Annotated in this window: 37 protein-coding genes and 3 pseudogenes; 9 read left to right on the top strand and 31 right to left on the bottom strand. The window is 46.0% G+C overall.

What is annotated here, in order from left to right:
• Positions 1 to 94 precede the first annotated feature (94 nt).
• The gene (locus tag FJM67_RS12645; protein WP_181161501.1) at positions 95 to 490 is read left to right on the top strand and encodes a hypothetical protein; all 396 of its coding nucleotides are present in this window, start codon (positions 95 to 97) and stop codon (positions 488 to 490) included.
• Entirely contained in the window at positions 477 to 1,409 is a 933-nt protein-coding gene (locus FJM67_RS12640) for a hypothetical protein (protein ID WP_140589819.1), read from the top strand. Before FJM67_RS12645 ends, FJM67_RS12640 begins: the two co-directional genes overlap by 14 nt.
• A 215-nt stretch (positions 1,410 to 1,624) precedes the next feature.
• Here FJM67_RS12640 and FJM67_RS12635 read toward each other — a convergent pair whose 3' ends face one another.
• The 7 genes from FJM67_RS12635 to FJM67_RS12605 all read right to left on the bottom strand — a co-directional run bounded on the left by FJM67_RS12635 (position 1,625) and on the right by FJM67_RS12605 (position 11,057).
• Complete coding sequence (locus tag FJM67_RS12635; RefSeq protein WP_140589818.1) at positions 1,625 to 1,885, bottom strand: hypothetical protein; 261 nt, start codon at positions 1,883 to 1,885, stop codon at positions 1,625 to 1,627.
• 249 nt (positions 1,886 to 2,134) lie between these two features.
• Positions 2,135 to 5,419, bottom strand: coding sequence for a type I restriction endonuclease subunit R (locus FJM67_RS12630; RefSeq protein ID WP_140589816.1), 3,285 nt, complete (start codon positions 5,417 to 5,419; stop codon positions 2,135 to 2,137).
• An 83-nt stretch (positions 5,420 to 5,502) separates the two neighbouring features.
• A complete protein-coding gene (locus tag FJM67_RS12625; RefSeq protein WP_181161500.1) occupies positions 5,503 to 6,834 on the bottom strand; it encodes a restriction endonuclease subunit S in 1,332 nt (443 codons plus the stop codon).
• Positions 6,824 to 8,452 carry a class I SAM-dependent DNA methyltransferase gene (locus FJM67_RS12620; protein ID WP_140589813.1) on the bottom strand — a complete coding sequence of 543 codons (1,629 nt, stop codon included), beginning with the start codon at positions 8,450 to 8,452 and terminating at the stop codon, positions 6,824 to 6,826. The genes FJM67_RS12625 and FJM67_RS12620 overlap by 11 nt, the downstream gene beginning before the upstream one ends.
• Before the next feature lie 117 nt (positions 8,453 to 8,569).
• Positions 8,570 to 8,773, bottom strand: a complete 204-nt coding sequence (locus FJM67_RS12615) for a hypothetical protein (protein ID WP_140589811.1) — start codon at positions 8,771 to 8,773, stop codon at positions 8,570 to 8,572.
• Positions 8,774 to 9,228: 455 nt separating this feature from the next.
• Positions 9,229 to 10,629 carry a DEAD/DEAH box helicase gene (locus FJM67_RS12610; protein WP_140589809.1) on the bottom strand — a complete coding sequence of 467 codons (1,401 nt, stop codon included), beginning with the start codon at positions 10,627 to 10,629 and terminating at the stop codon, positions 9,229 to 9,231.
• Positions 10,630 to 10,757: 128 nt separating this feature from the next.
• Entirely contained in the window at positions 10,758 to 11,057 is a 300-nt protein-coding gene (locus tag FJM67_RS12605) for a hypothetical protein (RefSeq protein WP_140589807.1), read from the bottom strand.
• Positions 11,058 to 11,235: 178 nt separating this feature from the next.
• Here FJM67_RS12605 and FJM67_RS12600 point away from each other — a divergent pair, with 178 nt between their 5' ends.
• Positions 11,236 to 11,544, top strand: coding sequence for a helix-turn-helix domain-containing protein (locus tag FJM67_RS12600; protein ID WP_140589805.1), 309 nt, complete (start codon positions 11,236 to 11,238; stop codon positions 11,542 to 11,544).
• On the opposite strand, the gene FJM67_RS12595 is transcribed toward FJM67_RS12600, so the two are convergent.
• The 21 genes and pseudogenes from FJM67_RS12595 to tnpA (FJM67_RS12495) all read right to left on the bottom strand — a co-directional run bounded on the left by FJM67_RS12595 (position 11,536) and on the right by tnpA (FJM67_RS12495) (position 30,879).
• Positions 11,536 to 11,715 (bottom strand): hypothetical protein, encoded by a 180-nt coding sequence (locus FJM67_RS12595; RefSeq protein ID WP_140589803.1) that lies wholly within the window; start codon positions 11,713 to 11,715, stop codon positions 11,536 to 11,538. The two genes, FJM67_RS12600 and FJM67_RS12595, sit on opposite strands and share 9 nt — an antisense overlap.
• A gap of 238 nt (positions 11,716 to 11,953) precedes the next feature.
• Positions 11,954 to 13,522, bottom strand: coding sequence for an IS66 family transposase (gene tnpC, locus FJM67_RS12590; protein ID WP_140589801.1), 1,569 nt, complete (start codon positions 13,520 to 13,522; stop codon positions 11,954 to 11,956).
• A 34-nt stretch (positions 13,523 to 13,556) separates the two neighbouring features.
• A complete protein-coding gene (gene tnpB, locus FJM67_RS12585; protein ID WP_140589799.1) occupies positions 13,557 to 13,922 on the bottom strand; it encodes an IS66 family insertion sequence element accessory protein TnpB in 366 nt (121 codons plus the stop codon).
• Positions 13,919 to 14,224 carry an IS66 family insertion sequence element accessory protein TnpA gene (tnpA, locus tag FJM67_RS12580; protein WP_140589797.1) on the bottom strand — a complete coding sequence of 102 codons (306 nt, stop codon included), beginning with the start codon at positions 14,222 to 14,224 and terminating at the stop codon, positions 13,919 to 13,921. Before tnpA (FJM67_RS12580) ends, tnpB (FJM67_RS12585) begins: the two co-directional genes overlap by 4 nt.
• 971 nt (positions 14,225 to 15,195) lie before the next feature.
• A complete protein-coding gene (locus FJM67_RS12575; protein ID WP_140589795.1) occupies positions 15,196 to 15,759 on the bottom strand; it encodes a hypothetical protein in 564 nt (187 codons plus the stop codon).
• Positions 15,760 to 16,768: 1,009 nt separating this feature from the next.
• A complete protein-coding gene (locus tag FJM67_RS12570) occupies positions 16,769 to 16,924 on the bottom strand; it encodes a hypothetical protein (RefSeq protein WP_219845982.1) in 156 nt (51 codons plus the stop codon).
• A gap of 100 nt (positions 16,925 to 17,024) precedes the next feature.
• A complete protein-coding gene (locus tag FJM67_RS12565; protein WP_140589793.1) occupies positions 17,025 to 17,243 on the bottom strand; it encodes an AraC family ligand binding domain-containing protein in 219 nt (72 codons plus the stop codon).
• Positions 17,244 to 17,363: 120 nt separating this feature from the next.
• A complete protein-coding gene (locus FJM67_RS12560; protein WP_140589791.1) occupies positions 17,364 to 18,311 on the bottom strand; it encodes a 2-hydroxyacid dehydrogenase in 948 nt (315 codons plus the stop codon).
• Between the two features lie 15 nt (positions 18,312 to 18,326).
• Positions 18,327 to 19,277, bottom strand: a complete 951-nt coding sequence (locus FJM67_RS12555; protein ID WP_140589789.1) for an AEC family transporter — start codon at positions 19,275 to 19,277, stop codon at positions 18,327 to 18,329.
• A gap of 93 nt (positions 19,278 to 19,370) precedes the next feature.
• Positions 19,371 to 20,957, bottom strand: a complete 1,587-nt coding sequence (locus tag FJM67_RS12550) for an aldehyde dehydrogenase (NADP(+)) (RefSeq protein ID WP_140589787.1) — start codon at positions 20,955 to 20,957, stop codon at positions 19,371 to 19,373.
• A gap of 61 nt (positions 20,958 to 21,018) precedes the next feature.
• Positions 21,019 to 21,777, bottom strand: a complete 759-nt coding sequence (locus FJM67_RS12545) for a FadR/GntR family transcriptional regulator (protein ID WP_140589785.1) — start codon at positions 21,775 to 21,777, stop codon at positions 21,019 to 21,021.
• 43 nt (positions 21,778 to 21,820) lie between these two features.
• Positions 21,821 to 23,146, bottom strand: a complete 1,326-nt coding sequence (locus FJM67_RS12540; protein ID WP_140589783.1) for an enolase C-terminal domain-like protein — start codon at positions 23,144 to 23,146, stop codon at positions 21,821 to 21,823.
• A gap of 57 nt (positions 23,147 to 23,203) precedes the next feature.
• Positions 23,204 to 24,115: a 5-dehydro-4-deoxyglucarate dehydratase gene (locus FJM67_RS12535; protein ID WP_140589781.1), complete on the bottom strand. Its 912-nt coding sequence runs from the start codon at positions 24,113 to 24,115 to the stop codon at positions 23,204 to 23,206.
• 118 nt (positions 24,116 to 24,233) lie between these two features.
• Positions 24,234 to 25,802, bottom strand: coding sequence for a galactarate dehydratase (garD, locus tag FJM67_RS12530; protein ID WP_140589780.1), 1,569 nt, complete (start codon positions 25,800 to 25,802; stop codon positions 24,234 to 24,236).
• Positions 25,799 to 27,307, bottom strand: a complete 1,509-nt coding sequence (locus tag FJM67_RS12525; protein ID WP_140589778.1) for a tripartite tricarboxylate transporter permease — start codon at positions 27,305 to 27,307, stop codon at positions 25,799 to 25,801. Before FJM67_RS12525 ends, garD begins: the two co-directional genes overlap by 4 nt.
• A 17-nt stretch (positions 27,308 to 27,324) precedes the next feature.
• A complete protein-coding gene (locus FJM67_RS12520) occupies positions 27,325 to 27,759 on the bottom strand; it encodes a tripartite tricarboxylate transporter TctB family protein (protein ID WP_140589776.1) in 435 nt (144 codons plus the stop codon).
• A 71-nt stretch (positions 27,760 to 27,830) separates the two neighbouring features.
• The gene (locus FJM67_RS12515; RefSeq protein ID WP_140589774.1) at positions 27,831 to 28,883 is read right to left on the bottom strand and encodes an ABC transporter substrate-binding protein; all 1,053 of its coding nucleotides are present in this window, start codon (positions 28,881 to 28,883) and stop codon (positions 27,831 to 27,833) included.
• A gap of 353 nt (positions 28,884 to 29,236) precedes the next feature.
• Positions 29,237 to 29,296, bottom strand: a pseudogene (locus FJM67_RS17990) (hypothetical protein); the annotation flags it as partial.
• Positions 29,297 to 29,939: 643 nt separating this feature from the next.
• Positions 29,940 to 30,313 (bottom strand): annotated as a pseudogene (locus FJM67_RS17670) (IS66 family transposase); the annotation flags it as partial.
• A gap of 42 nt (positions 30,314 to 30,355) precedes the next feature.
• Positions 30,356 to 30,481 (bottom strand): annotated as a pseudogene (gene tnpB / locus FJM67_RS17765) (IS66 family insertion sequence element accessory protein TnpB); the annotation flags it as partial.
• 92 nt (positions 30,482 to 30,573) lie between these two features.
• On the bottom strand, positions 30,574 to 30,879 hold the full coding sequence (gene tnpA, locus FJM67_RS12495) for an IS66 family insertion sequence element accessory protein TnpA (protein ID WP_140589772.1): 306 nt from the start codon (positions 30,877 to 30,879) through the stop codon (positions 30,574 to 30,576).
• Positions 30,880 to 31,555: 676 nt separating this feature from the next.
• Between tnpA (FJM67_RS12495) and tnpC (FJM67_RS12490) the strand changes: the two genes are divergently transcribed.
• The 4 genes from tnpC (FJM67_RS12490) (at position 31,556) to FJM67_RS12475 (ending at position 38,828) form a co-directional block, all read left to right on the top strand.
• Positions 31,556 to 32,704 (top strand): IS66 family transposase, encoded by a 1,149-nt coding sequence (tnpC, locus tag FJM67_RS12490; RefSeq protein WP_140589770.1) that lies wholly within the window; start codon positions 31,556 to 31,558, stop codon positions 32,702 to 32,704.
• Entirely contained in the window at positions 32,694 to 32,963 is a 270-nt protein-coding gene (locus FJM67_RS12485) for a hypothetical protein (protein ID WP_140589769.1), read from the top strand. Before tnpC (FJM67_RS12490) ends, FJM67_RS12485 begins: the two co-directional genes overlap by 11 nt.
• A 1,789-nt stretch (positions 32,964 to 34,752) precedes the next feature.
• Positions 34,753 to 34,989 carry a hypothetical protein gene (locus FJM67_RS12480; protein ID WP_140589767.1) on the top strand — a complete coding sequence of 79 codons (237 nt, stop codon included), beginning with the start codon at positions 34,753 to 34,755 and terminating at the stop codon, positions 34,987 to 34,989.
• Between the two features lie 2,240 nt (positions 34,990 to 37,229).
• Positions 37,230 to 38,828, top strand: coding sequence for a hypothetical protein (locus FJM67_RS12475; RefSeq protein ID WP_140589765.1), 1,599 nt, complete (start codon positions 37,230 to 37,232; stop codon positions 38,826 to 38,828).
• Between the two features lie 44 nt (positions 38,829 to 38,872).
• On the opposite strand, the gene FJM67_RS12470 is transcribed toward FJM67_RS12475, so the two are convergent.
• Together FJM67_RS12470 and FJM67_RS12465 are read right to left on the bottom strand one after the other, a co-directional pair.
• Positions 38,873 to 40,489, bottom strand: coding sequence for an IS200/IS605 family accessory protein TnpB-related protein (locus FJM67_RS12470; RefSeq protein ID WP_140589763.1), 1,617 nt, complete (start codon positions 40,487 to 40,489; stop codon positions 38,873 to 38,875).
• On the bottom strand, positions 40,486 to 41,043 hold the full coding sequence (locus tag FJM67_RS12465; protein WP_140589823.1) for an IS607 family transposase: 558 nt from the start codon (positions 41,041 to 41,043) through the stop codon (positions 40,486 to 40,488). The genes FJM67_RS12470 and FJM67_RS12465 overlap by 4 nt, the downstream gene beginning before the upstream one ends.
• 534 nt (positions 41,044 to 41,577) lie before the next feature.
• Between FJM67_RS12465 and FJM67_RS12460 the strand changes: the two genes are divergently transcribed.
• Positions 41,578 to 43,125: a ParA family protein gene (locus FJM67_RS12460; RefSeq protein ID WP_181161499.1), complete on the top strand. Its 1,548-nt coding sequence runs from the start codon at positions 41,578 to 41,580 to the stop codon at positions 43,123 to 43,125.
• Positions 43,126 to 43,152: 27 nt separating this feature from the next.
• On the top strand, positions 43,153 to 44,355 hold the full coding sequence (locus FJM67_RS12455) for a hypothetical protein (RefSeq protein WP_140589759.1): 1,203 nt from the start codon (positions 43,153 to 43,155) through the stop codon (positions 44,353 to 44,355).
• A 356-nt stretch (positions 44,356 to 44,711) separates the two neighbouring features.
• Here the strand turns inward: FJM67_RS12455 and FJM67_RS17985 are convergent.
• A partial coding sequence (locus FJM67_RS17985) for a transposase domain-containing protein (protein ID WP_140589757.1) occupies positions 44,712 to 44,839 on the bottom strand: 128 nt, incomplete at its 5' end.

The following is a 44,839-nucleotide window of genomic DNA, read 5'->3' as shown; positions in this document are numbered from 1 at the left end:
CAAACAGCGCCATTGGTGGCATTCCACCTAAATGGCTTATGAAGGCTGCTTAAGCTCTACTTTTAAACCCTGTTAAAAATGGGGGGATTACACATTGAAGCAGTGTCGTAGTTTGGATAACTATGATGAATATGTTGGGCTATTAGAGCTTGTTATCCAGAATTTCAATAGGCTTAGGGAATATACGAAGAGAAAGGATTTTAGTGTTGAAGCGGAGAAATACTGTCTTTCATTAAGGTTTATTGCTTTCAAATTAAACATTTTGTCGATTAATAATGAAGGGAAGCGGATTATTATCGATCATAAAGAAGGTGTAAATAGATTCACTATTTCTGATTCTGTAGTGATGGATAAGATTTTTTCAGATTATATTGTACGACTTGTTGACTTCTCAATGGACACGGTGTCTGGTCGGGATAAATTAAATATGAATTTGCTACCAGGAGAAGCATTCATAAACAATGAGGAGTATATGAATGCAGATTTTTAAATGGCGTTTCCGAGGCCCCAAGCCCCCCCACCCACCTTTATTCCACTTGAAAGCCTTCTGGGTGATGGTGCTATTCCCGCTATTTGTTGCGGGTATAGTCTGGTTTCTAATCTTCAAAAGCCTTGGCTATCCTGATTGGATGCCTACCAAAGAAGGCTTCGACAATGCTTATGAATACTTCAAAATTCCGCTTTGGGTCGCGGCACTGTCTCTGCCATTTGCTGGATTCTATGCTTCACATCACCGTTCGGTTCAAACGGTCGCCCAAATTTCTGCTACAGAGTCAAAGAATAATTTCGAAAACAGTATAAAGCATCGAGAGTATATTATTGGTCAGCTTCAACTTATCGAAGAACGGAATCATATAGAGTTTGAAGATTATCACCGCTTATATGAAGAAATTTTCGTGGATAATAATTTAGAGAATTTTTTTCCTTGGGCTGATCATAGTTTCGAAGATGGCAGCTATATTCTAAAAAGGACTCAGGTTTTAATTTGTAGTACTTCGGAAGTCTCTTCTAGCTCTATTTATAACCCTTTCAGATGCTTAAGTATAAGAAAATATTATGGTATAGATATTGGTGCGCTAGATGATTTGGTACTCGTAGTAGATGAGCCCAGATATGATGGTATTAGTATCAAAGGTGTGGACGGAGTTGACGCCGATGTCGCAATACTGTGTACACTTGGTTCACTTTCAAAAATTTGGGGAGAAATAGCTAGTATTGCTCTTTCTCCAAGGCTTGGAGAAGAAGTGGAGAAATGTGAAAGCCTAATGAAAAATCAAGTCCGTTCATTGTATGATTCTATTTCTGAAAGCTTTGAGGGCAACGCTGAGTATCGACGAAAGGAGTTAGTAAAGCAAACAACCCTTTGGTTTGACTACCTTAAATCCCACCACAACCCCGCCAGGCCTTGACAGTATTCTATTTTATATTCAATAATAATTTATAGCTGACCATTCAATTTATATTGAGGAGCAGTCACGATACTAGGGATTAATTTGATTAAGTCGGCAATAATATATCCTATAGCCGACTTAATCCTATGTTCCCAGCCCTGTTATAAGCTATTAATCAAGTATAATAATCTAGCAATTATTAATTGGTGGTGTATGGAATTGCGCACTAAGACTTAGTCGCAGCTATAGTAGGTAGATCCATCATTAGATAATATCGTGGTACAAATAACAGACCTTACGTTGAAAATATTGCCACAGCTTACTTGAACTATAAGTGAACCACCGTAACCTTGGTCTTGGGAAACCACGCTAAATGGCAGAGACTCACATCTCTCTCTTGCCGCTGCTTGAAAGGCGGCATTTAGGTTTGGGCTTACCGATGCATTTGCCTGGGCAGTCATTAGAACAGCGGTCAACAGCGCGATCTTTTTCATTTCTAATTCTCCATTATAAGTACAATTCAGCTGCTATAGTTAAAGCAGCATTTCCATTCAGAAAGACTCACACGCCTTCCTACTTTTACCATCTACTTGGCAGATCAGAACCTAACGCTGACTGCATAGTGCCAGTAGATATAGATAGTATGAATCGCCGCTAGCTCGGTAGACTCTTCTCGGTTGTCTTTTCAGACAGCTTTTCATACTCAGGCAGAGCACCGATAAATAAGCTCTGCCCAACTTCTATCAATGATTCTTCTTGTAGTTCTCGGCCTGTTCTAGGACGTTTTTATAAACATCATCATTGGCAACAGGCGGGAAGCCAAACTTATGGAGTAGCAGTATGAGGTCTACTTTGAGTTTGGCTTTGATGTCATCGCGGTTGCTCCAATCTGGGTATTGGGCGCTGTCGTCTACGACGATTTTCATTTGCTTCGCGAGTTCGAGCATTTTGTCGTGGTCGTAGGTGAACTGGTATTTCGTACACATGTGTTCGAGAATATCGAGGAAGGCTTTTTCTTCCATGTCGATGCCGATGTCTTCAAATGACATCATTTCCGCTTTGATGTCGTAGATCATGTCGGCCATTTCTTGGCTGAAGGTGTCGAACTCCTCGCCTCTTAGCTCGTCGTTTTCTTTGCGCTCGTTGTATTGCTCTACCAAGGCTTGGAAGCGTTTGGTGAAGTCCGTGCCTTTGAGTTGGTTGACCTTCTTAAACTCGCTGATGGCTTTTTGCAGCATCTTTTGCAGTAGCTGCATTTTGGTATTCGGCAGTTTGATCTTGTTGATGCGATCCATGTACTCATCATCAAAGATGTCGATAGTTTCGGATTTCTCTTGTCCAAGGGCGAAGATTTCCTCCACACCCTCAGCGCGAATCGCCTCGGCAATCATTTCACGAACGCGGGCGTTCATTTGCGCGGTATCCGGCGCATCACCTTTGGTGAGTTTGTAGACAATCGAGCGCACCGCTAGATAGAAGTGAATATGCTCACGTTCTGTCTGGGTGATGGATTCACTCCCTACACACACGTCGTAGGCGGCTTTTAGGCGTTTCACCAAGCCCATAAAGCGCAATTCGAGCTTTTTCGTCGTTAGCACGAACTCGGCAGCTCGGTTTAAGCAGGACAATTGATTAACGGGGTTATCACTGAAGTAATCACCGCTATCGAACTTATGGAACATTTGCGCCAGTAAATGCAGGTGGTCACGCACTTCTACCAATGACTGCCTGATATCTTCGATATTGGCGCCATCGGCTTTGGAATACATGGCTAAGGCTTGGTTCATACGGGATTTAATACCAATGTAATCCACCACCAAACCTTTATCTTTGCCTTCAAATTTACGATTCACCCGTGAAATGGTCTGAATCAAGCTGTGTTTTTGCAGTGGCTTATCAATGTAGATGGTATCCAGCTCTGGCACGTCAAAACCGGTCAGCCACATATCCACCACAACAGCGACTTTGAAATTTGATTTCGGGTTCTTAAACTGTTTATCCAGCTCTTTGCGGTACTCTTTAGTGCCAAGCAGGTCATACATGGCTCGGTCATCGTCTTTACCACGGGTCATCACCATATTCACCATCGGCAATGACATCAGCTCTTTCTTGTCTTTCTCGGTCAATTCCACGCCATCAATAGCTTGTTTCGCCTCAAACCATGTTGGACGTAGTTCTTTTACAGCCTTGTAAAAGTCATAAGCGATCTCGCGGCTGGCACAGACAAACATGGCTTTACCTTTAATAGTGGAACCTTCCTCAACGCGCTTTTCGTAATGCTCGACAAAGTCTTTTGCCAACATTTGAATGCGGTCCGGGTCGCCCAAGATGGCATTCATATTGGCAGAGGCTTTTTTACTCTCCTCTATCTGATGCTCATTAGCACCGGCGGCTTCGCACTCTTGGTAATACTTTTCAATCTCTTCCAGTTTGCCATTGTCCAAAATCACTTTTGCCGCACGGCCTTCGTAGACAATGCGTACCGTGATTTCATCATTCACCGACTCGGTCATGGTGTAGCTGTCGATTGGGTCACCAAACACATCCAAAGTTGCATCAATGGGTGTACCGGTAAAGCCCACATAAGTGGCATTCGGCAGTGAGTCGTGCAGGTATTTGGCAAAGCCGTAGGTCTTTTTCACCTTGCCGGTCTTTTCATCTACGGTGACTTTCAAATCTAAATTGACTTGGCTGCGGTGCGCTTCATCGGAAATACACACCACGTTACTGCGGTTAGTCAGCAGTTTGATGTCTTCGGTGAATTTATGAATGGTGGTTAGGAACACACCGCCACTGGCGCGCCCGGCTAACTTATCACGCAGGTCTTGGCGGCTCGAAACAGGCTCGATCACCTCATCGCCAATATAACCGGTGGCATTACAGAATTGTTTGGAAAGCTGTTCGTCCAGATCGGTTCGGTCGGTGATCAAGACGATAGTCGGGCTGGCAAAGTCGACGCTCTTCATCAGCAAACGGGCCAAAAACTGCATGGTAAAACTCTTACCACAGCCCGTCGCACCAAAGTAGGTGCCGCCCTTACCGCTACCGCCCTCTTTCGATGTCATCACCTCACCGTTGGCGTCTAATACTTTGCGTTCTTTTTTGATGTTGTAGTACAGCTTACGGGCCGCGTAATACTGCGGGTAGCGACAGCAAATCTTGGTTTCGTGTTTGCTGGTATCAGGGAAGAAAACAAAGTTCTTTAAAACATCCAAAAAGCGGGTGGGATGAAACAGACCATTCACCATCGTAGTGAGGGAATCAATGCCCTGCTTTTCGTTGGATTCATTGCCTGTTACCTTGCGCCATGAATAATAAAACTCATAGGGCGCAAACAGGTTGCCCATTTTGTTGTTCACCCCATCGCTAACGATACATAGGGCGTTGTAAACAAACAGTTTGGGAATATCGCGACGATAGCGCACCGCCAACTGTCGCCACGCATCGTAGGTCGTCGCCGACTCTTCGCGCACGGCCGACTTCAACTCAAATACCACCACCGGCAAGCCGTTGACGTACAAAATAACATCGGGGATGCGCTTTTGCTGGTCGGTGCCTTCGATCTCTAATTGATTGACCAAGCGGTAACGGTTGTTATCGGTGGAGATGCCATCAATACCTTCCACAAATAACGCATTCAGGCTTTGGGGCAAGGTGCGGGTATCGATCAGCTCGATATACAGGTCTTTCTTATTGCGCTCTTCACGCTTTAACAGGAAGCCATTACTTAACCAATGACAGAAGGTCTTGTTGCTTTGGTACAAGTCACTCGCGGGCAAGGTTTGCAACTGGCGCACAATGGTGTCGATCTCGCCAGAGGTAATGCCATCAGCTTTGTATTGCTCCGCAAGATACACGCGCAAATCATCAAGGATCAGCACCTCTTCATCACTAGCTCGTGGAATATCACTGCCGATAAAATGCGGATACACCGACTCGCCAGCTCTTTCGCCAGCAGAACGCTGATGCTGCCCCAGCAGAGTGATAACGGCTTGTTCCAATTTGGCTTCGTTAAAGGTCGTGGTCATAACATCCTGTACTGTTTATCTGTTTTTAACGCTTAATTTACTAAAGCAAAAAGGCAGCCTAAGTGACTCAAGCTGCCTGTTGTTTACGCTGTTATTGTTTCTTTAATCGTGGACTCCACCTCATCTAGGCGTAATTCGCCGGAGATCAGTTTGGGTAGCAAAGTATCTCGTAGTATCTGCAACTCAAGGCTTTGTTCATAATTTGATCTAAACTTTGCATACAGGGGCAAAATCATTTTTGAAAATTTCTCGTTAACTTTTCTGTCAGCCAACAGGAAAGGGATGCTATTCATATTTTTTTGATTAATCTTCATCTGAACAGCTCCTGTGACAAAGGCTTTAATATTAGCCTGCGCCATAAAAATCATTAAGTGTTCGGTAGATACACCATTTTTCCCTTTTAATACATGAGCATGGTTATTAACCCAGCATTTTCCCCAAATATACTGGTAGTACGGAGTACCATCTTCTTTAATCACTGATCCATCTTCACCAATAAGTAGATAGATGTCGTCAAAGATAAATTCACTAACATAATCCATTATCGAAGTAGCACCATGATATGGGTAGATTCCAGGCTTCAATTCATCTCGCTGTTTTTTCGATAGTGGTACGCGATGCTTATCGAAACACTCTGAAACGAAACCTACATTAGAACTAACCCACCCCTTAGGCACCCAGCCTAGTTCGCTTTCCTCAAATTCATTAGGGAACAGTTGGCGGATGTTATCAGGTAGAGGCTTAGCACTGCCCGCTTGCGTTGCGCTGACGTCACCCTGCTGTGTGGCTGCATTACGCAGTGCTTGGCGCTGCTCGGCGCGAGCTTGCAGTTCATCGGGAATAGCATTGCCCGCATCCAATGCGTTATCAATCACCGGATCGAAATCCACAAACCACGACTTAAACAGCGTCTGCGCCATTTGTTCTAGAGTTTGGTTGATTTGGCGGTTGACGGTTATTTTATTGTTAAACGAGTCAAGCAAATCAGCAATACGATCTTGAATAGGCCTCGGAGGAACGTTGACTCTAAGAGCATAAAAATCTTCTCTACGAGTGGAAGGTATAGCTGAGCCAGAATCTAAACCGTTAATGTCTTGTTTTAACAGCTCGTAATAAGCCCATTTGAGATTGATATCAAACTTAGGGGCAATGTAAAAAGCAGTATCAATAACATAGAACGGAACTTCCGAATAATGAACTCCCCTGTAAGCTCCTTTCCGACCAATAATGACACTAGGAAAATCGCATAGAGGAGTTTCACTAAACCCAACAGGACCATTGGTGCCAAATACCGGAAAACCCGTAACTTTATCCTTATAATCTTTGAGTGCTTTTCCATACTTAAGCTCAACCAGTTCACCCCAAGTTCTCTCTACCCATTCATCCTGATGCCATGGAGTTAATTTACTGTCCATAACCCAATGCCTCCATATTGGCACGAATCGCTTTATCCAGCGCTTCGGCTTCATCTAATTGGCGATATAAGGTTTGGGTCAGCTCTGACATTTTGACTTCGAATGGGATGCCATCATCTTCTAAGTCCGCTGCGCCCACATAGCGCCCCGGCGTGAGCACAAAGTCATTGGCTTCGATTTCTTCGATAGTGGCGACTTTACAGAAACCGGCTTGATCCTCGTATTGCTCAACGCTGATCTCTTTGGCATCAAGGCGGCGTTGGATTTCAGCTTCATCACTGCGCCACGCGTGGAAGGTGTCGGCGATTTTGGCGATATCGTCAAAGGTTAGCTCTTTATTCACACGGCTGACCATGGTGCCCATTTCACGGGCATCGATAAATAAGGTTTCACCACTGCGATCACGGTAGCCAAACTTCGAGTTAGCCCCTTTGTGTTTCGACATAAACCACAAACACACCGGAATCTGCGTGGTAAAGAAGAGTTGCCCCGGCAATGCGATCATACATTCGATGCGGTCGTCTTTAACCAGCTTGGCACGGATCTCCCCTTCACCACTGGTGTTAGAGCTCATGGAGCCGTTCGCTAAGACAAAACCGGCTGTACCGTCTTCGCTTAGCTTAGAAAGCATGTGCAAAATCCACGCGTAGTTGGCGTTGCCCGTCGGTGGCGTGGTAAAGCCGTTAAAACGCGGGTCATCAGTTAGCTCAGCATCGTTACGCCAGCTTTTTAGGTTAAACGGCGGGTTAGCCATGATGTAATCGGCTTTTAAATCTTTATGCTGATCATCGTGGAAGGTATCCGCAGGGCGTTCGCCTAAGTTACCGGTTAAACCACGAATGGCGAGGTTCATCTTCGCCAGCTTGTAGGTGGTCGTCGTCAGTTCTTGACCATAAATGGCAATGTCTTTGCTTTTGCCTTGGTGGCTTTGAATAAACTTCAAACTTTGTACAAACATACCGCCGGAACCACAACAGGGGTCATAGACTTTGCCTTGGTAGGGTTCGATCATTTGAGCAAGCAAGGTCACAACGGATTTTGGCGTATAGAATTCACCACCGCCTTTGCCTTCGTTCGCCGCAAAACGACCGAGGAAGTATTCGTACACACGACCGATCAAGTCTTCTTCACTGGTGCCTTCTTCGCACTCCACCGCTAGGGTATTGATGTTCTCGACGGTATCAATCAAAGACGCAAGGCGTTTGACCTCAAGGTTCATGCGGGAGAAGTAGTTGTCTGGCAACGCGCCCTTTAGGCTTGGGTTGTTCTTTTCAATGGTTGCCAGTGCGGTGTCGATAACCACGGCAATATCGTCTTGCTTAGCGCGTACTTTGACATAAGACCAGCGCGCCGCTTCTGGTAGGAAGTAGATATTGTCCTGCTGGTAAAACTCCGGCATATCGACAAAGGCTTCCATACCCGAGCTTTGCAATTGCTCGCGCTTGGCTTCAAATTTATCGCTGATAAATTTCAGGAACACTAAACTCAGGACAACGTGTTTGTATTCTGAGGATTCGACACTGCCGCGTAACTGGTTCGCGGTATCCCATAGGGTTTCTTCAAAACCTTTGGTGCTTTTCTTTTTTGTCGACGGTTTCTTTGCGGGTGCTTTAGCCATGAGTCTGTTTCTTTTATCCGTATGGCGTACTGTTTTAGTACGGTTTAAATAACTGATATCAATCATACTTTTTCAAGCGTCAGAATATGTCGCAACGGCCATTCCAACAGAGTACTTCTAGCCAATCCCCAACACTTCCCTTGCTAGCGGTGATTGGAAGGTAGAACCTTTGGGTAGTGTTGAGCCACTTTGAATACAGACGACAGAGCATTTTTCGTCTAATGAGGAATGAATAGTCGCGGTGGCTTTATCGTGAGGTTCTTTTGGGACGATTTGCACCGTTGCTAGTGCGAGAAACAGGGGTGAATGCTTGATTCCCATGAATGATCCTTATCCAACAGCAGAGCGACTTAGCTTGTAAGGCGCTCATGGTATACAAGTAAAATTGACTATTGTCCATTAAACCAAACGGCACTGTCACAGACAACACAATTTATAGCTGATTCAGAACCGCCAATAAAAACATTGCGTGACTGAATTGCGGGATCGAAATAGCTCTGCCATCTAGTGATAAACTCTCTATCAGTGCGGATTCATAGACAACGCCACCAATCCGTCGGTTTATTCTGTCGCGTCCATATTCCGCATGGAACTGACACTGATGGAATGCTTTTTTAGCGCCAAGATCAGCCCCCCTAGGAGACTATCTTGGTAATTTCTGGACATTCTTTACGCCATAGATGGTCAGTTTCATCTTTTAATATCTGATGACCATCACAAGTAATCAACTTTTTACGCATTTGGTGGTTCCTAACGAATACAACGAGAAGCAGATATCATAAGGCAGGCTGCGAATTCATAAGTACTCGAATCACACGCTCTCTTATTCCATCAATCGATAGTGCTGATGATACCAGAGCAGAGGGCAAACCAACGAGATCTTCATCTGCTGATGACGAGCCGTTTGTTTTAAACTCTGAGCCATCCTCAAGATAGACAGATATGTCGTGGGGCTCTTTTGATTTGCCTGGCATTCCTTCCACGGGGTTAGCAACGACTTTTTCTTCTGTCAGATTCTCTTTGATGTAAGATCCAGAGACTTCCTGCTCCAACCGCTTCGCATAGCTAATTAAATTCTCTTCTGCCAATGTGTAGAAGAAACACTCATCTGTTTGATCTTTCGTCACGCGAATGATGCGGCCCAGCACTTGTCGAAAGTAAAGTTCCGTTTTGGTTGCAGACAGGTGGCAACAGACCTGCAATCTTGGGATATCAACTCCTTCACTTACCATAGCGATGCTCACTATCCATTGGTCTGTTCCTTGTCGAAATTCTTCAATCTGCCTGATCGAGTCGTCATCTTTATAGGACACAAGAACAACCTTCTGAGAGAAGTAGTCCTCTAGCATTTGCTTGATAAATCGTGCGTGGGAATAGGACGCTGCGACCACCAAACCACCGGCGGTAGGAGAGATTTTTCGCAATTTAGTCAAGCGCTCCACACCACGCTTTAATACCTCAAATGTCAGCGACTCGTTGGACAGGAGAACCAAATAACTGTTGTCGTTATCCTTCAAGAACTCTGCAATAGATGAGTAAGATTTGGGGGGCCCATAAGCATGCTTAGTAATTTTAACCGCATCTAATGCAATTACTTTTGGCAAACGGCAAACCTTGTCAGTTACAGCATCACTTAAGCCATACTTCCACTGGTAACTCAGCCCTAAACCAGAACCATCATAGGAGGCAAATGTAATTGGGTCTCCATCTGTTCTCCAAGGTGTACCAGAAAGTGAGAGCGTAAAGGTTGCTAACGACGAAATTTGCCGCAACAACTCAATCCCCCATGCATTGCCCTGAACAAACTCAGAACCAGAACAATGATGAATCTCATCAAGAACAACAAAAACTCGGCTATTTACCAAATCGGCTAACACTGAGTGATTCCCGCCCAGCAAGGACTGATATGTTAAAGAAACACCGACGGAACCGATGCGACCAGAAAAAGGTCTGCCAAGCAGTTTTTTAAAAGTGGCTCTTACGGATTCACATATTGTTCGAGAAGGAGACAAACACACGATGTAGTCAATTTTCCCTGCTTCAAGAAGCATTTTTCCCACCGTAGCCGCCATTACTGTCTTACCGGCTCCCGGTGTAGCCAAGCAGAAGAAATGCTTGTGATAGTTAAAATGGTCGATCGCGCTGGTAACACACCCTCGTTGCCAATCTCTCAACATTGCTTTACCTCTAACTTCTCAGCGGAAGCCTTTAGTTTCCTAACGGCACTTAACTTGCCATACAGACTAGTGATCCGACTGCGTTCACTTGAGATCATCCCATCGGCATCAGCAGATAAAATTGGGAATCACACAGACAATGCCCTCATTTCTTCTAGCTCTGATAAAGCCAGAGAAATCTCGTTCTCAAGCCTTGCCTCATCCATCACTAATTCATCCAGTACTGCCTTTTTATTTAATGGCTCCTCCATCGAAAAGTCTGAAACTAGTTTCGTCAGTTTTTCAGAGGGCTCGTACCAACGAGAGTTTCTTGATCCGTGAGACACCAGCAAGCCTAGTTTCGTAAGGCGATGAACTTGTCTGGTAACAAATTTTTCTGCTTTCTCTTTATCACCATAAGCCTCAAATGACATTGATTTTTCAATCAAATTAGCTCTGTGAAGGCGCTTAGGTAGAATAGATCGAACAACCGTCAGCATCGTAGGATGCACATGAATCTTGTAGGGCACAGCATGAATCTCGAAATACTAAGGATTGCTTAGTATACAGAGTTAAGAGAAACTAAGAAAATCTTAGTTACTACTGGTAGTAAACAATGAGAACAGAGTGCAACCTAATCCCATACCTATTCGGCTCAAAGAAGCAAGGAAACGCAAAGGCCTCAGCCAACGCGAACTCGGCATTCGAACGGGCATGGATGAAAACGTGGCCAGTGCACGCATGAATCAGTATGAAAAGGGCAAGCATGCGCCCGATATTGTGATTCTAAGATCTATAGCCAAGGAATTGGATGTTCCTCTGAGCTACTTCTTCTGTGACGATGAAACTTCTGCAGAGATTGTTAGGCAGCTCAACAAGCTTTCAAGCGATGACAGAGAGAGCATCCTTGAACTCATATTAGAAAAATTAAAATAGAAGGCTGATGTCCATCACCACCCGGGCCATGGCAGCACGGGTTTCAAAAATGCCATTGGCACAGATAGGTTGTAGAGCGGCATTATCTAGCTCAAGCAACGCTGATGGCACATTGGATTCATTAGTAAATACATCAAGTCCCGTCCCCGTGTAATCCCCCCGAAAAACCATCGGCAGACCAGTGCTAAATCTTCAGTCGATCGAGCCGGCGTCCGCAGAAGGCAAACAATTTCTCACTGCAAGGTTCAAGATGGAATTGACATTGAAGTCATGCCATCCTCTCTCGAGGATATTTAATAGGCACGATATCATACGGTACCAGTAAGAACGGTTTGATAATTAGATGAGGTCTGAAGAAGGTAAGCGCTCTTATATCAGCTCCTAAAACAATATGGCCAAATTTGCTAATCTAGCCTGCTTTCGCCCTGTTCCAGGGTAATAACGCTTCGAGTTTTTCTAAAGTATCCGCGTCAGCGATGTGGTCGAGCACATATTGGATATAGCCTGATGGCTCAAGGCCATTAGCTTTGGCGGTTTCTATCAATGAGTAGCAGGTTGCACTGGCATGGGCGCCTCGCGTGGTATCAGCAAACAGCCAGTTGCGTCTGCCCACCGCAAACGGGCGGATGGCATTTTCTGCTAAGGCATTGCTAATATGAACGAAGCCATGGTCGCAGCAGGCGACCAGAGATGACCACTGATTGAGGGTATATTGGATCGCTTTGAAGGTCAGTGAGTCTTTCGGCACCTTTGTCTGGTTGGTTTCCAGCCACGCTTTGAAGTCTTCTAGCAGTGGCAACGCCAGCTCTTGGCGTACGGTGTACTTTTCTGATTCGCTTAAGTTCTCTATTTTGCTTTCGATGGCATAGAGCTTGCGGATTTTAGCGATGGCCACATCCGCTTTCGATGGTGTGGTCTTGTTGCTTTTTCCTTTCTGAGGAGCCGCACCGCGCGCGGCTTCAACAAACTTGCGTCGCACATGGTCCCAACACCCAATACGAGTAATATCAAGATCTCGGCAGACCTTGCCATAGAAGCTGTAGCCGTCCACTTGTAATACGCCACTAAACCCGTCCAATAGGCGTGCCGGTACGTGACCCGCACGGGTCGGATCATAGTCGAACAAGACGGAAGGTTTATCCGGTGGTCCACCCCGTGTCACCCACATCCATTTATCACTTTGAGCTGTTTTACCGGTTTCTTTCAACACTTGGATACGGGTCTCATCCGCCTGGATATAGCGACCGAGGTTTTGTTGCTCCCGCATCAGGTTAATCAAGGGTTTGAACACATCATCAAGGCGGATAATCCAATTCGCCATATTATTGCGACCGATTTCATGACCAAGGCGCGCTAACATGCCATCTAGGCGATACAGAGGTAACCCATCGGCATATTTTGACGTGATGATGTAAGCCAACAACGAGGTAGTGGCAACGCATTTACCCAGCGGATGGGTTGGCCGCTTTGCCGCGATGATTTGTTCGCCAGTTGAGGATTCGAACACCGCTTTTTCTTGCCAGATCTCGATCACGTTAAGCTGAGCGGGGATAAACTCCAGCTCTTCTTTCACTTTAGTGAAGAAGGTTTTGGTTGCACCGGCTTTTTCGTCATCGCTTAGACAGATCTCACGACGGATTCGGTTCAATGAGGCCGAGAAGCCACGTTGACGCTGACGACTCTGCTTGGTTTGTGCTAGCTCTGGGCTCAATGAGTCTTCTGGAATCTCATCAATCAGATCGTCAATCGCGCTTTCCAGTTCCGCCTCATCAAACAGGGTGATCTGAAACGGCTGCTTCTCACTCTTGGCGGCGAAGCGTTGGACTTTTTGCAGACGGATGATCTCTTCAAGCCGATCAATATAGGCATCACGCTGAGCTAAGATCGAGTCTTTTTGCAACAGCAAAGATACCAGTTCAGCTTGTGATAGCTGACTGTAATCCGGCTTTTTGGAGTGAGATTTGGGAGCAATTTTCATGGCGATATGTTAGCAAAAATCACTGCCAAAATCCTCAGCAAAGTGCCTCATAAAGCAAGGTTTTATGGCCTTTCATTAAGCTGAGATCGTAGCCATCCAGCAGCCAGTTAATTTGCTCGCCGGTGAGGGATACCAATTCCTCTGAGGCTTTGGGCCACTTAAACTTTTCTTCTGCTAAACCTTTGTAGAGCACGAAGCCATTGTCTTCCCACATCACGCACTTGATCTTATTGCGATGCCGATTAGTGAACGCGTACAAGGCTCCGGAGAAAGGATTGTGCCCTAGCTCTTGCTCGATCAGCACCGCCAGTCCATGGGCCTGCTTTCTAAAATCCACCGGGTCTCGATACAAAAAGATCTGGGGTAAATTTAGCGAGGGGCGCAGATAACGAAGTTTCATAAAGTCGCTACCAGAAGGGACACCAACGAGACATTAGTCATATCAATGCCACGTATGATCACCCCGTTAGGGAGCAAGATTTCTAGGTCGCTAGAAGACATCGGAGGAGTTGCCAGTGCTACCGGTACTAATTTCGATCCTGTTGTCGAGTCAGCGGCAGGCGAAAACTTCTGCCGCCAATAGCTAAACTGATGGTACACCAAGCCCTCTTGTTCACAGAAGGCTTTGATGGACAGGCCAGAGGCACGCCACTTTTCGATATGATCAGCCCAAGTTTGGTTCAACGCTGTGTTTGCATTCATATTGTGTGCTCCGTGGGTGAATAGACGAAGCACAGTTTGGTTGGGGTTAGGCGCGAAAACTAGAGGCTGATTTAGTGACGTTTACCTTGATACTCTTTAGAAAAGCCACTATGAATACGAAGTAACATACCCGTTACAGTAAATGGCCTTAAAATTAGAACTCTTGTGAATACTCTAAATACCGTCAGGTGCGTCATGTATGATAAGAAGAAGGCTGGCTTAGCAGCAGTAAAAAAAAGCTGAGTTTTGTGTTATTCACTCAGTCTCAATTTACAAATACGGTAATGCATACACATAAATATAAATGCCCGACCACTTAGCCTAGAACAACAGGAGATCCTTCATCAGACGGAAATGTGACAGCGAGATCAAGGTAAAAAGTTTCGTGAAATTGGAAAAATTCTGGTGTTCATCCACGAACTGTTGAGTACATATATCAACGTTACCATTAGAGTGGTAAGGATGACATCAGCGAAAAAATGATGTCAAAAAAATACACTTCGACGACTCAGCCAAGCTTGTGAACAACGGCGTGATCAATACCATTTATGATCAGATGCATGATCATCATAAACTCGGTTTTGTAGTTTTGAATCAACGTGTAGCCTCTCAAAAAATTATAACAGTTCTGGAATTATTTTTACGGTCAGGACAATTGGAACCAAACTTTATTGCTGAGTATTTCACACCTAAAAAGCCATTGAAGTTTTCTTGCTACGTACGTTTCTCTAAGTGTTACATCCGTGATTACCAATCCGTTTCATGATCAATGAACCCTCCATTACAGCGAAGTACTTACTGAAGTTCTTGCGAGCATTGATTGAGTCAACGCAAGACAAAGTATTTCTATTTTCGGGTGATGCCTCTCATCTCTGCTAAGTTGGTTCCCGGTTAAAGGCCTAGTAGGCAGGAAAAAAAAACTGCCTAACAGTATCAATCAAGTTGGGAGATTACGATTTATCACTGGTCAATCAATTAAAGAGACGTGCGCCACCTGAAATCATAAAAAATACTAACGCGAGTAGAATGAAAATGGAAAGTTTGTATAGTGCGCTCGTTTCGTTGATGGCCTTGGTACAAAGAGGACACACTTGGCGAATACGGCCACCATGAAGACCGATGATATGAGGGCGAACCACACCACCACATGATGGGCATTTCAGCTTACCTTGGGAGCGCAGAAGCTGGTCTTGAATCTCGTCAGGAGACTGTGTTTTGGGTTTCCTTTTTTTAGGACGTGGTGTTTTTCTAACGACGGTGCTCTTAACTGCGCTCGACGGTGTAGCAGCATCCACTTCGGACATTTTGTGTACGCCAAGCTTATCAGGGCGAATGTTAACTGCCTGCAAGAAGCCGGTGCCATCTCTGTCCTCTGCGTAGAAGATAACGACCTTTCCGATTTTTACCTTAAATCGTTCCTCAAAATTCTCTTTTCTTACCGGATATAGGAAGGATGTGCCATCTTTGAAAACTTCGCGAATTAGACCGGCGTTTGTTTCGAAGTTGTAACAAATAATCTCACCAAATTGTGCCATGCATAGGCTCCCTTGTCCTTGTTATGTATTTTGGGTTGCCGAATTGTAATAGATTACACAGCCAAAAGAGCGGCAATTTTTCATGTATTTGGTTAGCTGGTACCGTAGGTGAATGTTGGGGTATTGCGGAGTCATCTGCACCACCTTCAGATTTAACTATACCGATAACATGCCCCAAGATCTGATTGGCAATATGCCAAGCCCAGCCTGGACCCAATATTGATTGCAGTAGCGTCGCTCCGTTGTTTACGCCTTTAGCCACATAGCTAGTAAGGAAGCCTTTGAACTGGGCATGCTCCAATGGTGTGAAGATGCGACTCAGTTCTTTAATGCTTGGATTCACGAAGAACGGATCCGTCGAGGCTGCTATCACATTTTTTTGGGGATCAGCGGCATCCGAGTTTCATTGCTGTGCTATAGACTACGACGAACAACTTTTCCCATTCTCGATTTCCCGCTACTCTTTTGCCTTGAGTTCTATGTATGCACGGTAACTAATTCGATCGAGCAGCTAATATTCCATTTATTCATCCAAAAGGTTGTAGAGGCGCTTGAGTATCAGAATACGAACCATGGTTAAGTCGGTACACGGGGGCCTTCCCTCTAGCAGCTCTCAATACAAGGCGCGGTGCAATCAACTTCAGTGGGCAGTGTAAAGCAGTTGATGCTACCACAGCCCTAGCTACGCTATTGGAGAAGTTTTTCGAGGTTCCGTCGTTAGTTAAAGGCAGAATGCCCTGTTGATAAAGGGATAGCAGAGGCTAGTTGACAACTCTCACGCAGCAAGCTGCGGGGCTTTACGCCATTTTCGGTAATGTATAGCAGTAACTTGATCTACAGTGTGTATTATTAATGGCAGACGCTGCCAAAATAAAAATCAAAAACAAAAAAATGCCACTAGCTGCCATTTTTGGTATTGGAAATTCTTAAATGCGCTAAGAATTATGGAGTTATTAAAATAGTTCCACTAAAAAAGGAAAATAGCAAGAGATGATGTGAAAAATTCATTTCAAGAACCAGCAAGCCAATGGCGATGTAAACGCCAGTAGGGAGTGTGACCATAACGGAACACATTCTGGACAACTAAGGTAAAGTCGGGCCATGGGCTCATTAGGGCAATCATATGGACCAGCGCCAATGTGGCTAATACATGCAGTTCATTCATCGCTCACCTCTCGATTATTTCCTATTATGAGCACTGGTGAAGGGCTAAACCATTCCGGCTCGATGGAAAAGACGTTGGACTGATAACCCGATTCCTTTACCTAACGCCCTTCATGCAACTCATCCGGTGACATGATCACCACTTCCCCATAGCCCACATGAAAACGTTCACCGCGGCAAACAAACCTCTGCTCGCCCTTCACGATCAGCCCAAAGTGGTAATCCAAATGATAATGTCGCTTAAACTCGAATGCCTGATACTGACCAGCGATCAAGCCAATGGCACGCTCCGGTGAGCGAAAGTGCTGTATTTGATCCATACAATCCCCCTAATCAGAGCGTAGCAAGAACATCGCGTTTTACTTGTAGAAAACTGGCAGTACCCGTACTCAAATGCCAGATCGTATGCCGCAAAAACAACTCACGAAAAGAACCCAAGGCTAAATCACCGTCAGCAAGGGTTTACCTGAAAAATGCGCCTCAAGGTTATCCAGCACCAGTTGCGCCATGGCAGCGCGGGTTTCAAAAGTGCCGCTGGCACAGTGGGGTTGCAGCGCAACATTGTCTAGCTCAAGCAACGCTGATGGCACATTGGGTTCATCAGTAAACACATCCAGTCCCGCCCCCGCGATGGCCCGTTGTTGCAGTAGTTCTACCAAGGCCGTTTCATCTACCACCGAGCCACGGGACACATTGATAAAGTAACCATTGGCACCAAGTGCTTCGAGTACCGAACGTGAAATCAGGCCTTGCGTATCCGTACCGCCGGGCACCATAGGCATCAATACATCCACGTCATTGGCGAGTGCGTGCAGGTCATCATAATAACGATACGGAACATCCGATTTTGGTGACCGATTGTAGTAACTCACGCTCATGCCAAAGGCTTCGGCGCGAGTGGCAATGGCTTTACCAATTCGCCCCAATCCCACGATACCTAAGGTTTTACCACGCACTGCCGTGTTTAAGGGCATCATACCTTTGCTGACCCAGTCTCCTTGTTTAATCCAATCTACCGCTGGCAAGAAGCGGCGTAGGGTGGCCAGCATCAATAGCATAGCCATATCTGCCACATCATCCGTTAATACATCAGGCGTATTGGTCACAGGGATGCCCCGTGCTTGGCAGTCTTTCACGCATAAGGTGTCATATCCAACACTGGCGCACGCAACAATTTCTAGATTAGGTAACTGATCCAAAAGATTTTTTTCAAACCCACCCCCATGGGTCGTGACCACTGCCCGGATACGATCTCCAACCTGCTGGATCATGGCTGCTTTTTCCGCTGGCGTTGCCTGATCATAACGATGGGCCGTGTAGGTTTGCTCCAACTGAGCCAACTGCGCCGGACGAATTGGCCAGACAACAAGTACATGAATGTCTTTCATTGAATATTCTCCGTATCAGGATATTGAGGACAAAAACGCCAGCAGTACCGGTGCGACTAATATGATGACGCCGGAACCGAGCAAGGTTGAGGTGGCGATGGCATTAGCGGTTTGCTTGCCATCACTGCCGTGAGCAATCGAAACCACATAGGCCGAAGCCGCGACTGGCGCACCAAAAAACAGAAACAGATACACCAGTTCGTGGTCGCTAAAGCCACTGAATGCCGCAATGGTGGTCAACACCACAGGGCTAACAAAAATCTTAATAAACATGGCAAGGCTGGTGGTACGCGTCAACACAAAGGCACTGGTGGCTAATGACGCCCCTACACACAGCAAAGCCAACGGCAAAGTGGCGCTGCCGAGGTATTTACCGGCGGTCACGATTTGTTTGGGAATGGGGATATTCAGGTAGTTCACACTGATACCGGCAACCACACCTAAGATCATCGGATTGGTCACAATGCTGCGCAGCAAAGCACGATAACTGAAGGTGCTGTGTTGCTGATAACGGGATAAAGCGAGCTCGGCCAAAATATTAAACATGATGGAGGTGATACTGGCGAACACACCACCGATGACGACGCCCTCCTCGCCGAACATATTCACCACCAGCGCCAAACTGAACACGCCGGTGTTGCCTCGAAACGCCATTTGAATAAACACGCCACGCTCATGGTTAGGCATGGTTAATCGACCGGCTAACCACCAGGCAAAAGCAAAGGTGAGGATTATGCCAACGGAAAAGAAGGCGGGCATTTGCCACCCCATAATGCTGCCGGGGTCTGCCCCCAACATACTGAAAAAGAGTAGCGTCGGCATGCCCACGGCAAAGACAAAGCGCGAACCAGACGCAATGAAACCATCATCGATAATGCGACGTTTACGCAGTAGTGTGCCTACCAGTATCAAAATCAGTACCGGTGCTGACACATCTAGAATGGCGGTAAAAGCGGTCGTTTCCATAGGAGTCTCCTGACAGAGTATGTGTGACCGACAAAAAATAGGGCACCGAAGTGCCCCTAAAATAACGAGGTTTGGAGCTCAGTAAAAAGTAACTTAACTCAATCGACCATCGACCAATTGAGGCACATTCAATGGATTCGCATCCTGAATGGCGGCCGGTTGCAAAGCAACAGGAAGGTCTTGGTAACACACAGGGCGAACAAAACGATCAATGGCTGCGCTACCCACAGAGGTAGTACGGGCATCGGAGGTCGCCGGGAACGGGCCACCATGCACCATGGCATGACAAACTTCCACACCGGTTGGGAAAGCATTACACAAAATACGACCCGCTTTGCGCTCAAGGATCGGTAGCAAAGAGCGTACTGCTGCCACATCTTCATCGGTTAGCTGAATCGTTGCCGTTAGCTGGCCTTCGAGATGTTCCGCCACCGCTTTATATTCGTCCAAATTTTGGCATTGAATGATCAAAGAGGTAGAACCGAAGACTTCGTCTTCCATGCTTGGATCGGCCAAGAAGGCGGCTGCAGAGGTTTTGAACACGTGCGCTTGGCACTGGTTTGGCGCGTCGCTGGCGTTGCCTTTACCTACCAATTCCACACCGGTGTTGGCAGCCAATTTCGCCACCCCCTCACAGTAGGCTTTGTGGATGCCCGGCGTGAGCATGGTTTGCGTGCCTTGGGCTTGGATTTCAGCAGTCACGGTATTGATAAAGGTATCCGCGCCCTCACCATCACAGGTCACCACAAGACCTGGGTTGGTACAGAACTGACCCGCGCCCATCATCAAAGAACCCACAAAACCTTTAGCTACGGCTTCCGCTTGGGTCGCCAATTTGTTTGGCATTAAGAAAACAGGGTTAATCGAGCTCATTTCCGCATAAACCGGAATCGGCTCTTTACGAGCTGCAGCAATATTCATCAGCGCCACGCCACCGGCACGGGAACCGGTAAAGCCAACGGCCTTGATGTGCGGGTGTGCTACCAGTGCAGAGCCAACTTCACGACCAGAACCGTACATCAACGAGAACACCCCCGCTGGCATGCCGGTCTTTTGTGCCGCGGCGGTAATGGCACGACCCACCAACTCAGACGTACCAGGATGTGCAGAGTGTGCTTTAACAATGACAGGACAACCCGCTGCCAAGGCAGATGCCGTATCACCACCGGCGACAGAGAACGCTAATGGGAAGTTAGACGCACCGAATACCGCCACAGGGCCTAATGGAATGTACTGAAGACGTAAATCGTTGCGTGGTAATGGTGTACGCTCTGGCAGCGCGGGATCAATACGCACATCTAGGTATTTTCCAGCACGAACGACACTCGCAAATAAGCGCAGTTGCCCCATAGTACGGCCACGCTCACCTTCAACACGGGCTTGTGGCAGACCTGACTCGGCCATCACCCGATGCACTAGCGTATCGCCAAGGGCTAAGATTTCGTCAGCAATGGTTTCAAGAAATTGCGCACGGGCTTCCGGTGCCGTCCCACGGTAAGCATCAAAGGCTTGCCAAGCCGCTTGCGCCGCGTGATCGACTTGGGCTTGCGTACCACCTAAGTAAGCAGGCTCCATGGTTTCATTGGTGGCCGGATTGATGGCGTGAATCGCCGCTTGTGTACCAAGCACGTCCTGACCGGCGATCAGAAGCGTGCCTTTAAGAAGTTGAGAAGCTTCCATTTGTATCCCCTATTTGAGCGAGCTAGGTCTAACCCAAGCTAGACCTACAGTGCATTAGAGGTTAATCAAATGTATTGGACTCGTTATAGCGTTCGTAGCGAAGATATGCCCGATTTAAGTGCTGATACATGGCTTCTTTTGCTCCCTCGGCATCCTTGTTACGGATACAGGTCAAAATGGCTTCATGCTCATTACGCACTCGTTGCAGATACTCTTCGCTCGCCGCTGGGTCTACATTTGCATTAACCAGCTTAGCTCTCGGGATAACGTTCTTATTAAACTGTTCATAGAACTGCTTAAAAAATGGATTGTGAGTTGCCTGACAAATAGCTAAGTGGAACTGGTAGTCTTCTTTACGAGCCAGTTCACCACGAACCAGAGCGCCATCAAAGTCTTCAAACAGTTGCTCCATCTTAGCTAAATCCGCTTCGGAACGGCGTTCCGCAGCAAGGGCACAGGCCGCGCTTTCGACACTCATACGGATCTCTAAGATATGCAAAATATCTTTGATAGCTGTCGGATCAACATTGTAAGCAAACACAGTTTCGCTCGACATGGCGCGCATTACCGTGGTGCCCACACCGCGGCGGGTTTCAACTAATCCTAATGACTTCAGCTGAGTAATGGCTTCACGGATAACCGTCCGGCTCACTCCAAATAAATCACACAATGCGCTTTCTGTAGGTAATTTATGACCCACTTGAATACGCCCCGAGGTGATTTCTGCTTCCAGTTGCTTAGCAACCGTGGTGGCTAAGCTGTCGCCTTTTCCTACTTTCTGCACTTGGAGTGTGCTAACTAAATTATCAATGCTGCCCATTTTTATTTGCCATTCTTTTTTTAGAACATTATCCCAGAGCGCATTATCTAACAAGCGTTGGTTTCTTCGGATTGAATGTCCAACCCGGAATCAAAAACTGCATCGCCATGCTGTCATCACGCTGACCGAGGGTCAGTGTTTTGTATAAAGCATTGGCTTCCATCAATTTCTCGCGATCCAACTCAATGCCTAACCCTGGGGTGGTTGGAACCGCTATTTTACCACCACGGATCTGAAATGGGTCTTTAGTAATACGTTGACCATCTTGCCAAATCCAGTGAGTATCAATGGCCGTGATCTCGCCGGGGCAAGCCGCTGCAACGTGGGTCATCATGGCCAAGGAAATATCGAAGTGGTTGTTACTGTGGGAACCCCAAGTCATGCCCCACTCGTTACATAGCTCACCCACGGCAACTGCGCCTTGCATCGTCCAGAAGTGACAGTCCGCTAGCGGGATATCTACCGAGTCCAAACGCACCGCATTACGCAGTTGTTGCCAATCAGTCGCTATCATGTTAGTTGCAGTTTTCAAGCCAGTGCGACGTTTGAATTCTGACATGGTTTCACGGCCAGACCAGGCACCCTCTTGGCCACATGGGTCTTCAGCATAGCTAAGTATGTCTTTGATGGGCGTAAGGTATTCCACCGCTTGATCCAGCGTCCAAGCGCCATTCGGGTCAAGAGTTAAACGGGCATCTGGGAAGGCTTCATACAAGGCACGGATACAGTCCGCCTCTTGGTGACCATCGAGTACACCACCTTTAAGTTTGAAGTCTTTAAAGCCGTAACGGGCAAAGGCACCTTTGGCAAGACCGGCGATTTTCTCTGGCGTTAGAGCTTCTTCACCGCGCACCTCATCCCACTCATCAATTGGATTGGCGTAATCAGGGTAAGGCAGATCGGTTTTTTTACGATCTCCAAGGAAGAACAAGTAACCCAAAGCTTCCACTTCATCCCGCTGACGACCGTATTGCCCAAGTAGTTCTACTACCGGCAAGCCCATGTTTTTGCCGGCAAGATCAAGCAATGCTGACTCAATACCGGTAATAACGTGAACCGCTGTACGCAAGTCGAAGGTTTGGTTACCGCGTACATCGTCGGCTTGACCTGAAATAGCATCGCGCACGGTGGAGATAATGGACTTCCACTTACCAACGCTTTGGCCTTCTACCAATTCTTTACAGCGTTCTAGGGTATCAATGATGCTGTTGGTGGCAGGAATCTCGCCCAAGCCCAAGTTGCCATCGTTGTCTTCTAGAATCACCACGGTACGAATGAACCAAGGCGCATGACCGCCACTTAGGTTCAATAGGAAGCTATCGAAACCGGCAACTGGTACGACTTCCATTTTTTTAATGGTTGTAAACATGTTTCCCCCTCTCTGGTTACACGAGGAAGGCGAGCCCTCCTCGCTACCACGCGTTTCTTATTGGTTACTCTCGATGATCGCCTTCAACGCAGCAAGATCTGCTTCGTTTGGCATGGTTAGCGGTGCACGCACGTCACCCGCTGGCATACCCTGAAGCGCCACACCGGCTTTAATTAGGCTCACAGCATAGCCTTTTTTGGTGTCCCGTAGACGGCAGAATGGGATAAAGAAATCTTGGATGATCTTGGTGGTAGTGGCTTTGTCACCCGCGCGCAAGGCTTTGTAGAAGTTCATCGCCATTTCCGGCATGAAGTTGTACGCCGCTGAAGAGTAGGTATTCACGCCGATGGATAGATAGGCTTCCGCGAAGATTTCAGCCGTTGGTACACCACCGATATAAACCAAACGATCACCTACCGTTTTAATGGTGTCATTTAGCGCCGCAATATTGCCCACGCCATCTTTTAGGCCAACCATGTTCGGGTTGCGCGCTGCCAGTTCTTTCACTGATTCCGCACTTAGAATACCGTTACCACGGTTGTAGTAAACGAACTGAATATCCGCACTTGCCATGACTTGCGATGCGTACTCAACGATGCCGTCTTCTGGGCACTCAGTGAGGAAAGGAGGCATCAAGAGGATACCGTCACAGCCCGCTTCTGCTGCGATATTTGAGAACTTAGACGCGTCTTTTACACTGCGGCCCGCTGCGGCGATCACCGGCACACGGCCTTTCACTGTCGCTACCGACACTTCTACGATTTCACGGAAATCTTCTTCATCAAGGGAGAAGAACTCTCCAGTACCACCGGCGATAAAGATCGAAGACACGCCGTGCTTGATAAAGGCTTCTAAACGCTCTTTGTAAGTTTCCGCGTTAAATTTGCCATTGGCATCGAAGTCGGTCACAGGGAATGAAAGTAGGCCATCACTCAATGCGCCACGAATTTGTTCTACAGAAAAAGCCATGTCGGTTTCCTCATTTTTGTTATTGGTTTGAGCCTTGAAGGCTTTAGTATGATGATTGATTGTAATACATCATACAACTAGACAACGAATAATATCAACGATTTTTATAATGCTTAAATCAGGTCACTGGAGCAGGGTTAAATAGCACCAAGTCGTTATGCAAACCCAAGCGGTCTGCAGCTACTTGTTTGCGGCCAGATGCCACATCCAAGATCAGGTGGAATAGCTCCCAACCGGCTTCCTCTAGGGTGATTTCCTTACTCGCAATACGACCGGCGTCCATATCGATCAGATCGTGCCAGCGCCTACCTAGAGTCGAGTTGGTGGACACCTTAATCACCGGTGCCACTTCTAAACCATAAGGCGTGCCTCGTCCGGTGGTGAACACTTGAATGTTCATGCCTGAGGCAAACTGCAAGGTGCCACAAATAAAGTCACTCGCTGGAGTCGCAGCAAAGTTCAAACCACGCTTGCGAATGCGCTCACCAGGGCTCAACACATCCACAATGGGACTGTTACCGGATTTGGTAATCGAACCGAGGGATTTTTCAACAATATTGTTCAAGCCGCCCTTTTTATTACCCGGCGTAGTATTGGCACTGCGGTCCGCTTGGCCTTGACTTAAGTAATCGTCAAACCACTGCATTTCACGCAGTAACGCCTGTCCAACTTCGACTGTTTCTGCCCGTGGCGTTAATAAATGAATAGCATCGCGCACTTCGGAAACTTCAGAGAACATCACCGAACCACCGGCTCGCACGATCAAATCGGACGCATAGCCTACGGCTGGGTTGGCCGTCACACCAGAGAAGGCGTCACTGCCACCACACTGCATTCCAACCACCAACTCAGAGACTGGGCATGGCTCCCGGCGGCGTTGGTTCAAACGCGCCAAATGGGCTTCGGCCATCTCCATGATGTGATCCACCATATCCTGAAATCCGTGGTGATTTTCATCTTGCAGACTGACCACATGGTCATCCAGTTTTTTTGCCGCCTCAGAGTTTGGCAGAATGTTAACTGCCTGCGTCTCGTCGATCTCCAGCAAACGGGAGGGAGACAGTTTTTCGCAACCAAGGCCAATCACCATGATTTCCCCACCGAAATTGGGGTTCTTAGCGATATTTTGCAGGGTACGAATCGGCACAATGGCCGCTGGCGCAGTAATCGCCACACCACAACCGTAGGTGTGGTTGAGCGCCACCACGCCGTCCACATTGGGGTATTTTGGCAACAGAGTTTGCTTGATGAGCTTTACCACGTAGTCAGTGATACCTGCCACACATTGCACACTGGTGCTGATGCCCAATAGGTTTTTTGTCCCCACGCTGCCGTCGGCATTGCGGTAGCCATCAAAGGTGTACCCTTCTAACGGCTCAAGCACTGGCTTTTCACGGGTCGCTAGCGGCAGATCAGCCAATTTGGGCGGCGTAGGCATATCTACTACGGCTTCAGACACCCAAGAGCCTTGTTTGATATCGTGCTTGGCGTAGCCCACCACCTCATTGTAACGGCGGACTTCTCCTCCCTTGGGAATATCAGTTAAGGACACTTTGTGGCCTTGAGGTACAGCTTCTAACAGCTCAATCCCGCCGGGTAATTCCGCACCTGCTGGCGCACCACCTTGATTAAGGATGATGGCCACATTGTCGCTTTCATGAATTTTGATTAGGACGAAATCGCTCATTGTGCCGCCTCCTCAGTCGCTTGTTGTTTGCTCTTACGGTGAATGATGACGGATAGCACGATGGACAAAATGATCAGCCCCCACAAAACCAAGGCTATCGGGCTCTTGGTCACCAGAATTGAGTACTCGCCGTAGGACTCCAAACTCTTCACAAAGTACACTTCGGCACTGCTACCAAGGATGAAGCCAATCACCAAAGGCGCCACTTCAATGCCAATCTTACCGAAGATCCAGCCGGCGACACCGAATAGGAACAGCGTCCACACATCGAACATAATGCCGTAGTTGATCGCATACGCACCCACTGCACACATCATCACGATGATTGGGTAGAGGATGAATTTCGGGATCAACACCACTTTGGCGATGTAGCGAATGGCATAGAACATGGCAATAAACATCACCACGTTGGCGAACATCAAGCCAGTGACCATGGAGTACCAAGTGTCGATGTTTTCACCGATAAACAATGGTCCAACCTGCAAACCTTGTAGAGTGAAAGCACCGATCAGAACCGCCGTGGTACTGTCACCGGGGATACCCAGTGACAACAACGGAATCAACGCACCGCCGGTTAAGGCATTGTTGGCCGACTCAGATGCCACCAAACCTTCTGGAGCGCCCTTACCCATTTTCTCTGGGTTCTTCGACAAGTTCTTTTGTTGCGTATAAGACAAGATCGACGCGGCACTACCACCGATCCCCGGTAACATACCGATAAAGGTACCGATGGATGACGAACGCAACAGGTTACCCGTTTGACCCTTAAACACATTGAAACGGAATGGTGTGCCTTTGGTTAGGTTGACCTTGTTCTCAAGGGAGTTTTCTTTCACGCCCTTTTCCGCTTCTTCAATGATGGTCGAAATACCAAATAGACCAATCAAAACCGGCAACAACGAGAAACCATATGCCAAGTAAGGCTCCATCCACGTGGCCATCAAGCGGTATTCACCATTACCACCGTTTGATACATCGTAGGTACCGATCAGGCTTAACAGCACACCAATCAGACCACTAAACACGCCCATCAAGATATTTTTCGATAACGAGGCGATCACGGACATGGCGAAGAAGATCATCAAGAACTTCTCTACATAAGAGAACTTAATTGCAAAGTCCGCCAAGATAGGAGCAAAGAAGAACAAGATAATGGCACTAAAGAAGCCACCAAATAGCGACGCCACGATACAAATCTTCAGGGCGCGCTCGGCTTCCCCTCGCTGCGCCATCGGGTAGCCATCAAAGGTCGTAGTAATAGAAGAAGGGGTACCGGGAATATTCAATAGGATCGCTGGTACCAAACCACCAGAGATACCGCCCACATACAAACCGAGCAATAACGCTAAGCCTTCATGCAGCCCCAAGGTATAAGTCAACGGCAGACACACTGCCACCGCCATGGTCGCCGTCATCCCCGGAATGGCACCGAAGATAATACCGATAATTGAACCCGCAGCCGCTAGCAGGAAGTAGCTGGGGGAAAGTAATTCTAAAAATTCCATCGTGTCACTCCACTCGCCTAAGGCATGGATACAAGGAAGAAGTGATAAAGAACCACCCAAACAAACGTCGGTGCAATCACCGCATTCGCGGTGATGATTGTGACATTGCGGCGAGTCTTCTCATGGCAATACAGCATCGACATGGCAAACACAAACGGGATTGATGCGAGTAAAAAGCCAAGCCCCATATTGGGTAGCCACTCACCGATAAACTCCATCAACCAGAAATAGGCTGGAATCAGAGCAAGGGTAGCAAGCAAACGCATAAAATCGGCGTGCTGTACAAAAAATTGATACTGACCAGAACGCATCGCTCGTAACACCGGACGCAAATGCGTAATCAGAATAAACGTCCCAAGAATCGCGATCAGCGTAATGACGATGCGCGGAAAAAATAAGTGGGACTGGTCGAAGTCAATGACAACGGAATTGAGTGAGGAAAACCAAGACATAACAATCCTCTCAGGAACATCTTAGAAGTCACGAGCACCCTATGTGCTCGTGACTCAAACCGATCAGGATACTACTTCTGTAGGCTCTCGATGATTTTCGCGTAACTATCACGCTTCGCTTTGAAGTGCTTTTGCGCTTCCGCAGAGGTACGGAAGTTCGGAATGAAGAATGACTTCTTCAACGTTTCTTGAACTTTGCCATCCGCGAAGACTTCCGCTAAGGCATTGTCGAGAAATGCCACCACTTCTGGTGACATACGCTTGTTGTAGAGGAAGAAGAATTCCTTATCAAAAGTGAAGTCGTTTTCCGCGTCCATCGGTACACGAACACCTAGACCAGACGCATATTGCAACAACTCATCACGAGACGTTTGACCCATACCTTCTGGGTTAGCGTTTTGCAACGTAGAAGACTTTGCTGTCAACCAAACGAAGTTCATCGCTTTTTGGTCGTCTGCTGGTAGGCGCGTATATTGCTCGTTGGCTTGCACACTGCCGTTGATTACGTCAGCTAGGCCGTCAAACATCGCTTGGTTTTTGTCCGACTGAGAACCTGTATTAAGTGCCACTAGGTTGTCTTCTTGACCTGGGTAGGCCAGTCGAACGGCGTTTTTCATTGCTGTGTAACCGATCTCAGACACACCGCCAGGCTGAATCGCCACACGGATAGTTTGACCATTACCCGCTGCATTCAAAATTTCATCCATGTTTTTGTAAGGTGAGTTTTTCGGTACGAGGTAGCCGTTACCAGGGTTAGTTGCAAATGACGGTCCGATTTGCCACTGTTTGAATGGGTCTTCGTAGCCTTTTTGCTTGTAGAGGTGACCTAAGTACGCTTGATCGTGGAAGATCATTAGCGTATTACCAGATGGCACGCGCTCAAGGGCTTGGTAGCCAGCGGAGAAACCCACCGCATCCACCTTGATGTTAGCATCAATCTTGGCGGCTAAAGCTTCAGCAATGATTGAAGAGGCTTGATACGTATCGCCACCAGTCGATTTTGAACCAATAACGATGCGGATGTTGCCTCTAATCGGATTGTCTGCAGCAAATGTAATGGCAGGAGCAGCTACCACTGAACCGGCTAGTAACATTACTTTCGCTGTGTGCATGATATTTTTCATAGTTATGTCCTGTCCCGTAGTTGTTTTTGTATTAGACGAGATTGTCTCGTAAAACCACTTTTTAGTGTATGTAGCTTTCGAAACTCAATTAATCATACATCATACAACCTAGGTTTCAACCATAAAAATAGAAAAATTTTGTTTAATTATTAACCAACAAAAAGTGGTGAATTAGACATAGAAATAGGCAAAAATCACATGAATTGAGTCGATCTTGCAGCAAAAGCTAGAGATATAACCGTGAAAAGAAGCTATTAGAGGATGTTATAGGTTGAATGGCTGCGCCTGAAGCTCAGCTCGAAGGGGAGTATTAATTTACGCCTCGTCCAATAAACGAGGCGTAAAAGTACCCATTACAGGTAAGAACAGCAGTAATCCGCTACGGATTTCACTTGCAGTTTGAACAAGAAGTTCGTCGGTACGTTGAAGGACTCGCCATTCGCTTGCGTAAGCCATAATGCTCTCTTCCCTCGTCAGGGGTCTTTTGAGCAGAGTTCCCCTAAGTCAACACTATTATGGAGCACTGAGACTTCCAGCATCGAAATACCCGCTCACTTATGGATTCGCTTACGAGTTCCTTAATGTGCCTCCTACTCGCTACGCTAAGCTGGAAGCAAGGATTATTGGACCGAGTGATTACACTGCCAACCAGCTTTTTTTCTCTTATACGTGTTCGCGTCCTATTGTTTGGAGATGCACCTCTTTAAATCGGCTCGATTTTTTGCAGCACGGCCATCCATTTCCTCACGCTCTCAAATTCGCCCTCGATAAACTCAATCGCGCCCTCTTCCCATTTGTTGCATCATGAAAAGTCGCTTTTTCTGTGTCTCATTTGACCTGCGGGTTTCATTATCTGTCTTGGCACCGAGTGTCTTGATTCTTTTGCCCCGACGAAAAACATTTCGCTCCATGTGATCTCTAATTGATATTCCTGTCTTACTCTGACACGGCACATAAACTTGCCGCCACGCTCCGCCCCTTCTCCGTAAGCTATCTTATATCCACTCCCAAAACGTTAAGGCTAGACCTGCTAATCTAGTCAGCTTTCACCATGTTCTAGGGTAATAGCGCTTCGAGTTTTTTAAGGTATCCGCGTCATCGATGTGGTCGAGCACATATTGGATATAGCCTGATGGCTCAAGGCCATTAGCTTTGGCGGTTTCTATCACTGAGTAGCAGGTTGCACTGGCATGGGCGCCTCGCGCGGTATCAGCAAACAACCAGCTGCGTCTGCCCACTGCGAACGGGCAGATGGCATTTTCGGCTAAGGCATTACTGATATGGACGAAGCCATAGTCACAGTAGGCCACTAAGGAGTCCCACTGATCGAGGCTATATTGGATCGCTTTAAAGATCAGTGAGTCCTTCGGCACCTTTGCCTGGTTGGTTTCCAGCCACGCTTTGAAGTCTTGCAGCAGTGGCAAGGCCAGCTCTTGGCGTACGAGCCACTTAAACTTTTCTTCTGCTAAACCTTTGTAATAGAGCACGAAGCCATTGTCTTCCCACATGACGCACTTGATCTTATTGCGATGCCGATTAGTGAACGCGTACAAGGCTCCGGAAAAAGGATTGTGCCCTAGCTCTTGCTCGATCAGCACTGCCAGTCCATGGGCCTGCTTTCTAAAATCTACTGGGTCTCGGTACAAAAAGATCTAGGGTAAATTTAGCGAGGGGCGCAGATAACGAGGTTTCATAAAGCCGCTACCAGATGGTGCACCAAAGAGACATTAGTCATATCAATGCCACGTATGATCCCCCCATTAGGGAGCAAGATTTCTAAGTCGCTAGAAGGCATCGGAGGAGTTGCCAGTGCTACCGGTACTAATTTTGATTCAGTTGTCGAGTCAGCAGCAGGCGAAAACTTCTGCCGCCAATAGCTAAACTGATGGTACACCAAGTCCTCTTGTTCACAGAAGGCTTTGATGGACAGGCCAGAGGCTCGCCACTTTTCGATATGATCAGCCCAAGTTTGGTTTAACGCTGTGTTTGCATTCATATTGTGTGCTCCGTGAGTGAATAGACGAAGCACAGTTTGGTCGGGGTTAGGCGCGAAAACTAGAGGTTGATTTAATGACGCTTACCCTTCTCCTGACTTCCTCGACTGCCGTTTCCAGCTCAGCCAAATCTATCTATTTGGGAACGGGGCACCATAATTCCCACCTAATTGTATATAGGGAAGTCACGCCCTCGTTCCCAAACAAATTCCTACCAAATCAAAGTTGAGCATATTTTTGTTCAATTTCTACTCAATGTAAAAATAGTCAGATTTATCCCTATATATAGGGATTTTACATAGTGTGTTCCCAAATATTTTCGTACAGCACACGATTACAGAGGGCCTTTCGATCTTTTTGGTATTTAATTTATACATTTCCCTATATATAGGGAATTATTGCATTTCATACCCAATATATCGAAAAGGCTGTAATCCTTTGCGCACGGGGCTGTCGTGTGACAAAGCAACCCCTTTTTTGCTGGGCAATCCCAAATTTTCAAGTAACTAATGGAGGGGGCTCTAGTTCAACTGCGCTACATGGCAAGCGGTCATTTCGGGACGTCATTTTCGACCTGACGCCTTGACGATATGCTGTCCTCAAATTTTTATCGGAGGATTAACATGAGCAATAAGGTGAAATACACACGACGAACCGAGGCACAGTGGCACAAGTTGATTGAGAGCTTTGATACGAGTCGGCTCAGTATTACCGAGTTCTAGCACTCCGATGCCTGCTCAGGTATTTGAAGGTAGTTTAGCGGATGTCAGTTTCATTGCCGGTTTATTGGTAGATAAGTTCCAATACCACCTGCCACTGCATCGTCAGCACCAGCGACTTACCGATGCAGGTATTACTATGGCTCGCTCCACACTGACTAATCTAGTTAAACGTGGTATCGAGTTACTTCGCCCTATCCATGACGCTCAGCTGGCTGGCGTGTTACACAGTCACGTACTAGCCATGGACGAGACGCCACTTAAAGCCTGTCGGGAACCCAAAGGTGGAGGACGACCAGGTAAAATGCAGAGCGGCTGGATCTGGCCGATCTACGGCGACCAAGATGAAATCGTCTTTACTTATTCGAAGAGTCGAAGTGCGCAGCATATTCGTGACGTGCTGGCTAATAACTTCAGCGGTGTGTTGTTGAGTGATGGCTATTCTGCCTATGCCTCGTATGTGGCCGCGACTGAGTCGATTGAGCAGGCTCAGTGTTGGGCGCACACCAGACGAGGCATTGAGAGAGCGGAAAAACAGCATCCGCAGCTGGCGGGCCAAGTTCTGGATACTATTGCTGCCCTTTACAGAGTTGAGCGTCAACTTGAGTCTCTGGGTTTAACCAATGAGGCGAAGCGTGGATACCGTCAGCAAAACGCGGAACCAATCGTCTCGCGCTTAATGACGTGGGCTAGAGAGCAACTGCGGAACAATTTAGAGCTGACACCCGGTGAGCCGATTACCAAAGCACTCAAATATATGGTCAAGCGCGAGACTCAGCTCTCGGTATTTTTAAAGAATCCTGCTGTCAGTCTCGATACCAATCACCTTGAGCGTGGCCTAAGGCCAATTCCGATGGGGCGTAAAAACTGGATGTTCTGCTGGACGGAAATCGGTGCAGAGCATGTTGGCATCATTCAGAGCTTAATCGCCACTTGTAAGATCCATGGTGTCAACCCAACCCATTATTTGATTGATGTATTACAACGAGTTTCGATACATCCCAGTCGCCAAGTAGCAGAACTCACGCCACGACGATGGAAGGAACTCTTTGCAGATGAGCGAATGATCTCGTTCGTCAGTGGAAAAGGAATGCAGCATGCGCATTGATGAGATGACTATCGAGCAACTTATTGAGCTCAACCACTATATCTGCGAGCGAATCGATTGGCTGCGTGACATGCAGAATGCCGATATTCTCATGGATCTACAAACGGGCAATAAAGTTGCTTTCCAAGACAAATACGGCGATGACCGCATAGGGATTGTGCTTAAGAAAAATCGTAAGACCGTCGTGGTGATGACGGAAGATCGTGAGCAGTGGAAAATTTCGCTGGGGTTAATTCGAATTGCTAAGGATGTGAACTGACTGCGGAGTCAACTACGTCGTAGGATGAACGCTTACGCTACATGTACGTTACAGAGACCCTGCAAATGCTAACGATTAATCAGCAATACGCTAAATGAACCAGTAGAGTCGTTATAACGACTCTTCAATGAAATATATTGAGATAAATTGAAGCTCTCAATCACACATACCGTTTTTATAATGCGAGGGACAGCATTTAGGAACACTCATTACGGATCAAACAATCGCCTAGAATCTCGTAATGACACCTACTGAATGGCGTAACTTCGCCGCAAACCTACCTATTCCGTCAATGGCCTAAGTACGCCAAAGCCACATTGCGAAATTAATCCATCCTACTTCGAAGCCAGAAATGGCGTGGGGTGTCAGTATTTAGGAGCACTCATTACGGATCAAAAATCGTCCTGAATTTCGTAATGACACCTATTGTCTGGTGTATCCATTATGTGTCTCCTGCGATGTTTTGGAGGGTTTGCGTACGTGCATAACCAATAAGGACATTATGCGCCTGATCTGGCTTTGGTGTTTTGGCGCCTCCATCCCCTAGTTAAAGGTGAAACTATACGGTTAAAGGCTGTTGCCTGCATCGTGGTACAGTTGTACCACGTAGCTGTAGCCCTTTATTTCTGGGACAGCCTGCTCTAGGCTAGCGCCAAGTTAGCCAATTACATGCCGAGACTGGAGAAGTTGTAATGGCGCATCAGACCAAGTATCTCTTTGCATTGTGCGTGGGTGGCGCGAGTCCATTTTTCAAAAAACCGCCAAAAATCTCGTAATGACACCTAATGAATGGCTTAACTTCGCCGTAAACCTACCTATTCAGACAATGGCATAAAGTACGAAAAACCGCATTGCGATGTATCAATCCCATTTCAGAGCCAGAAATGGCGCGGGGTGTCAGCTTTGTGGGTGGCTCATTACGGATCAAATAATCGCTAAGAATCTCGTAATGACACCTATTGAATGGCATAACCATTATGTGTCTCCTGCGATGGGTTGGCGTGAGTACATAACCAATAAGGTCATTATGCGCTTGATCTGGCTTTGTTGTTTTGGCGCCTCCATCCCCTAGTTAAAGGTGAAACTATTACGGTTAAAGGCTGTTGCCTGCATCGTGGTACAGTTGTACCACGCAGCTGTAGCCCTTTATTTCTGGGACAGCCTGCTCTAGGCTAGCGCTAAGTTAGCCAATTACAGCCGAGACTGGAGAAGTTGTAATGGCGCATCAGACCAAGTATTTCCTTGCATTGTGCGTGGGTAGCGCGAGTCCATTTTTCAAAAAATAGCCAAGAATCTCGTAATGACACCTATTGTCTGGTGTAACCATTATGTGTCTCCTGTGATGTTTTGGTGGGTTGGCGTGAGTGCCTAACCAATAAGGTCATTAGTGGCGCGAGTCCATTTTTCAAAACATCGCTAAGAATCCCGTAATGACACCTATTGTCTGGTGTAAAATCGCCGCAAACCTACCCTACCTATTCATATAATGGCATAAAGAAGGCCAGGGCTACTTTACGAAATTGATCCTACCTACTTCGAAGCCAGAAATGGCACGGGGTGTCAGCTTTGTGGATGAGTCATTACGGATCAAACAATCATCTAGAATCTCGTAATGACACCTATTTTCTGGTGTAACTTCGCCGCAAACTTCCCCATTTATCTGATGGCATGGTGCAGGTCAAATCCTCTTTGCGAAAGAGAGCAATCCTAGTTCAAAGCCAGAAACGGCGTGAGGTGTCAGTATTTAGGAGCACTCATTACGGATCAAACAATCGCCTAGAATCTCGTAATGACACCTATTGAATGGCGTAACTTCGCCGCAAACCTACCTATTCCGTCAATGGCACAAAGCAGGCCAAGGCTACTTTACGACATTGATCCCACCTACTTCGAAGCCAGAAATGGCGAGGGGTGTCAGTATTTAGGAGCATTCATTACGGATCAAAAAACCGCTAAGAATCTCGTAATGACACCTATTGTATGGTGTAACTTCGCCGCAAACCTACCTATTCCATCAATGGCATAATGCAGTCCAAGGCTACTTTACGAAATTGATCCCACTTACTTCGAAGCCAGAAATGGCGCAGGGTGTCAGCTTTGTGGGTGACTCATTACGGATCAAACAATCGCCTAGAATCTCGTAATGACACCTACTGAATGGCGTAACTTCGCCGCAAACCTACCTATTCCGTCAATGGCCTAAGTACGCCAAAGCCACATTGCGAAATTAATCCATCCTACTTCGAAGCTAGAAATGGCGCGGGGTGTCAGTATTTAAGAGCATTCATTACGGATCAAACAATCGCCTAGAATCTCGTAATGACACCTACTGAATGGCGTAACTTCGCCGCAAACCTACCTATTCCGTCAATGGCCTAAGTACGCCAAAGCCACATTGCGAAATTAATCCATCCTACTTCGAAGCTAGAAATGGCGCGGGGTGTCAGTATTTAAGAGCATTCATTACGGATCAAACAATCGCCTAGAATCTCGTAATGACACCTACTGAATGGCGTAACTTCGCCGCAAACCTACCTATTCCGTCAATGGCCTAAGTACGCCAAAGCCACATTGCGAAATTAATCCATCCTACTTCGAAGCTAGAAATGGCGCGGGGTGTCAGTATTTAAGAGCATTCATTACGGATCAAAAAACCGCTAAGAATCTCGTAATGACACCTATTGATTAGCGCAACTTCGTCACAAACCTACCTATTCCGCCAATGGCACAAAGCAGGCCAAGGCTACTTTACGAAATTGATCCCATCTACTTCGAAGCTAGAAATGGCGCGGGGTGTCAGTATTTAAGAGCATTCATTACGGATCAAAAAACCGCTAAGAATCTCGTAATGTCACCTATTGATTAGCGCAACTTCGCCACAAACCTACCTATTCCGCCAATGGCACAAAGCAGGCCAAGGCTACTTTACGAAATTGATCCCATCTACTTCGAAGCTAGAAATGGCGCGGGGTGTCAGTATTTAAGAGCATTCATTACGGATCAAAAAACCGCTAAGAATCTCGTAATGACACCTATTGATTAGCGCAACTTCGCCACAAACCTACCTATTCCGCCAATGGCACAAAGCAGGCCAAGGCTACTTTACGAAATTGATCCCACTTACTTCGAAGCCAGAAATGGCGCGGGGTGTCAGCTTTGGGGATGACTCATTACGGATCAAACAATCGCCTAGAATCTCGTAATGACACCTACTGAATGGCGTAACTTCGCCGCAAACCTACCTATTCCGTCAATGGCCTAAGTACGCCAAAGCCACATTGCGAAATTAATCCATCCTACTTCGAAGCCAGAAATGGCGTGGGGTGTCAGTATTTAGGAGCACTCATTACGGATCAAAAATCGTCCTGAATTTCGTAATGACACCTATTGTCTGGTGTATCCATTATGTGTCTCCTGCGATGTTTTGGAGGGTTGGCGTGAGTACATAACCGATAAGGTCATTATGCGCCTGACCTGACTTTGGTGTTTTGGCGCCTCCAGCCCCTAGCCAAAGGCGTAACTATTTACGGTTAAAGGCTGTTGCCTACTGCGTGGTACAGTTGTACCACGCAGCTGTAGCCCTTTATTTCTGGGGCAGCCTGCTCTAGGCTAGCGCTAAGTTAGCCAATTACATGCCGAGGCTGGAGAAGTTTTAATGGCGCATCAGTCCAAGTATTTCCTTGCATTGTGCGTGGGTGGCGCGAGTCCATTTTTCAAAAAACCGCCAAAAATCTCGTAATGACACCTATTGAATGGCGTTGATTAGCCATAAACCTACTGTGTTCCGCTTATCAATTGTGTGAAAGGCTTTTCGTAATGACACCCAGCTGTTAGTATTTAGGGTGTCATTACAAGCATGTTTATATCTCTCTTTTTCTAATGAATATGCTGTTATTTTCCTGTACGTAACCTATTGATATGCATGGTAAAACAATTTTTGTTTCGTAATGACACCTAGTCATCTCTGTAATGACACCTTACCTCTCCCCGTAATGACATGGCCATAGGTTAGTAATGACACCCTAACTATACACTATTCGACATAGTAATGAATTATAAAAAGTCATTTAATATCAATAGTTTAATTTTAATTTTCGCTTCTTTTCTAACAAGACTAAAATTCCTTATCCTTACATAATCCATCATATATTAATCCTTTAATATTCAAACAATACCCACAAACAAACATAACAAAGAGTTTTGACAATTTCTCATCAATCAACAAATATTGCGTCATCAAATGATATTTGACTCTCGGTTGACACGATGACAACAGCACCACAGATAGACTTTCAGCACCTAAGATCACCCCAAAAAGCACTTTTATTTCGTGCTAGACCATCGTTGTACCTACGACTGTTCAATCAACTACTTGATAACTGTGTTATTACTACTCCAGTTCATAAGTTTTTGTCTGCATGTTGTGAAGTTGCTTATCAAGATGGTGAGGATGTCTACACATCTCCAGAATCTTATATACTCGTAGAGACATCGGCGATAGAAAGTCATCTGAAGCAAAAGGGGATAGCAGCAAGCAGAGGAACAATGATTTCGCGTCACAAAGCATTAGTTTCGCTCGGTATTGCTACAAATGTAATTATTCCTGCAAACGGGCATAGCCTTGATCAACGAAAGCATATCACTATGCTGGCTACACCGCTTGAAATAGAAGCCAATATTCTATCGAAACATGAAGCCAATGCCGACGAAGAGGATGCAGTCTCGGACCTAAGCGATTCAGAGAACGATATAAGATTGTTGGACAGATCACGAATTACATCTCGACATACCATCAATAAACTCAAGACTGACCGCGCAGCAGTAATTGCAAAGCCATTTCAATACTCACCGCTAGCATGGCCTCTAAACACTCGGCAGGCTAAGGTGACATCAAGCAGCGTCGAAATATTCATAAAAAAATGTAAAGTGCTAATAAAAAGTACAGTAGATGCAGAAACAGGATTAGCAACCGTTGAGGACGATCTACCGATTCTTAATATCATTCTCAATATAGTAAATGAGACAATCAAGGAGCAACGATCACTAGGAATTGAACAACCTGCAAACGAGTTCATTATTGATGTAGTCGATATTGCTGACATTGATGGTAAGGCGAATAGTGGATCTGTACGCAATCAAATCACTCGATCACTCATACGGTTAAACAGAACTAACAACGAGTACCATATACCACTCAACAATTCAGGGGATGAAGCTAGGCGTTTTCTCGGCCTTGGTGGTACTAGTCATTACTACAACAAGCGTTTTTTAACGGAATTGGAAGCGCAATTTGAGTTAGATGAAGCGAAACTAGCGACTCCTCGATGGTATCGCATTTCACTAGATAACGACACATACAAAGCTTTGTTGGAGCCACACAACAGCCGAGATACTCAAATTCTCTACTCACATTCAGAGCTGTTCAGTCACTCTAGTGGAGTAATCTATCTGTTATACCAATTTCTAAACCTCAAAATAGGCCGAACAGTATCTCCAATCAAGAAGGTCGATCCTCTACAAACTTATTCAATTGAACAATTACATGATGGTATTGCGCCACTCAGTCCGTTTGGTTTGTTTCAGCGCATATTTGATGCCGCCATAAAAAAGCTTGCTAGCAAATCATGGCACCACACATGGAAGTGGCAATATAATGGAACAAATTCGTTTACTGCACTTGGCTACAAGATGGAATGGCTAACACGCGATGAAAAAATCATTTCTGTCGTATTTAGTAGAGATAGACGAGATTTCTTAACTGGTGATAACAGCGCGAACAACAAGAGAATTCGCAGTCGATCCAGTCAGAAAAAAGAGCTTAGCAATGAACAAGTCCCCATAGATCTATATGTTGAAGATTCTTGATTCATTCACATGAATCAGATCTGACGAGAGGTTACTGACCGTTCCTAATTGTATGGAAAAATATTCCATATCGCCGGGCGAACAGTGTTCCCGACTGTGAGTGACCGAATTAATACCCAGTCACTTACTCCCGAGGTATTGGACACCATCTTAGAATCTGTACCTTCTGATTGTGCAGCAGACCTAGATTGCTTTCGCTTCGAGAGCAGCGTTGCATACGCCACTGGTTGTCGAGATACCTTCCTCCAATAAGACCATACGTGTTCTTGAACTTTCCTTACAGGTAGCCAAGAAGCGGTTTGATCCTCACGATTGGGTTGTTCTCGATAGTTCTGTGAGCGCCGTGCAATCACCAGTGCCGCCCCTTGGTGAGGGGTGAGGCCATAGCGCTCAGAGAATTTGTGTTTTCCAATCTGGCTGGTATACGCCGGATTGACGTCTTTTACTTCTATACCATGATCCAAGCACCTTGCCTTGATCACTTCGATAATCTTGCGGTAAGCGAACGAGCTGATCATGCGGTTGTAGCGACGATCCTCATTGGCTTTGAGGTCTCGCTTCTTCCTCGTAAAGTCCAATTCCTCCAAAACAATGGGCTTTCGGGCAGTGAGCGCAATGGCGATGAGTTGCTTGACGGCATCCCCAATGACCGCCATACGTTGATGCGTGCTTTTTCCGCAGGTCTGAACGTTGATGCGATGCTTGTTGATTGGATTTCCGTTGCGATCCATCTCAACAACGGCGAGATGATGAGCGTTGATATCCACGCCAATTGCGCCTTGAGCTTCGATGGTCTTTATCTTAGACGCTTTCACCTCAGTAGAGATAAAGACACGCCAACCTTTTTTATCACGCAGAAAACGGTAGCTGATGGCGTTGCCACGTTGCAATGCTTGTTCAATCGCTACTTCACCAAAAGGGAGCTCAATCGGCAGGACAATGTGCTTATTTAGGCCCGTTTGCTCCAGGACTGAGTTGGGTAATCGTAAGTACAGAAACCACTGTCCCTCAATGCGTTTTAACTGGCAACCTTGGCAGCCTGACGTTTCATCTTTGGAGCCTAATACCAGGAATTGACGATCTCGGTAGCTCTGCCAATCGCGCTTCCATTCACCATGGTTTTGCTTCCATTCACCATGGTTTTTGTAGCCATTTTCTTCTAGGTTGTACTGTGCATGGAATAATTTACGTGAGCCAAAACACAGAGATACCTTCCCCGATGCTTGCTCTGCCAGTTTCTTTTCTAAACGGTGTTGTTGAGTCACTAGGCGGCGTTTCTTGTGATGCAGCTTGAAGGCTGTCTTGTCGACGGTGGCCGCCTTGGTCTTGCGATCCGCTTTTAGGCGGCGCTCTAAGGATTTTACCGCTTTTTCCGCGTTTTTAACGCGTTCCCGCGCCGCTTGAATGTGTTCTTTGCGAAGCTCTTTGATGGATTCGACTTTCCCCTGCCCAGACAAAATGGCGTTGTATTGCCGTGCAGTGAGCCCAAATCGACTTTGAAAGCCGCTCTTATGAACTTGGGTAGGGCGGATACCTTGGGCAAACGTCTGAGCAAAAAGTGTTCGTTCTGCTTTAGAGAAAATGGCCGCATAACTCGATAAGGCCGCTTCAGTTTCGGATGTCAGAGACTTGAGTCGAGTTTGGTAAGTGCGGTGTGTCATGCTTTGGTCGCCTCCATGGCTTTATGAGCACGATTTTTCGCGGACCGCCTACCATATAACCGGGCGCAGAATGAGGTTAGTACCGAGATCATGTCTTGAACCAGATCATCAGTAAGTTCCGACTGATCCGCGATGACCAGCTTCACGCCACGAGCAGAAAGCGACGCTTCGACAAACTCTGAGCCGAAGAGCATAAGCCGGTCACGGTGTTCAACGATGATATGAGTCATCTCTGGATCAGCCAGTAACTGCAACAATTTCTTGCGTTTGCCATTCATGCCTGACCCAATTTCAAAGACGGTATTGGATACAGGGATGCCTTGTGAATTAGCAAAGTTCAAGCACCGATTGATTTGTCCTTCCAAATCTTTTTTCTGATCGGAGCTTGATACGCGAGCATAAATAACCGCTTTGGTGCCGTTAATAACGTCATCAACGATAATGGTGCCGGTAGGAAGCTGTCTTGCAGGCACTGGAAGTTTACCGCTACGGAAATGATTCCATGCCGTGCGATAGCTTATTCCTTGTTTTTTCGCCCAATCAGATAGCTTCATAATGATCAATACTTTACCATGTATATACATACAGTATCATATATTACGCAGCAGTTGTAAACCCCTCTTAAGAGTGCTTGAGCCGTTTCAGAGTTTCTAAAATGTTTAACTTTAAAACAAGCTGTTAACCACTGATTGATAATCAAGCCTTCAGGTTAGTTACAAATTGTCAAGTAGCGATTCACAAGAGTAACCGCTATTTCATATAGCGGAGGAAAACATCGGTACATCGGTCAGAGTCATAAATGCTTTATGTAGATCTAGCATTCTATTCAGATAGTTAGCACTATGCGTATTTTTATTGAAATTCATATAGTGAATCTAAATACTTATTGATTGATTTGTATATAGCGTGTAAATTGCGTACATCCGACTTTGTATGCACAGGGGCGCAACACTATGTTATTCGAACGATCAGACTTAAACACACAGGCAGAGTTACTAAGATCAATCATCAGCGACAGACTTGATAGTGATATCTACGACCGGTTTGCTAGTCTTATTGGGAGAGTAGACACCTTTCAAGAGTCAGGAATGGATGAAGTTGCAGCGCTTGAAGACAAATATCTGCAATTTCTGTCCGTTAATGCAGGTTTTATTCGCCATCAATTGGCTCTTAGGTTGTTAGGTTACACTGGTGTTGCTCCAATGCGAGATCGATTTAAAGATGAAATCGATGGAAAAAAATGTAGACTTTTACGCGATGGCTCCTATGTTACTTGGGACGATCGTCCCAGTGATGTATTAGAAGAGGATGGAAAAAAATACATTGGTTGGCCTCTTAATAATTTTATAGAAGAAGTAATCCCTCACCTTAAAAGTCGACAGAGTGATCGAATTCAGACTGACGCTGAGAAAAAGATCTTCACACCTCGACCCGTAGCTGCTTCCATTTTTAATAGTAAAGGTGGTGGTCAAAAAACTACTACTGCGACTCATATCGCGATTGTTGCTGCTCTTCTAGGTTTTAGAGTATTGCTAATAGATGGGGATCCACAAGCAACAGCAAGTACCTTGATGGGCTACCCATTTTCCCAATACCCAATGTCCAGTAAGTATTCGTTACACACAGCCTTAACTGATTTATACAATTCAAAGGTTAGTCACTCCGAATTCAATTGTCTAAATTATATACGTCCATCTTTGTTCTCAAATGTATCCATCATAACTGGCTCAACACATGGGTCGCTAATAGACATCCTAATAACCAAGGATGAAAATATTGTTTTTGAGTTCATCAATCAGCTCAAGGACAGTGGAGAGTTTGATTTAATTTTAACAGATACTCGTCCTCAATCTGCTTATCAAGATTTTGCACAGTACCAGGCTGCAGATTTCTTAATCAATACTTTGCCAGCATCAAGTACAGGAATTGGCTCTACATGTCAGGGAATTTTTAACTATCTTGCACATAATCAAAATACTGCTTCCTGTATTGAAGCTCGTAAAAATCAACTGGCAATTATCTCTACGACGTGTGTAGAAAATGACCCTCGTCACCCGAGTCGAACAATTTATGAACGCATCTTTTCTCTTACTAATGATTTGGCTAGTCCTTCTCTGAATGTACAGAACTACGTTCCAATGACAAACATTATTGCTGATGCTCATTCAGCTATGGAAACAGTGTTTCAGCAAACTAACGTGGATGTTCCTACGAGCAAAACGAAGCGTGTAATTGAGGCATTAATTGAGCAATTTGAGCAAATCTTCGCCAAATGCATTGTTCCATTTTGGCTCAATATTGATGGAGAAGAGGTTCCTCGAGAAGACGTTTTGTCCATTACTGGTGAAATTGGAGACCCATTGGAATTTGATAGCCAGCCATACGAATATCTTGATTTGGGTTTTGCTTTTGGGATAACCCGTCACGGAGAGCCAGCAACCATTGAAGTGTCAACACGAGGTAAAGGTGTGTTTTCAAACAACCCCAACCGGTTCCTAAAGGCATCAGACTTGTCAGGCGACTACAAAGGTAATCAGATTGTTATGAAGAATGGGCGCTTTTATGCTCTGAGTTATAACCTTGATGAGATTCCTAATATCACGCCGTATGTATTGCGATCCAATGCAGCTAATTAACGACTGGATAATGGACGAAAGAAAAAAATGGCACTAAAAAAACGCAGAACTGTTCCAGAAGACTTAAAAAAATTTATGGATAGTGATTTTGGAGAAGACAATGCTCCCAAAGCTCGCCCAATAAATCAGTCTTCTACTTATTTGCAGGCAGCTGAGCTGGCTTATGATTCTCTCAAAAAAAATGGAGGTAGCATTCCGCCTACGACATTTACAAATGACGACGGTACAGTAGTTAAGCTCACTCCAGAATTCATTGAGATCCCTTTCAGCGAGTTAGAGGAAAAAACTCTCATCTCGAATCTAAACCCTCGGTTATGGATTGAGACCGAATACAATGATCTTACGCTCTCTGATCAGATTGAGACAGCCGGTATTCGTAACCTATCAGCTGGGTATATGTTGGATGGTGATTCTTGTATTTCTATTGCTAATGGCGGGACTCGTCGAAACATAGCGATATCTCTATATCGTAGGAAGGGAATAAATAAGACTTACCCACTCGTCTATTACCGTATTACGGCTGAGAACTTGTGGGTCGTGCGCCAGCTTGTAGATGACTCCGAATATGGACGTAAGTTTAATACTATTGAGAATGCATTGCGTCTTCGGGCTGTTTATGAAGCTCAAGTCGACCCGAATTTGTCGGATCTAATGCGGGCATTTGACCTAGCGACAGGAAACTCTATTAGTCGCCCTTACTGTAAGCAGTTGCTGCTATTTTCGTTATTTTTGCCATACATTTCTCCATATTTTTTGAGGCACTTTTCTCGTTCTGAAGACATCACTGCAAAAATTATGGGGTTAGTGTTTGAATTTGTGACTGGTCACAAGATGAGTACTCTTGATCTATCAGATCCAAATAATCGAACTCCTTACAACATTCGACATGATCTAGATAGGCATATCAAAAGCTTAGTTATAGATGAAAAGGTTCTGGAGTTAGATAAGCTCTTATCAAATGGTAATAAGCACCGAGTGACAATCACAAAGCTATTAACAGAGAGACTGTCTCCCAAAAAAATTGATGATGCTCCTAAGCAAGAGAGCAACGAGCAAGGCATTCTGTCTGGGCAAACCCACGTCGGTTTTTCATTGTCCTACAGCAGGGAAGATTATGATTCAGATGAAATTGCTGTGATCCGTTCAGTTATAGAACGACACAAAGAGCAACTATTAGAGTTACAAAGAATAATTGATAAGGAGATAGCACAAGCGCTGACTCAAACTTAATGCGCGTAAGCGCTTGGAGCACAGATAGGGGAATCCGACCTCCCCTATCTGCTACAACATACAAATGCACAGGAGCAAGTATATGCCACAAATTGATACTAACATCAAGAACGGTATGAATCTAGCTGGGTTCAACAACCTACCGAAAAACATAAAGCAGCAAATAATAGCCTCAATTTCTTGTCGATGTGTCGTTACTGCACTTAGCAAGCTGTTGTAGCCTTCGGGGGGCTGATTATCCCGTTTAATTGGCTATTTGGCCTTTCATTGTTGTACGTCCATAACCACTTCGTGGCAAGGTATTGGTAAGCGATCTTATATTAGCCCTCTAAAATGGTTTGTCTTGCCCTGCTAATCTAGCCTGCTTTCGCCCTGTTCCAAGGCAATAGCGCTTCGAGTTTTTCTAAAGTATCCGCGTCGGCAATGTGGTCGAGTACGTATAGGATGTAACTCGATGGTTCTAGGCCATTAGCTTTGGCGGTTT

Source organism: Maribrevibacterium harenarium (assembly GCF_006385675.1).
GTDB classification, from domain to species: Bacteria; Pseudomonadota; Gammaproteobacteria; order Pseudomonadales; family Marinomonadaceae; genus Marinomonas; species Marinomonas harenarium.
The sequence above is the reverse complement of the archived record's forward strand: the minus strand, read 5'-3'. Positions and strand labels throughout refer to the sequence as shown.

Bases quoted from the DNA above. Each gene is read 5' to 3' on its own strand.
- FJM67_RS12640 (WP_140589819.1), top strand. From the start codon at position 477: ATGCAGATTTTTAAATGGCGTTTCCGAGGCCCCAAGCCCCCCCACCCA.
- FJM67_RS12635 (WP_140589818.1), bottom strand. From the start codon at position 1,885: ATGAAAAAGATCGCGCTGTTGACCGCTGTTCTAATGACTGCCCAGGCA.
- FJM67_RS12630 (WP_140589816.1), bottom strand. From the start codon at position 5,419: ATGACCACGACCTTTAACGAAGCCAAATTGGAACAAGCCGTTATCACT.
- FJM67_RS12625 (WP_181161500.1), bottom strand. From the start codon at position 6,834: ATGGACAGTAAATTAACTCCATGGCATCAGGATGAATGGGTAGAGAGA.
- FJM67_RS12620 (WP_140589813.1), bottom strand. From the start codon at position 8,452: ATGGCTAAAGCACCCGCAAAGAAACCGTCGACAAAAAAGAAAAGCACC.
- FJM67_RS12615 (WP_140589811.1), bottom strand. From the start codon at position 8,773: ATGGGAATCAAGCATTCACCCCTGTTTCTCGCACTAGCAACGGTGCAA.
- FJM67_RS12610 (WP_140589809.1), bottom strand. From the start codon at position 10,629: ATGTTGAGAGATTGGCAACGAGGGTGTGTTACCAGCGCGATCGACCAT.
- FJM67_RS12595 (WP_140589803.1), bottom strand. From the start codon at position 11,715: ATGGTTTTTCGGGGGGATTACACGGGGACGGGACTTGATGTATTTACT.
- tnpC (WP_140589801.1), bottom strand. From the start codon at position 13,522: ATGAAAATTGCTCCCAAATCTCACTCCAAAAAGCCGGATTACAGTCAG.
- tnpB (WP_140589799.1), bottom strand. From the start codon at position 13,922: ATGAAACTTCGTTATCTGCGCCCCTCGCTAAATTTACCCCAGATCTTT.
- tnpA (WP_140589797.1), bottom strand. From the start codon at position 14,224: ATGAATGCAAACACAGCGTTGAACCAAACTTGGGCTGATCATATCGAA.
- FJM67_RS12575 (WP_140589795.1), bottom strand. From the start codon at position 15,759: ATGGCACAATTTGGTGAGATTATTTGTTACAACTTCGAAACAAACGCC.
- FJM67_RS12570 (WP_219845982.1), bottom strand. From the start codon at position 16,924: ATGAATGAACTGCATGTATTAGCCACATTGGCGCTGGTCCATATGATT.
- FJM67_RS12565 (WP_140589793.1), bottom strand. From the start codon at position 17,243: ATGGATCAAATACAGCACTTTCGCTCACCGGAGCGTGCCATTGGCTTG.
- FJM67_RS12560 (WP_140589791.1), bottom strand. From the start codon at position 18,311: ATGAAAGACATTCATGTACTTGTTGTCTGGCCAATTCGTCCGGCGCAG.
- FJM67_RS12555 (WP_140589789.1), bottom strand. From the start codon at position 19,277: ATGGAAACGACCGCTTTTACCGCCATTCTAGATGTGTCAGCACCGGTA.
- FJM67_RS12550 (WP_140589787.1), bottom strand. From the start codon at position 20,957: ATGGAAGCTTCTCAACTTCTTAAAGGCACGCTTCTGATCGCCGGTCAG.
- FJM67_RS12545 (WP_140589785.1), bottom strand. From the start codon at position 21,777: ATGGGCAGCATTGATAATTTAGTTAGCACACTCCAAGTGCAGAAAGTA.
- FJM67_RS12540 (WP_140589783.1), bottom strand. From the start codon at position 23,146: ATGTTTACAACCATTAAAAAAATGGAAGTCGTACCAGTTGCCGGTTTC.
- FJM67_RS12535 (WP_140589781.1), bottom strand. From the start codon at position 24,115: ATGGCTTTTTCTGTAGAACAAATTCGTGGCGCATTGAGTGATGGCCTA.
- garD (WP_140589780.1), bottom strand. From the start codon at position 25,802: ATGAGCGATTTCGTCCTAATCAAAATTCATGAAAGCGACAATGTGGCC.
- FJM67_RS12525 (WP_140589778.1), bottom strand. From the start codon at position 27,307: ATGGAATTTTTAGAATTACTTTCCCCCAGCTACTTCCTGCTAGCGGCT.
- FJM67_RS12520 (WP_140589776.1), bottom strand. From the start codon at position 27,759: ATGTCTTGGTTTTCCTCACTCAATTCCGTTGTCATTGACTTCGACCAG.
- FJM67_RS12515 (WP_140589774.1), bottom strand. From the start codon at position 28,883: ATGAAAAATATCATGCACACAGCGAAAGTAATGTTACTAGCCGGTTCA.
- tnpA (WP_140589772.1), bottom strand. From the start codon at position 30,879: ATGAATGCAAACACAGCGTTAAACCAAACTTGGGCTGATCATATCGAA.
- FJM67_RS12485 (WP_140589769.1), top strand. From the start codon at position 32,694: ATGCGCATTGATGAGATGACTATCGAGCAACTTATTGAGCTCAACCAC.
- FJM67_RS12480 (WP_140589767.1), top strand. From the start codon at position 34,753: ATGACACCTATTGAATGGCGTAACTTCGCCGCAAACCTACCTATTCCG.
- FJM67_RS12475 (WP_140589765.1), top strand. From the start codon at position 37,230: ATGACAACAGCACCACAGATAGACTTTCAGCACCTAAGATCACCCCAA.
- FJM67_RS12470 (WP_140589763.1), bottom strand. From the start codon at position 40,489: ATGACACACCGCACTTACCAAACTCGACTCAAGTCTCTGACATCCGAA.
- FJM67_RS12465 (WP_140589823.1), bottom strand. From the start codon at position 41,043: ATGAAGCTATCTGATTGGGCGAAAAAACAAGGAATAAGCTATCGCACG.
- FJM67_RS12460 (WP_181161499.1), top strand. From the start codon at position 41,578: ATGGATGAAGTTGCAGCGCTTGAAGACAAATATCTGCAATTTCTGTCC.
- FJM67_RS12455 (WP_140589759.1), top strand. From the start codon at position 43,153: ATGGCACTAAAAAAACGCAGAACTGTTCCAGAAGACTTAAAAAAATTT.